General features: G+C 40.3%; 46 protein-coding genes and 5 pseudogenes (2 of these 51 cut by a window edge). 18 read left to right on the top strand and 33 right to left on the bottom strand.

What is annotated here, in order from left to right:
- The 5 genes from ACU8V8_RS00540 to ACU8V8_RS00520 form a co-directional block, all read right to left on the bottom strand.
- On the bottom strand, positions 1-768 hold the start of the coding sequence (locus tag ACU8V8_RS00540) for an integrase (protein WP_446888465.1). It extends 1,518 nt beyond the left edge of the window; 768 of the gene's 2,286 nt are visible here — the first part of the coding sequence; the start codon lies at positions 766-768; its stop codon lies off the left edge, out of view.
- Positions 761-1,126, bottom strand: a complete 366-nt coding sequence (locus ACU8V8_RS00535) for a hypothetical protein (RefSeq protein ID WP_446888464.1) — start codon at positions 1,124-1,126, stop codon at positions 761-763. Before ACU8V8_RS00535 ends, ACU8V8_RS00540 begins: the two co-directional genes overlap by 8 nt.
- An 82-nt stretch (positions 1,127-1,208) precedes the next feature.
- Positions 1,209-2,342, bottom strand: a complete 1,134-nt coding sequence (locus tag ACU8V8_RS00530) for a hypothetical protein (protein WP_446888463.1) — start codon at positions 2,340-2,342, stop codon at positions 1,209-1,211.
- A gap of 17 nt (positions 2,343-2,359) precedes the next feature.
- Positions 2,360-3,661, bottom strand: coding sequence for a tyrosine-type recombinase/integrase (locus ACU8V8_RS00525; protein WP_446888462.1), 1,302 nt, complete (start codon positions 3,659-3,661; stop codon positions 2,360-2,362).
- A gap of 1,154 nt (positions 3,662-4,815) precedes the next feature.
- On the bottom strand, positions 4,816-5,346 hold the full coding sequence (locus ACU8V8_RS00520; RefSeq protein ID WP_446888461.1) for a hypothetical protein: 531 nt from the start codon (positions 5,344-5,346) through the stop codon (positions 4,816-4,818).
- Positions 5,347-5,450: 104 nt separating this feature from the next.
- Here ACU8V8_RS00520 and ACU8V8_RS00515 point away from each other — a divergent pair, with 104 nt between their 5' ends.
- Positions 5,451-5,681 (top strand): helix-turn-helix domain-containing protein, encoded by a 231-nt coding sequence (locus tag ACU8V8_RS00515; RefSeq protein ID WP_446888460.1) that lies wholly within the window; start codon positions 5,451-5,453, stop codon positions 5,679-5,681.
- Positions 5,682-5,846: 165 nt separating this feature from the next.
- Here ACU8V8_RS00515 and ssb read toward each other — a convergent pair whose 3' ends face one another.
- Together ssb and ACU8V8_RS00505 are read right to left on the bottom strand one after the other, a co-directional pair.
- Positions 5,847-6,581 carry a single-stranded DNA-binding protein gene (gene ssb, locus ACU8V8_RS00510; RefSeq protein ID WP_446888459.1) on the bottom strand — a complete coding sequence of 245 codons (735 nt, stop codon included), beginning with the start codon at positions 6,579-6,581 and terminating at the stop codon, positions 5,847-5,849.
- Positions 6,582-6,601: 20 nt separating this feature from the next.
- Positions 6,602-7,969, bottom strand: coding sequence for an MFS transporter (locus ACU8V8_RS00505; protein WP_446888458.1), 1,368 nt, complete (start codon positions 7,967-7,969; stop codon positions 6,602-6,604).
- 165 nt (positions 7,970-8,134) lie between these two features.
- On the opposite strand from ACU8V8_RS00505, the gene uvrA reads away from it, so the two are divergent.
- A complete protein-coding gene (gene uvrA / locus ACU8V8_RS00500) occupies positions 8,135-10,954 on the top strand; it encodes an excinuclease ABC subunit UvrA (protein WP_446888457.1) in 2,820 nt (939 codons plus the stop codon).
- A gap of 17 nt (positions 10,955-10,971) precedes the next feature.
- On the top strand, positions 10,972-12,045 hold the full coding sequence (locus ACU8V8_RS00495) for a hypothetical protein (protein WP_446888456.1): 1,074 nt from the start codon (positions 10,972-10,974) through the stop codon (positions 12,043-12,045).
- A gap of 6 nt (positions 12,046-12,051) precedes the next feature.
- Here the strand turns inward: ACU8V8_RS00495 and ACU8V8_RS00490 are convergent, their stop codons facing one another.
- From ACU8V8_RS00490 to queA, 8 genes and pseudogenes are all read right to left on the bottom strand, one after another.
- Positions 12,052-12,864 carry a substrate-binding periplasmic protein gene (locus ACU8V8_RS00490; protein WP_446888455.1) on the bottom strand — a complete coding sequence of 271 codons (813 nt, stop codon included), beginning with the start codon at positions 12,862-12,864 and terminating at the stop codon, positions 12,052-12,054.
- Between the two features lie 63 nt (positions 12,865-12,927).
- Complete coding sequence (locus ACU8V8_RS00485; protein WP_446889558.1) at positions 12,928-14,709, bottom strand: EAL domain-containing protein; 1,782 nt, start codon at positions 14,707-14,709, stop codon at positions 12,928-12,930.
- 74 nt (positions 14,710-14,783) lie between these two features.
- Complete coding sequence (locus ACU8V8_RS00480) at positions 14,784-15,314, bottom strand: hypothetical protein (protein ID WP_446888454.1); 531 nt, start codon at positions 15,312-15,314, stop codon at positions 14,784-14,786.
- 227 nt (positions 15,315-15,541) lie between these two features.
- Complete coding sequence (gene secF, locus ACU8V8_RS00475) at positions 15,542-16,489, bottom strand: protein translocase subunit SecF (protein WP_446889557.1); 948 nt, start codon at positions 16,487-16,489, stop codon at positions 15,542-15,544.
- Positions 16,490-16,498: 9 nt separating this feature from the next.
- Positions 16,499-18,359: pseudogene (secD, locus tag ACU8V8_RS00470) on the bottom strand (protein translocase subunit SecD).
- 22 nt (positions 18,360-18,381) lie between these two features.
- Positions 18,382-18,720, bottom strand: a complete 339-nt coding sequence (gene yajC, locus ACU8V8_RS00465; protein ID WP_087533343.1) for a preprotein translocase subunit YajC — start codon at positions 18,718-18,720, stop codon at positions 18,382-18,384.
- Positions 18,721-18,748: 28 nt separating this feature from the next.
- Positions 18,749-19,876, bottom strand: a complete 1,128-nt coding sequence (tgt, locus tag ACU8V8_RS00460) for a tRNA guanosine(34) transglycosylase Tgt (protein WP_446888453.1) — start codon at positions 19,874-19,876, stop codon at positions 18,749-18,751.
- A gap of 185 nt (positions 19,877-20,061) precedes the next feature.
- The gene (queA, locus tag ACU8V8_RS00455) at positions 20,062-21,093 is read right to left on the bottom strand and encodes a tRNA preQ1(34) S-adenosylmethionine ribosyltransferase-isomerase QueA (protein ID WP_446888452.1); all 1,032 of its coding nucleotides are present in this window, start codon (positions 21,091-21,093) and stop codon (positions 20,062-20,064) included.
- 162 nt (positions 21,094-21,255) lie between these two features.
- On the opposite strand from queA, the gene ACU8V8_RS00450 reads away from it, so the two are divergent.
- Positions 21,256-23,772, top strand: a complete 2,517-nt coding sequence (locus ACU8V8_RS00450) for an EAL domain-containing protein (protein ID WP_446888451.1) — start codon at positions 21,256-21,258, stop codon at positions 23,770-23,772.
- Between the two features lie 211 nt (positions 23,773-23,983).
- Positions 23,984-24,208: a hypothetical protein gene (locus tag ACU8V8_RS00445; RefSeq protein WP_421960504.1), complete on the top strand. Its 225-nt coding sequence runs from the start codon at positions 23,984-23,986 to the stop codon at positions 24,206-24,208.
- Between the two features lie 29 nt (positions 24,209-24,237).
- On the opposite strand, the gene ACU8V8_RS00440 is transcribed toward ACU8V8_RS00445, so the two are convergent.
- The 10 genes and pseudogenes from ACU8V8_RS00440 to ACU8V8_RS00395 form a co-directional block, all read right to left on the bottom strand.
- Positions 24,238-25,149 carry a hypothetical protein gene (locus ACU8V8_RS00440; protein ID WP_446888450.1) on the bottom strand — a complete coding sequence of 304 codons (912 nt, stop codon included), beginning with the start codon at positions 25,147-25,149 and terminating at the stop codon, positions 24,238-24,240.
- A gap of 12 nt (positions 25,150-25,161) precedes the next feature.
- Positions 25,162-25,752, bottom strand: a complete 591-nt coding sequence (locus ACU8V8_RS00435) for a hypothetical protein (RefSeq protein ID WP_446888449.1) — start codon at positions 25,750-25,752, stop codon at positions 25,162-25,164.
- The gene (locus ACU8V8_RS00430) at positions 25,745-26,287 is read right to left on the bottom strand and encodes an RNA polymerase sigma factor (RefSeq protein ID WP_446888448.1); all 543 of its coding nucleotides are present in this window, start codon (positions 26,285-26,287) and stop codon (positions 25,745-25,747) included. Before ACU8V8_RS00430 ends, ACU8V8_RS00435 begins: the two co-directional genes overlap by 8 nt.
- A 126-nt stretch (positions 26,288-26,413) precedes the next feature.
- Complete coding sequence (locus ACU8V8_RS00425; RefSeq protein WP_446888447.1) at positions 26,414-27,331, bottom strand: hydrogen peroxide-inducible genes activator; 918 nt, start codon at positions 27,329-27,331, stop codon at positions 26,414-26,416.
- Between the two features lie 93 nt (positions 27,332-27,424).
- The gene (locus tag ACU8V8_RS00420) at positions 27,425-28,693 is read right to left on the bottom strand and encodes an inorganic phosphate transporter (RefSeq protein WP_446888446.1); all 1,269 of its coding nucleotides are present in this window, start codon (positions 28,691-28,693) and stop codon (positions 27,425-27,427) included.
- Positions 28,694-28,732: 39 nt separating this feature from the next.
- Positions 28,733-29,412, bottom strand: a pseudogene (locus ACU8V8_RS00415) (TIGR00153 family protein).
- A gap of 171 nt (positions 29,413-29,583) precedes the next feature.
- Entirely contained in the window at positions 29,584-30,285 is a 702-nt protein-coding gene (gene phoU / locus ACU8V8_RS00410) for a phosphate signaling complex protein PhoU (protein ID WP_087533354.1), read from the bottom strand.
- 54 nt (positions 30,286-30,339) lie between these two features.
- Positions 30,340-31,167 (bottom strand): phosphate ABC transporter ATP-binding protein PstB, encoded by an 828-nt coding sequence (gene pstB / locus ACU8V8_RS00405; protein ID WP_290210317.1) that lies wholly within the window; start codon positions 31,165-31,167, stop codon positions 30,340-30,342.
- Positions 31,168-31,186: 19 nt separating this feature from the next.
- The gene (gene pstA, locus ACU8V8_RS00400) at positions 31,187-32,836 is read right to left on the bottom strand and encodes a phosphate ABC transporter permease PstA (RefSeq protein WP_446888445.1); all 1,650 of its coding nucleotides are present in this window, start codon (positions 32,834-32,836) and stop codon (positions 31,187-31,189) included.
- 15 nt (positions 32,837-32,851) lie between these two features.
- Positions 32,852-35,086 carry an ABC transporter permease subunit gene (locus ACU8V8_RS00395; RefSeq protein ID WP_446888444.1) on the bottom strand — a complete coding sequence of 745 codons (2,235 nt, stop codon included), beginning with the start codon at positions 35,084-35,086 and terminating at the stop codon, positions 32,852-32,854.
- 382 nt (positions 35,087-35,468) lie between these two features.
- Here ACU8V8_RS00395 and ACU8V8_RS00390 point away from each other — a divergent pair, with 382 nt between their 5' ends.
- The 3 genes from ACU8V8_RS00390 to ACU8V8_RS00380 all read left to right on the top strand — a co-directional run bounded on the left by ACU8V8_RS00390 (position 35,469) and on the right by ACU8V8_RS00380 (position 39,697).
- On the top strand, positions 35,469-35,975 hold the full coding sequence (locus tag ACU8V8_RS00390; protein ID WP_446888443.1) for a glycine cleavage system protein R: 507 nt from the start codon (positions 35,469-35,471) through the stop codon (positions 35,973-35,975).
- Positions 35,976-36,090: 115 nt separating this feature from the next.
- A complete protein-coding gene (gene ppk1 / locus ACU8V8_RS00385; RefSeq protein WP_446888442.1) occupies positions 36,091-38,178 on the top strand; it encodes a polyphosphate kinase 1 in 2,088 nt (695 codons plus the stop codon).
- Positions 38,171-39,697, top strand: a complete 1,527-nt coding sequence (locus ACU8V8_RS00380) for a Ppx/GppA phosphatase family protein (RefSeq protein ID WP_446888441.1) — start codon at positions 38,171-38,173, stop codon at positions 39,695-39,697. The genes ppk1 and ACU8V8_RS00380 overlap by 8 nt, the downstream gene beginning before the upstream one ends.
- 2 nt (positions 39,698-39,699) lie before the next feature.
- Here ACU8V8_RS00380 and ACU8V8_RS00375 read toward each other — a convergent pair whose 3' ends face one another.
- The 7 genes and pseudogenes from ACU8V8_RS00375 to ACU8V8_RS00345 form a co-directional block, all read right to left on the bottom strand.
- Positions 39,700-40,155, bottom strand: coding sequence for a hypothetical protein (locus ACU8V8_RS00375; RefSeq protein WP_087533361.1), 456 nt, complete (start codon positions 40,153-40,155; stop codon positions 39,700-39,702).
- A gap of 152 nt (positions 40,156-40,307) precedes the next feature.
- Positions 40,308-43,432: pseudogene (locus ACU8V8_RS00370) on the bottom strand (efflux RND transporter permease subunit).
- 8 nt (positions 43,433-43,440) lie between these two features.
- Entirely contained in the window at positions 43,441-45,156 is a 1,716-nt protein-coding gene (locus tag ACU8V8_RS00365) for an efflux RND transporter periplasmic adaptor subunit (protein WP_446888440.1), read from the bottom strand.
- Complete coding sequence (locus ACU8V8_RS00360) at positions 45,146-46,471, bottom strand: TolC family protein (RefSeq protein ID WP_446888439.1); 1,326 nt, start codon at positions 46,469-46,471, stop codon at positions 45,146-45,148. The genes ACU8V8_RS00365 and ACU8V8_RS00360 overlap by 11 nt, the downstream gene beginning before the upstream one ends.
- A 104-nt stretch (positions 46,472-46,575) precedes the next feature.
- The gene (locus tag ACU8V8_RS00355) at positions 46,576-46,941 is read right to left on the bottom strand and encodes a hypothetical protein (RefSeq protein ID WP_446888438.1); all 366 of its coding nucleotides are present in this window, start codon (positions 46,939-46,941) and stop codon (positions 46,576-46,578) included.
- 142 nt (positions 46,942-47,083) lie between these two features.
- Positions 47,084-47,692 (bottom strand): paraquat-inducible protein A, encoded by a 609-nt coding sequence (locus ACU8V8_RS00350; RefSeq protein WP_446888437.1) that lies wholly within the window; start codon positions 47,690-47,692, stop codon positions 47,084-47,086.
- Between the two features lie 50 nt (positions 47,693-47,742).
- A pseudogene (locus tag ACU8V8_RS00345) lies at positions 47,743-49,016 on the bottom strand (EAL and HDOD domain-containing protein).
- A 264-nt stretch (positions 49,017-49,280) separates the two neighbouring features.
- Here ACU8V8_RS00345 and ACU8V8_RS00340 point away from each other — a divergent pair.
- The 3 genes from ACU8V8_RS00340 (at position 49,281) to ACU8V8_RS00330 (ending at position 51,577) form a co-directional block, all read left to right on the top strand.
- The gene (locus tag ACU8V8_RS00340) at positions 49,281-49,994 is read left to right on the top strand and encodes a substrate-binding periplasmic protein (RefSeq protein ID WP_446888436.1); all 714 of its coding nucleotides are present in this window, start codon (positions 49,281-49,283) and stop codon (positions 49,992-49,994) included.
- Positions 49,995-50,075: 81 nt separating this feature from the next.
- Positions 50,076-50,642, top strand: a complete 567-nt coding sequence (locus tag ACU8V8_RS00335; protein WP_446888435.1) for a PhnA domain-containing protein — start codon at positions 50,076-50,078, stop codon at positions 50,640-50,642.
- Between the two features lie 140 nt (positions 50,643-50,782).
- Positions 50,783-51,577 carry an META domain-containing protein gene (locus ACU8V8_RS00330; RefSeq protein WP_446888434.1) on the top strand — a complete coding sequence of 265 codons (795 nt, stop codon included), beginning with the start codon at positions 50,783-50,785 and terminating at the stop codon, positions 51,575-51,577.
- Between the two features lie 65 nt (positions 51,578-51,642).
- On the opposite strand, the gene ACU8V8_RS00325 is transcribed toward ACU8V8_RS00330, so the two are convergent.
- Positions 51,643-52,482, bottom strand: a complete 840-nt coding sequence (locus tag ACU8V8_RS00325) for a 23S rRNA (adenine(2030)-N(6))-methyltransferase RlmJ (protein ID WP_446888433.1) — start codon at positions 52,480-52,482, stop codon at positions 51,643-51,645.
- A gap of 273 nt (positions 52,483-52,755) precedes the next feature.
- Between ACU8V8_RS00325 and zapB the strand changes: the two genes are divergently transcribed.
- The 7 genes and pseudogenes from zapB to ACU8V8_RS00290 form a co-directional block, all read left to right on the top strand.
- Positions 52,756-52,986 carry a cell division protein ZapB gene (zapB, locus tag ACU8V8_RS00320; protein ID WP_446888432.1) on the top strand — a complete coding sequence of 77 codons (231 nt, stop codon included), beginning with the start codon at positions 52,756-52,758 and terminating at the stop codon, positions 52,984-52,986.
- On the top strand, positions 52,986-53,285 hold the full coding sequence (locus tag ACU8V8_RS00315) for a cell division protein ZapA (protein ID WP_446888431.1): 300 nt from the start codon (positions 52,986-52,988) through the stop codon (positions 53,283-53,285). The genes zapB and ACU8V8_RS00315 overlap by 1 nt, the downstream gene beginning before the upstream one ends.
- A gap of 190 nt (positions 53,286-53,475) precedes the next feature.
- The gene (locus ACU8V8_RS00310; RefSeq protein WP_446888430.1) at positions 53,476-54,351 is read left to right on the top strand and encodes an MBL fold metallo-hydrolase; all 876 of its coding nucleotides are present in this window, start codon (positions 53,476-53,478) and stop codon (positions 54,349-54,351) included.
- A gap of 54 nt (positions 54,352-54,405) precedes the next feature.
- Positions 54,406-55,905, top strand: a complete 1,500-nt coding sequence (locus tag ACU8V8_RS00305) for a transglycosylase SLT domain-containing protein (protein ID WP_446888429.1) — start codon at positions 54,406-54,408, stop codon at positions 55,903-55,905.
- A 64-nt stretch (positions 55,906-55,969) separates the two neighbouring features.
- Positions 55,970-56,458 carry an FKBP-type peptidyl-prolyl cis-trans isomerase gene (locus ACU8V8_RS00300; protein ID WP_446888428.1) on the top strand — a complete coding sequence of 163 codons (489 nt, stop codon included), beginning with the start codon at positions 55,970-55,972 and terminating at the stop codon, positions 56,456-56,458.
- A gap of 9 nt (positions 56,459-56,467) precedes the next feature.
- The gene (locus ACU8V8_RS00295) at positions 56,468-57,196 is read left to right on the top strand and encodes an SDR family NAD(P)-dependent oxidoreductase (protein ID WP_446888427.1); all 729 of its coding nucleotides are present in this window, start codon (positions 56,468-56,470) and stop codon (positions 57,194-57,196) included.
- A gap of 11 nt (positions 57,197-57,207) precedes the next feature.
- A pseudogene (locus ACU8V8_RS00290) lies at positions 57,208-57,671 on the top strand (amidohydrolase family protein); its annotated part runs 362 nt beyond the window's last position; the annotation flags it as partial.

The raw sequence follows: 57,671 nt of genomic DNA, 5'->3' as shown, positions 1-57,671 counted from the left end.
ACTACTATGAACGCTGGGTTTTGATTCGCTTTTTTTACTATGTATATCGAGGCAATCTGCTTTCAAATAGAGTGGTTCAGATCCTCTTTCAGGTGCTGACATTAACAAACTAAAAGTTGATGTCGTAAAGATATCCCTCTGTGATAATTGCGTTACATCTTTAGAAAATATTTCTGCCATTCCCATAATCGCATTTTCATCTGGCATCTTATTTTCACGATAAGCTTGAGCAGCCTCACCGGTTAGGTCTTTCTTATCTTTGGGTTTGCTAAAAGGATTTTTCCAATCAAAAGGTTTGATCATCTTATGCTCTATCAGAAAGGCTCTCAAATTATTGAGTTTCATTCCTGCTTGGTAAGCTGCGCCTTCACCTAGTTCATTCTTCGCCTCCCGCGCCGCATGGTCAAAATCCTTTGGTAGTAGTTTTTCGATATTGACTGTCTGATAAGACTTGAAGCACGCAGCTTCAATGGAACGTATCGCATAAAAGTGTGCATACATTGAAGCTCCACTTTTAATCTGCTGATATTTTATGTATGCCTTCGCGAATGGCACTATCGATTCGTGTAATCTGTTTTTTGTCTCACGATTCTTACTGCCAACGCCTAGCTTTGTAAAATTACCAATTTTAGGCCAGTAATATGATTGATAATCAATTTCTTCATTTGGTTCTGGAGCCTTTGTCACAAGTTCCATAAAGTCTATAATATTCTTTCTGTACTCATTTTCATGCTTAGGAATGAAAAGCAATATGTTGTCTTCAGCCATTGCCTTTTTCCTCTTCGCATATTTTGATAACTTGTGCGACAGCTAGTATGGCGCTGTCGTTTATTGACACTACTTTCGCATCATTGATGGTATTTGAAAATCTTTCTCTTTCTTCTATCAACCATTTTAAAACGAGGTGATGAGGCGCATCACGCCAAGGTCTGAATTTTGGGCACAAGTAACAAGCAACAGGCGCATAATCAGTACAAAAGCTACTGCTGCCACAGCTACCGACATCACATTTCTTCTCTCTACACGGAATACGTGCAGCTTTTGGGTTTTCTTTACATGCTTCTTGTTCATTAGTTACTATTTTGCCAAGAAAAGCACTAGCATAACGTGATAAAGGATTGTTCATTATCTTCGATATTTGATCTCCTAGCTCAGGGGAGTTCGCAACATAAACACCTACGTGCTGAGTGTCTGTATGATCTAATAATTCAGCAATCGTAATTAAGCCTGCACCTGCTTCTGCTGCTCTTGGTTCCTCCAGAATATCGAAACCTGTATCCCGTCACTTTTAGTGGCTGACCTGTTCGCTCTGAAATAATTCCCAGCTTTTCAATTGTAGATCTGAGTTCAAATGTTAAGTCACTACGCTTCATATGAGGTAATTCAGATTTTAAGTACGCCATTACCTGACTACCTTTCAGAGATTTAATATCCTCAGCAACTTGCTCACCAAAAAAAAGCGGTAACTCTTTAACTTCATCAATTGAGAGCTTTCTACCTATTTTTTGTTCTAAATCTTTAGTAGCTGTTACAATATGTTTGCTTATTACTTGACCGATACTTTGAACTAACGCGAAAGCTTTGAACTGGCTTCTGAACCGTCTTCCTTTGCCTTTTGCCCTTGGGATATTTATTTGATAGATTGGTTGCTTAGTAATTAGTGCTTTTGAGTTTGCAATAAGGTCTTTCACTTTCAGTTGCTTCAGATTTACTGGTCGTCGAAAAGTAGCCGCAAATAGTTGTCCAATAGAATATTCCCTATCTGATATAGTTCCATCAGCATATTTATGATCCAAACTTGCCTTAATCGCTCGAAACTCTAGCTCACTAAACGGACCCGTTTCAGGGTCTTGCGTTAAGACTGGAATACCTTTTTCTGAGCCCTTAAGTGCCCAAGAATTTAATTCTTTCATAAATTCTTCCGGCAAATCAAAGCCCAGATATACTGCTTGCCTAAAGAAGCACCTCAATCTGCTAAGATAATCATCTTTACTTCGCTCTGGACAGCCAGCTCTAAAACTTAATAGCCCATTCAAACATAAGAAAACGCCGGAAGTGCTGTCCTTTATATATTTACCAAGAAGAAATGTCATTGAGGAGGTATATTTAGCTGAGCGGTATTCAGCAAAGTAAATCAATGTCTCTAATATTGCTTTTCTATACTCCGCAGGAAAGCTTTGAACAAGTGTAACATTTATTGTTGTTTCAGAATCGAGATCCCAGCTAGGCTTCAAAATATTAAATTCAAACCCTGCAAATGATAACCTTACATGCTCTTCATTATTTTCTGTTACCTGCTTTAATCTACTTTCTAGATTATTAGATTGATTTTTTAAAACCATATCAGCCCCAATTGTTATCACATTAACAAGTCATCGTCATAAGCTAGACTTTCTTTTAATTCAAAATCTTCGTCCTGAAGATGTAATGCAAATTCCATCGCTCTCTTTGTGTCATGACGAGAAGAATACACAAGTGACATTGTCGAACCTTTAGCCCAGCCCATTAAATGACAACGATCTGCTTCTGATTTTTCTTCAGTCGTTTTACCATGCTCGATAAGCTTGTCGGCTGACTCACTATATCTGTCATTCCAAGTGTGTCTTAAACGATGAGGATTAAGTTTAAAACCAAGAATATTCTCAAGCTCTCTAAACACTTTCTCTGCACCACTGATTGAGAGAGGTAATGTCTTATTATTTCTCATTCGATGTGATATGAATAAAAATGAACAATAAGCTGAGCCTTGAACATATGAACGATGGTCAAGAATATATGTGTCTAAAATGCTTTTAAGCTGTGGCGAAAGAGCTAATGCTCGACTATTTGTTTTAACCTTTGGCTGTTTTATACGTGGATCATCTAAATCACCAGCGTTTCGCTTTATTACTAAATAATTTTTACCCTTTCTTACAATCAAATCTTCTAACTTGATGTTAAGCGCCTCACCAATCCTTACCCCGAGAACATATAAAGTCATTGCTAACGCGTAATTGCGATATCTTACTCCCTCAGTAGTCCATGGTGTATTAGGGTAGTCGGGTCTAACTCTATCTAAAAATATACTTCTCTGTTCTTTACTTAAGGATTTGAACCCTAGTTGTTCGTGAATTTCACTATAAGTGTACCCTTCGCTTTTATCTGGTCGTTCATCAAAAAAATACTCTTCACTTTTGCTGTTTCCGTAAGGGTAATGATACTTCTCAAGCCAGTTAACATATCTCCCAAAAACAGACAGTCTGTTGTATTTAGTTTGCCAGAAAACCATATTCTCTTGCTTTTCAACTCTAATCACATGTCTAGCTGTTTCTAACCGTTGAGGCTTGTGACAATTTATAGGAATAGCACTGGTTTCATTTATTAATTTTGCTCTAGCAGCTTGTTGAGTGATGCCTGCGTAATAGGCTATATTTTTTATTTCTTGCTGTGATAAGAAGCTTCCACTCTCGCACCTTCTTTCAATATTAATCTTAAGCCGTTCGCTGATTTCGTAAAAATACGCAATGTGTTCAATTGCTTTTTTACAAGAACCTGATGACTGATCACCATTTCTGTACAGTGCTGTAATAAATAAATTTGGATAAAGCAAAGGTAAGCCATCATCTTCTAACAAGATAGCCAACCTCTCTCCACTAGCCGCAACAAATAATTTTGATTTCATACAATTTGCGAAGCTTTCTTCTTACTTGATTTAATTTTATTTAACATGGCCTGCTTCTCCGAAATTCATATTTACTTTTTATAAGGTAATACATCTTATGATTTAATCAACACCCAAAAAGTATACTTTTAAGCGACTCACCACAAAAAAATAATTAACACACAAAAAAGATATTTTTAAAAATTCAAACTATTGATTTAAAACATATCTTTATTTGGTAGAAATACAAAGTACCAAACCAGTATTCCATCTGGTTATTAAAAAGAATAAATCCAGCAAAAAAAATATAAAGCTCACATTTAAACCACCATAAGTAATGAAGAAATCAGGTACGATATAAAAAAAAAGCAGGAATATTATTTTTTTCAAATGAAATCAATAAGGTAATTAAATTTAGAAAAATAAAACTCCCTATCACTTCCGATAATTTCTTTTTCAAAAACAATATACTTATTGAAATTTTAAAGTTTGAGCCAAGAGTTGAGTCATAGAGTAGCCACATGTAAGGCAAGTAAAAAATGAAAAAACGTAAATCTAAACTTAGTCACTATGGCTTCATGGAAGTCATATCAAATGCATGAGCTATAATAAAATCGCGCCCTCAAGAAGTGATTAATTTCATACATACCGGCGTCGCAACTAATATTTGCCAACTCGATAGATTGCGATATTGATTTAATAGCGAAAACCTTGAATACGACAAAAGAAAGTTAATTTCTAATAGTCGTACTCGCTTGTATAAACTGCTCTCAGAAAGCACAGTTGAGATCACAAGGTTATCTACGATTAGTGTGAAGCACTTTGCTGATTTGAAAAATTGGAATGACTGGTTAGTGAACGCATATACAATTTAATGACCAAATTCCTGGTTCAGTGATTGGCTCAACCCAAGGTAGAGAATTAATTAAGCAAAATATATGCTTTAAAGTATAGCTTCACTGCTTAATTTATAACCTCCAACTTTATGAAAATTTTTAATTTAAATCATTAGTAAAAATCATTTAATATAGAACCCACCTGAGCCCTCAACTTGTTACGACACCTCAGCACATAAAATCCCTTTCACTTCTCGTTATATGATTACAAAGGGAAACTGACTTTATAATTAGCGGACAACTATAAAGTTTCATACTAATTCATCCAAAAGTGTTTAGCTAATAACCAGATTTAAGTACCTCATTAACCTCTTTGTCATACAAGTCATGTAGCTGAATTATCAAGTCAGCCTTTTTTCGAAGAAATGCACGCCTGTTATGTAATAGATCACAAGCTGGTTTCATTGTTTCTTTTAACTGCTTACAATTTCCATATAGATTTGCGTATCTTTCTAAAGCACCGTCACACGATAACATCTCAGAGCGACAGATATTTTCTTGCCACTTACAATCTTTCATAAACTGAATTTTCAATTTGGCTGTGGTAAATGATTCTGCATGTCCGCTATGGAATAAAGCAGTCTTCACGTATTCCTTTGTACCATCGTCTAATGTTGCCAACTCGTTTAGCAAGCCTTTCTTAGTCAACTTAATTAAATGACGTGATACTTTTTTTTGTATTTCTGGAATTGTGAAATGCTCGACCCTAGCAAAACAGCAAAAACCAATACTAATTTCTCTGGGAGTAAACTTATCTAAGTTACTCATACTAATAACAGTGTCAAAAAATGACTCAAAACTTAAATCCACAACCCTCACCATGCAATTTAGTACATATTTAATGCATGATAATACATATGACGTTCTATAACAATATGTGATCATTTAATATTTAGTATTCGGATCAAAGCTAGATGCGGCCAGTAATCAAAATCATAGGTAAAAACATAAAGCTAGCTCGTTTAAAAAAAGATTGGAGTCAAGCTGAGCTAGCACACCATTTAAATGTTGAACAAAGTTATATTAGTAGAATAGAGTCAGGATCTATAGCAATTTCATGTGAGAGGATATATGAAATTATCCAGCTGCTGGATTGTGAATCAACAGATATTTTCCCGCTAATATCAACTGTGAGAAATAGTTAAAAACTACATTAAAAATTAACAGAACTCTTAGTATGTGTAAAAGTTAAAATATCATATAAAAAAAGTTTACAAACTATTTCAATAGTTATGTAAACTTTTATTCTTATACATTGATTTTACTGTATTACTTAGCAAATCTTTACAAAACCACCCCTTTAGTACGGGCTAAAAAGGGATGTCGTCATCAAAATCAATAGGTGGTTCCATTGGGTTTGATGCGCCGCCTTGTGGTGCATTTTGCGGTTTAGGAGCAAATCCACCTTGCTGTGGTGCATTGCTGCTTTGTTGCTGGTTATAACCGCCACCTGATTGATATTGATTATTTTGCTGAGGTGCAGCTGCTGGTTGCTGGCGTGCCGCTGGAGCTTGCTGTGGCGCACTTTGCTGTTGGCCGTAACCACTACTTTGTTGCGGTGCACTTTGCTGTTGACCATAACCGCCACCTTGTTGTGGTGCGCTTTGCTGTTGACCATAACCGCCTTGTGATTGACCACCTTGGCTTTGCGACTGTTGTTGGCCGCCTTGGTAACCACCACCTTGTTGGTCGCCACCACGGGCACCTAACATTTGCATTTGACCAGTAAAGCCATCTACAACGATTTCTGTGGTGTATTTTTCTTGGCCTTGTTGATCAGTCCACTTACGTGTTTGAAGTTTGCCTTCAACGTAAATTTGCGAACCTTTACGGCAGTATTCACCCACGATTTCAGCTAACTTGCCAAAAAACACCACGCGATGCCATTCAGTTTTATCGACCATTTGGCCGGTGTTTTTATCTTTGTAGCTATCTGAAGTAGCTAAAGTAATGTTTGCTACACCATTGCCATTAGGCATATAACGTACTTCTGGATCTTGACCTAAATTACCAACCAAGATTACTTTATTAACACCGCGTGCCATGGACCTTTCTCCTATTTACGTTAGCTTAAACCAGCCACTTTACGGGCTTGGTCTAGGTCAAATTCTTTATCATTAATCTTTAAATAGCTGCGATTTTCTTCGCACACTACAGTTGCTTCTAATACACCTGGTAAAGCAACTAATTTAGAGGCAAGCGCTTGTGCTTGCTGCTCTGAACTTAATTCTGTCATTAAGCTAATCATTTTACTTCTAGGCGGGACTTGCATTTGCCAAGCAAGGATAAGCCATATTACCCCAACAAGTGCAGCCGCGGCAAACACTGCTTGCGGGCTTGTCGATTGCGCAACGTAACCCCCTAAAATACCACCTAAAAATGCACCAAAAAATTGTCCTGACGAAAATACGCCCATCGCCGAGCCTTTTTGGTTAGCCGGTGCTAAACGCGATACCAGTGCTGGCATAGTGGCTTCTAAAAAGTTAAAAGCAACAAAGTAAGCGAGCATACACAGCGCCATACCTATAACTGAATTAACACCTGCTGCAAGTGCTACCATGCTTAGTACCAATATAGCAACAGAGCCTAAAAAAGCCTGCTTTTCTTTTTCTTTACGGATAGCAATGATCATCACCGGTGCCATCAGTAAAAAGGCCAGTATTAATACCGGAATATACACTTGCCAATGTGCTTCTGCAGCCAAACCTTTAGCAATAAGCTGCCCTGGTAAAGCGACAAAAATAGTTGTAAGCGTTAGGTGCAGCAACATAACACCGATATCTAAACGTGCTAATTGCGGGTGTTTCACCAATTTTTTTATGTCACTAAAGCTTGCTAGCGTATCACCACGAGGAGCCTTATTAACTGCTTTTGGTACTAAAAATAGCACGATAAACATACCTAATATTGCCAGTGCAGCTGTTAACCAAAATATACCGGCAATCCCCCAAGAAGCAGCGACCATTGGCCCAAGTAGCATAGCAAAAGCAAAGCTCATACCGATACTCATACCTATGACAGCCATTACTTTTGGTCTTTGTTCATCTCGACTTAAATCAGAAGCAAATGCTAATAGAGAGCTTGCTATTGCCCCCATACCTTGTAAGGCCCGTCCTAACGTAACCATTTGCATTGAGTCTGCAGTGGCGGCGATTACTGAGCCTAAAGCAAATACACTTAGGCCAGCAATTATCACTTTTTTACGGCCTATTTTATCAGACAGCCAGCCCATAGGGATTTGCAATATAGCTTGCGTTAAACCATAAGCGCCAATCGCGATACCTATCCATAGCGGTGAAAAACCTGAAAGCTCTTGGCCATAAATCGCCAATACGGGCATCAGCATAAATAAGCCAAGCATACGAAATGCAAACACGCTGGCCAGTGATACTGCGGCGCGTTTTTCTCGAGAGTTGAGTGAAGAAGCTGTCATGATTCCCGTGTTCTTGCTGTCTATTAGAATTCGAGCAGGGATTCTACCACAAGCTTAATAAGAAATAATCGCCCTAAAGCGATGATTTTTTCATTGATCAAGGATTAATCTTGTTGCGTATTATGAGATACTCAGTAAATACATTTGGTAATGAAACGAGATAGCATGGAAAACATTGAAGTCCGAGGCGCCCGCACGCACAATTTAAAAGACATCAGCCTAACCATTCCCCGTGATAAATTAATAGTTATCACCGGTCTATCTGGTTCTGGTAAGTCGTCTTTAGCATTTGATACCTTATATGCAGAAGGGCAACGCCGGTATGTAGAATCTTTATCAGCTTACGCAAGACAATTTTTATCACTCATGGAAAAGCCTGATGTTGATCATATTGAAGGTCTTTCCCCTGCAATCTCCATAGAGCAAAAGTCGACCTCTCATAACCCTCGCTCTACTGTAGGAACCATTACCGAAATTTACGATTACCTGCGCTTATTATTTGCTCGCGTTGGTGAGCCACGCTGCCCTACTCACGATTTACCTCTTGCTGCACAAACGGTGAGCCAAATGGTCGACACTGTTTTAGCATTCCCTGAAGGCAGCAAGCTGATGATGCTTGCACCAGTAGTGAAAGAACGTAAAGGCGAACATGTAAAATTGCTCGAGCAGTTAGCGAGCCAAGGTTATATCCGTGCTCGTATTGATGGTGAAGTGTGTGACTTATCTGATCCACCAACCTTAGAGTTACATAAAAAACACACCATTGAAGTTGTGGTCGACCGTTTTAAAGTCAAAGACGGCTTACAGCAACGCCTTGCTGAATCTTTCGAAACAGCCCTAGAGTTGTCGTCAGGTGTTGCAACAATTGCTTCTATGGATAACGACGGCAGCGAAGAGCTATTGTTATCAGCAAACTTTGCCTGTCCGACATGTGGCTACGCCATGACCGAACTTGAGCCTCGCTTGTTCTCATTCAACAACCCTGCAGGCGCATGTCAAAGCTGTGATGGATTAGGCGTAAGGCAGTATTTTGACCCTAACCGTGTTATTCAAAACCCAGAGCTTAGTTTATCCGGTGGTGCCATTAAAGGCTGGGACAAACGCAGCTTTTACTATTTCCAAATGCTACAAGCCGTTGCCGAGCATTATAAATTTGATTTAGAAGTACCTTTTCAAGAGCTCAGTAATGACGCTAAAAAGGTTATTTTAGAAGGCTCTGGCAGCACTAAAATTGCTTTTAATTATCGCAATGACCGAGGTGACTTAATTACTCGTAACCACGAGTTTGAAGGTGTGCTCAATAATATGAATCGCCGTTACCGCGAAACTGAATCTAATTCAGTGCGTGAAGAACTGGCAAAATACCAAACCAGCCAAGCTTGCCCAAGCTGTAAAGGTTCACGATTACGCCAAGAAGCTCGTAGCGTGTTTATCGGCCAAACAAACTTACCAGATATTACGTCAATGAGTATTGGCGAAGCGATGGACTTTTTTGCAGAGCTTACTTTAACTGGGCAACGTGGCCAAATAGCAGAAAAAATACTAAAAGAAATACGCGATCGTTTATCATTTTTGATTAACGTGGGTTTGAACTATCTATCATTAGAGCGCAGCGCCGATACACTTTCTGGCGGTGAAGCGCAGCGAATTCGCTTAGCCAGCCAAATTGGCGCAGGCCTTGTGGGTGTTATGTACGTGCTTGATGAGCCATCTATTGGCCTGCATCAACGTGATAACGACCGCTTATTACAAACACTGATTCATCTACGCGATTTAGGTAATACCGTGATTGTGGTAGAGCATGATGAAGATGCAATCCGCGCCGCCGATCATATCATTGATATTGGCCCAGGTGCTGGCGTGCACGGTGGTTATGTCATTGCACAAGGTACCCGTGATGACATTTTAGCCAGCGAAAAATCTGTCACAGGGCAGTTTTTGTCGGGCAAGCGTAAAATTGAAGTACCTAAAGAGCGCCATCTGATCAATGATAAATGGCTTGAGTTATTTGGCGCTACAGGTAATAACCTAAAAAATGTCGACTTACAGATCCCATTTGGCTTGATGACCTGTATTACTGGGGTGTCTGGCTCAGGTAAATCAACCCTTATTAACGACACCTTATTCAAATTAGCTCATACCGAGCTAAATGGTGCAACCACCGCAGAAGCCGCCCCTTATAAAGAAATTAAAGGGCTTGAATACTTTGATAAAGTAATCGATATTGATCAAAGCCCCATTGGCCGCACACCGCGTTCAAACCCTGCAACTTATACCGGTATATTTACCGGTATTCGTGAGTTATTTGCCGGCACTCAAGAAGCCCGCTCACGGGGTTATAAAGTGGGTCGCTTTAGCTTTAACGTTAAAGGTGGACGCTGTGAAGCCTGCCAAGGTGATGGCGTTATCAAAGTCGAAATGCACTTTTTACCTGATGTTTATGTACCCTGTGATGTATGTAAAGGCCAGCGTTATAACCGTGAAACCTTAGAAGTACAGTACAAAGGTAAAAATATTCACCAAGTGCTTGAAATGACAGTGGAAGATGCCCACGACTATTTTGATAAAATACCTGCAATTGCACGTAAGCTAAAAACCTTAATGGATGTTGGGCTCTCTTATATTCGCCTAGGCCAAGCTGCTACAACACTCTCTGGGGGTGAAGCACAGCGTGTAAAACTAGCTCGTGAGCTGTCTAAGCGTGATACCGGTAAAACCCTGTATATTCTTGATGAACCGACTACAGGCTTGCACTTTGCCGACATCGAGCAGCTATTAGTTGTATTGCATCGCTTACGTGACCACGGTAATACCATTGTGGTGATTGAGCACAATCTTGATGTGATCAAAACCGCAGACTGGATTGTCGATTTAGGCCCTGAAGGCGGTGCTGGCGGTGGTGAAATTTTAATCGCAGGCACACCTGAAGAAGTGGCAAAATGTGAGCGTTCACATACCGGGCACTATCTAAAAGCTCTACTTTAAACCATGAAGGACAAGGAATGTTACGATACTTTAAAGTAGCAAAATGGCGTGCAAACAGGCAGTTAAAGCAACATAACGCAAACTTTAAGCCTCATAAAGCACGTCTAATAAAACGCATACAAAGTATCTGGTTTAATTTAAGTGCAGCCCAAAAGCTGTACTTACTTGCCCTTATTAGCCTGGTCTTACTGCAATCTGCAGCACTTGCAAGTTTATTAACCATTATTGCGTTAGTCGTAGAGTTTTGGCCTAAATTTATACAATTGTGGCATTCACTGGCCGGTAAAGCCTTAATACTACTTTTTTACGCTATTATTGCCAACTTTGTGTTAGCCAGTGCAAGTGGAATCGTTAACGAAGTCACTCAAGTCTCTGCAGCACACTTTAATTACAGCCATAATTTTGCAACTTTACTCTATTTACCACCTTGGGCATTAGGGATTACGCTGGGCACTTTGCTACTGCTACAACTGATATTACCTTTTTATATCATTGCATTATTAGTAATTAAACCATTTGGCTCTGATCGCGTTAAATTCATCAGTCAGAGTTACTCTCCGTTATTAACCGCACTACTGCGCTTTTCCTTAGCAAGTGTCGTTATTGTCAACCTCATTTCATTTATCGATGAAAAACCAACTGAACAAGTGTTTGACGAAATAGTCAGTAGCTTTTCCAACGGCGCAGAAACTGGCCAAGCTCTCGCTGCAGAGTCGAGCGGGGAAAACGAACAGGCACTAAAAGAGTTAAATGAGCGACTAAAACCAATGGAAAATAATAGCCAAGAGAGCCTCTCGGACGAACCTTCTAAGATTGCAGTCGATGTTGAGGGAGATGGTAGTACTGCAGAAAATATGACTCACTTTTTTGAGACTAAAGGGTATTTTGAACGCAGTAAATGGCTTATTGCAAGCTTTGCTTATCATTTTGAAGCTGACACTTTCTCACGCTGTGCTAAAGCTAAAAATAGCAAAACTGTAGAATTAAATGATTATGAGTTCGTAGAAATAACGCTAGATAACACAGAACCATATAGTTATAGCTTTATTGTAAAAGCATGTGATTCACCAGGGATAAAACCCGTTAAATAAACACTATTAATGCTCAAAATAAGGGTTTACTAATTCAAGCTCGGTTGTTTTCGTTACGTCATAAGGGAGAGATTCTAAATCCTGCAAAAAATAGCTCTCGAATAGCGTCCTAAACTCCCCTGTTTGCTCTAATTTGATTAACCCCTTTTCAATCGCACTGGCAAGCTCTGGCTTTTCTTTTGACACAAAATAATAAAATGCAGCTGGGTAGCTAATAAACAGGTTAGGCACAATCGCTAAGTCAGGATTATCAACCTCATTAAGCTCTGACGTTACCTCAATAAATGAACGAGGAAAGTACTCTATTTTACCTTTGGCAGTCAAAGCAAACATTGCCTCGTAATTCGCAAGAGGCCTAACTGTTAGACCGTTATGGGCCAAAATTTTTGTATCTGGCCAATCATGTCCTTGAGCTGCACTTAGCTGTTCGAGTTGTTCAATGGTGCTGATTTTTTCATATAATGGTAGCAGCTGGCGATTAGTCACAAGTGCACGTTTACCAATATAACCGCGATAAAGTGGGATTTTTATTGCTATGGCCAGTGTTTCTCGTTCTGGGCTGGTCATACTCCAGTATAAATCGACATTATTATCTTCTAAACCGATCAAAGCACGTTGTTGATGTGGATGTACAATCACGTGATTAATTTTAGCTGGGTACTGTGCCGCTCTAAGGGCTTGCTCTAACAAGATACTTAAGTATTCATCACGCTTATATTGTGCTCTCGGCTCTTGAGCTACATTAATGGTTTGTGCAGTCAGCGTAGCGCAATAAAACAATACCGCGTGTATGGGAAAATAAAAAAAGGCTCGTTTCATTAGAACTAATAAAGAGTGTTTTTTCTAAACTACACGCTGATGAGTAATTACTCAAGTATAAAGTTATAAAGCGTGCTTATCCGGATTAAGTCTAACAACGGCAGGTGCAGGACTTCGGCGCTTACAAACAAATAAATGACTTTCTCGGTATCGTTTTGCTTCTTTTTTAGCGTCAGTTGCAAGCGCAGCCACTTGATGACTGTTGTTACATAGAGCTAAATCAGGCTCTACCAAACCTATTGATAAAGTAAGTAACGGCACAAACTGCTTTTGCCCTTCGCGATTACTTGCCCAATAGCCACCACTGGCGATATGCTCAGGGGTAAAAAATGCACGAGCTTTGACTTCAAAATCATTAATTATGTAATTACACACGAGAGCGGCTTCATCACTGTCAAATACCACCATAAAGTCATCCCCTCCTATGTGACCAACAAAACTAGGGATATTAGCGCATGCTTGCACTGTGACATCGGCCAGTAACTTGATCACACTATCGCCGCTGGCATAACCATAAAGGTCATTAAATTGCTTAAAGTGATTTAAGTCTATATACGCAAGAGAGAAACCATTTTTACCGCGTAAGCGGTGTTCGATAGCTTCATTTATTGCCACATTACCCGGTAACATCGTGAGTGGATTTGCATGCTGCGCATGACGAATTTTTTCATCGGTAATGTGCTTTAAAATATCGCGCAATGGTGCTAGGCCTAAATACCGTTCTTCTCGAGTAATAACGATATGACGACGAATATCAAAGTCATTCTCAGTAATTTGTTGGCTTACCGTATCAAGTAACTGGTTTTCATCTACAATTAATGGTTGCTTATGCATTAACGCCGTGACAGGCTGTTTATCATAAAGTGCATGCCCATAAGGTGCGGCAAATACTTCTGTCAGCTGGTCTTTATGTAATAGGCCTATAGGCTGCTGTTGCTCGTTTAATACAGCGATACTGATTATCGTTTTATCTTGTTCAAATATTTTATGAGCATCTTTACAACGTGTTTCACTCATAATGGCTGCTTGCTCAACGGCCAACCAGCCTATGGCCATTGATTGTTCAAGCTGATTACTTAAAGGTGTGAAATTTAGCTGCTCTAATTGCGGGCTTTTAAATTCTGCACTTGGTTTTCTGTTTGGCCGCTCGAGTAAAAACCCCTGAGCATTTATTATGCCCAAGCTTTCTAACAAATATAGCTCTTCAATGCGCTCTATGCCCTCAGCAATGACTTCTGTATTAGTCACTTTAGCAAGTTCGATAATCGATTTTAAAAACTCTTTCTTCACCACACTTTGATCACAATGATCAATAAAGTAGCGGTCTATTTTTACAAAGTCAGGGCATAACTCAGACCACTGTTTTAAACCCGAGTAACCCGCTCCTAAATCATCGATGGCGATAGAAAAGCCAAGCTTACGATAGTGTGCAATTGTTTTTAATAATAAAAAGCCATCATCTACTTTTTCTTGCTCGGTGACTTCAATAACAACCCGGCTTGCTGTAAGGCCAAAGTGCTCAATAAGGTGTAAGGTTTCACCTTTAGGGTGACATGGGTCAAGGAGTGTTTTGGGGCTAACATTCAAGAACAATTTACCTTGCAAGTTTAATTTCACAAAGTTTTCAATGGCTTTTGAACGACATAATAGCTCTAACTCTGAAATCTTATCGTAACTAATCGCCGCGTTAAAAAGCTCGTTCGGCATTTCTAACAGGCTATTTTGGGGTCCGCGACTTAATGCCTCATAACCTAATATATGTTTATTATAAATATCAAAAATCGGTTGGAATAAGGTTGTTATATCACTGTTATGTAATATATTTTCTAATGTAATTCGCTGAATACTCACCTAGCACCAAACCGACAGTTATTATTTATAGGCGGTTAAAGTAGCAACTAAATATGACAGTTATATGTCTAATCCGCCAGTTCAGCTTCAACTTGCTCAAAGTGAGCCATGGCTTCAATCATATCAAGCTCAACCGTTTTATATTCCACGCTGTTGTTAAGCCCTTTATGAGCAATAGCTTGCACCATGGCTCCATGAACAAGTAGCTCTTTAATGTGGTAGCAAATAGGTTGTTCGAAGCTAGGTAACTTTTTACCAAGTAAGTAATCACTTGCAATTTTTTCAACTGGTAAACTCGTCATGTCTGCGGCAGCAGCATTTAAGCTAGCTAAATAGTGTGTACATTGCGGAACTTCAACAGTGAGATCTTTCAATAATGATTGTGACAATATCACTAGTTTCGCTGACTCTTTTTGTAATTTATTCGCATCATTATTGGTATTAATAATACCTAATACATATGCTGCTTGGTTACGATATTGCTCAAGCAAAGTTAATTGCACTGCCTCATCGTGTTGCTCAGAGTGTGTCGATTCAGTATTGTCACCACATGCACTGAGCATGATTAAAAGGCTGGCGAGAAGAAGTGATTTAAGCATAAAGTGGTTACTTGTATGAAAACAAAGAATAATGCTCATTATATGAAAAATCACGTTCTAGAAACAGTAATACTTAAATTCGTAGGAGCGCGCTTTAGCGCCGATGAACTTTTACACATAACCCAAAGCTTAAAGACAATCACGGCTACAGCCTGTTCCTGCAATAAAAAAACCGCTCAAAGAGCGGTTTTTAAACGTACATTCAGTTCTGCTGCTTAGAACAATATCTAAGGCATTGGATCTAAATCGGCACCTTCTTTTTCTATCACTTCTGGGATTAAGTCTTCTTTACTCACACCCATTGCTATCGCTACTGCACTGGCAACATATATTGATGAATACGTACCAATAAACACACCAAATAATAATGCAGTGGCAAAACCGTGAATTGTTTGCCCACCCCATACAAACAGTGCTATCAATACCAAAATAGTGGTAATTGATGTAACCAATGTACGGTTAAGTGTTTGCGTCAACGAGATGTCGATGATCTCAATCGTATCGTCGATACGTACCTTGCGGAAGTTCTCACGAATACGGTCAGATACAACAATAGTATCGTTAAGTGAATAGCCTATTACTGCAAGTATTGCAGCAAGAATGGTTAAATCAAACTCCAAACCAAGTACTGAGAACAATCCTAAAGTAATAATAACGTCATGCATTAGCGCTGAAACTGCCCCCAATGCAAAACGCCACTCAAAACGAAATGCAACGTAAATCAAGATACAGATAAGTGCAGTTAACATGGCTAGGCCACCCTGCTCTTTTAGGTCCTCACCTACACTTGGGCCAACAAATTCAATACGACGCATTACCACACTGTCATCAGCTTGTTTTAATGCTGCAATAACTTGGTTACCAATTACTTCAGCTTTTACGTCATCGCCACGCGGTGCTAAACGCACTAATATCTCTTGGCTAGAACCAAATAACTGTACCGATGCGTCAGCAAAGTTGTTTTCAGCGAGGACCGCACGTACTTTTTTTAAGTCCGCTGGCTGTGAAAAACCTACTTCAACGGCCGTACCACCAGTAAAGTCCAAACCAAAGTTTAAGCCCTTTACAAAAATAGAAGCTAATGAAGCTAAAATAAGTAGCGTTGAGATACCCATTGCAACTTTTCGTAACGACATGAACTGTAACGTTCTGCCGCCTAATTTTAAAATTTGCATCATCGCTCCTTAAATTGACAGCTTATCGACACGTTTACCGCCGATAAATAAGTTGATCACGGCACGCGTGCCAACAATGGCTGTAAACATTGAGGTCAAAATACCAATCGCTAATGTTACGGCAAAGCCTGCAATTGGACCGGTACCCACAGCAAATAAGATAATAGCTGCAATTAAAGTCGTAACATTTGCATCAAAAATAGTACTAAATGCACTGTCGTAACCATGATGAACTGCTTGTTGCGGACTACGTCCATCAGCAAGTTTCTTCACGAATACGCTCAAAGATAAGTACATTGGCATCAACTGCCATACCGACGGTTAATACAATACCGGCAATACCTGGTAGCGTTAGTGTAGCGCCTGGAATTAACGACATCACACCAATGATCAACACAAGGTTCGCTGCAAGAGCAATGTTTGCCACCATGCCAAAACCTTTGTAATAAACCAGCATAAATATCAGTACAAATAAGAAGCCAAGAGCAACGGCGGTCATACCTGCTTCGATATTTTCCTGTCCTAGACTTGGGCCTACTGTACGCTCTTCAACTATTTGAATTGGCGCAACAAGTGCACCAGCACGAAGGAGTAAACTTAAGTTATGGGCTTCAGCTGGGTTATCAATCCCTGTTATACGGAATGAACGGTCAAGACGAGCTTGAATTGTGGCTACGTTAATAACTTCTTCAACCTTAATTGGTGGAAGCGCTTTACCGTTGGCATCTTTTTTACCTGATGGCTTGTATTCGATAAATACCGTTGCCATACGTTTACCAATGGCACGCTTAGTGAACGCATTCATTTTAGCGCCGCCTTTGCTATCAAGGCTAATACTCACTTGCGGACGCTGATATTCATCAGCACCTGATTGTGCACCTGTAATGTGGCTACCTTCAAGAATAATGCGCTTTTTAAGCACTACAGGGTAACCGTCACGGCTCATGATCATTTCTGTGCCGGCAGGAATACGCCCTTGCGCTGCTGCTGTTGGATCAGCATTTTCATCCACCTCACGAAACTCAAGGGTTGCTGTTGCACCAAGTATTTCTTTCGCGCGGGCTGTATCTTGTACGCCAGGCAATTGCACAATAATACGTTCAGCACCTTGACGCTGTACGTTTGGCTCTGCAACACCAATTTGGTTGATACGGTTACGAATAATAGTTTCGTTTTGCTTGATAGCGTAATCGCGAATTTCTTTTAGCTTTAAATCGCTAAGGTTGGCATAAAAGGCGTTATCGTTTGAGCTATCATCAATGAAGGTATGTAACGGGTAGCGAGACTGTAGAAAACGTTCAGCGGCATCTTTATCTTCTTCGCTGCGCATTTCAACTCGCATACGCTCGCTATTAGCGACACGGCGAATTGAGCGATAACGAAGTTTTTCACCACGTAGGTCACTTTTATAGTCTTGCTCCATCTGTTCCAGCGCGTTATCAACGGCTGTCACCATGTCGATTTCCATCGTAAAGTGAACACCACCACTTAAATCCAAGCCCAACTTCATTGGGTTACCACCAAGGCTTTTCAGCCAATGAGGTTGCGCCGGGGCCATATTAATGGCTGAGATGTAATCTTCGCCCAGTGAATTACGCAGTAAATCTTGCGCTTTAAGTTGTTCTTCTACATTTTTGAAACGAACTAAAATTTGCCCATTTTCAAGTTTTGTAGATTTCACTGTTACCTTGTTATCTTTGAGGATGCCATTTACTGTATCTAATACACTGAGTTCAACATCAGCACCTTTTGCGCCAGAAACCTGTATGGCCGGATCGCGGCCATACAGGTTTGGTGAAGCATATAAAAGGCCGATAGCTATCACAGCGATAACAAGTAAATACTTCCATAATGGAAACTTGTTTAACACGTGTCTGTCCTTATTATTCTAATTATAGCGACTTCATTGTGCCTTTAGGCAGTACTGCAGAAATAGCAGATTTTTGTACAGTCACTTCTGTTTGATCGTTTAATGCAATAACGATGAAGTCTTTGTCTTCTGCGATTTTTACAATTTTTCCTACTAAACCACCTTGGGTAAGTACTTCATCACCTTTTGCCATCGAGCTCATTAAGCTTTTATGCTCTTTTACGCGCTTAGCTTGTGGGCGGTAGATCAAAAAGTAAAATACTAAACCAAAAATAGCCAACATGATTAGCATTTCGTAACCGCCGCCTGCGGGGGCTGCACCAGCCGCACTTGCGTGGGCGTTTGAAATAAATAAACTCATAACACTTCCTCTTTAATTTTTATAAAATTTAATCGTTTATATCCGCAAGCTCTGGCACTTCTTGGCCACGGCGAGCATAAAAATCATTTACAAATTCATCTAATTTGCCTTCGCTTATTGCGTTGCGTAGGCCTTCCATCACACGCTGATAATAACGTAAGTTATGGATTGTGTTTAGTCGCGCACCTAAAATTTCATTACATTTATCAAGGTGATGTAAGTATGCACGAGAATAGTTTTTACATGTATGGCAATCACACTCAGGATCAAGTGGGCCGGTATCTGTTTTATGCACTGCGTTACGGATTTTAACAATGCCGCCAGTCACAAATAAGTGACCATTACGCGCATTTCGCGTTGGCATAACACAGTCAAACATATCAATACCACGGCGTACAGCTTCAACTAAGTCTTCAGGTTTACCTACGCCCATTAAGTAACGCGGTTTGTTCTCTGGCATCTTATACGCACAGTGATCAAGAATATTGATCATTTCGTTTTTTGGCTCACCTACAGATAAACCACCTAACGCATAGCCATCAAAACCTATTTCTTCAAGGCCTTTTTGTGACTGCGCACGAAGCTCAGGATACATACCACCTTGAATAATACCAAATAAAGCTGATGGGTTATCACCGTGACCTTCTTTCGAACGCTTAGCCCAACGAAGTGATAGCTCCATTGAATCTTTTGCTTCTTTTTCAGTGGCTGGGTATGGCGTACATTCGTCAAAAATCATCACGATGTCTGAGCCTAAATCGCGCTGCACTTGCATTGCTTTTTCAGGAGAAAGCATGATTTTCTCACCGTTTACTGGTGAGCTAAACAATACGCCTTCTTCAGAAATTTTACGCATTGCACCAAGACTAAACACTTGGAAGCCGCCTGAATCAGTTAGAATAGGACGATCCCAGTTCATAAAGTCATGTAAGTCACCATGCTGTTTGATGATTTCAGTGCCAGGGCGCAGCATTAGGTGAAAAGTATTGCCTAAGCAAATTTGCGCGCCAGTATCTTTAACTTCATCTGGGGTCATGCCTTTTACAGTACCGTAGGTGCCAACAGGCATAAATGCAGGTGTTTCTACAACACCTCGTTCAAAAATCAAGCGGCCGCGGCGCGCTTTACCGTCAGTACGGTCTAATTCAAATTTCATATCGTCCTCAATGTCGGAAAAACAGTCCAACTACTGATGCAGGTGAATAACACCAACAAGCTATAATTTAACCGCTCGATTCTACCATTAGTTACTATGGCATTACTATTAATTGGGATAAAAGCCCAGATTAAAAGTAAAAAACCCCAGCATTTTGCTGGGGTCTGTTGCCGTTTCAGTCATATTTATTTGCGGGTCAAAAACATTGCATCACCGTAGCTAAAAAAGCGGTACTTTTGTTCTATCGCTGTTTGATACGCACTCATGATGTTATCTTGCCCAGAAAATGCACTCACCAACATAATAAGGGTTGATTCTGACAAGTGAAAGTTAGTAACCATGGCATCAACCACGTTGAATTGATAACCCGGATAAATAAAGATATCGGTATCACCAAAGTAACTAGCTAGCTCACCGCCGTGAATTTTTGCGGCTGACTCTAAAGAACGAACCGACGTGGTACCTACTGCAATTACTCGTCCGCCATTGGCTTTTGTTTTAGCCACCAAAGCAACCACTTCATCAGACACTTCAATGTATTCAGAGTGCATAATGTGATCATCTACAGAGTCAACACGTACAGGTTGGAAAGTCCCCGCACCTACATGTAACGTCACAAAAGCCATATTAACGCCTTTTTCTTTAAGCGCGGCCATTAAGTTGTCGTCAAAATGGAGTCCTGCCGTGGGCGCAGCCACTGCACCAGGCTTTTCACCATAAACGGTTTGGTAACGCTTACGGTCATCGTCTGTATCTGGGCGGTCGATGTAAGGCGGTAGTGGCATATGGCCAATATCGTTTAAAATTTCTAATACATTTTGGCTATCGGTGAATTCTAGTTCAAACAGCTCACCTTGGCGGCCAATCATAGTTGCTTGTGCTTTGCCTTCAAGTGTCAGAGTCGAGCCCTCTTTAGGTGATTTACTTGCGCGTACATGAGCAAGCACTCTGTGTTCATCAAGCACACGTTCAACTAAAACTTCAACCTTACCACCTGATTCTTTTTGCCCATACATACGCGCTGGAATTACTTTAGTGTTATTAAATACTAATAAGTCATTTTCGTTTACTAGCGCTAAAATATCGCTAAATACTTTGTGTTCAAGTGCACCTGATGGGCCATCTAGTGTAAGTAAACGACTGCTTGTTCTATCCTCTTTTGGAAAACGAGCAATCAATTCATCAGGGAGATCAAAGCTAAAGTCAGCAACGCGCATATTAAATATATCCAGATCAAAAAAGTCGCGCCAAGTTTAACTGTATCAAACTCATTGCTCAACTAAGTTTCATGGCACGCTAATGTTTTCTTGTGATTCGGGACAAATGGCATTATCCTAATCTATTGAATTAAGCATGGGTTAATAAGAGGTAATGACTTCATGGCTAAGCAGCTAAAGTTGCTGATTTTAAACGCCAGTATGACTGAGCGTCAGACTATTAGGTCAACTCTTACTAAACTTAATGTATTCACGTTCATTGAAGTTAGCGATACACAGCAAGCGTTAGAGATTTTAAAGCACCAAGCGGTCGATGTAGTTATCACAGGCCTTGATGTAGGTAAAATCGATGGCTGGCGCTTTTCTCGGATGATACGTTCAGGGCTGTTAAAAACTAAAAAAAATACGCCTATTTTGCTTACTCCCCCGATTTACTGTGAACGCATAGCCGAAACAACTGCCCGCAGTTACGGTATTGATGCCGTACTGCCGTTTGAACGCCAAGACATGCTGCCACAAGTGTTAGCCAACGTACTCTCTACGCACCTAGAAAAAAGTAGTCGCTTAAACTTACTGTTAGTAGAAGTTGACGATGTAAAAGCGACTGAAATCGAGCAAACGTTAGCGCTAAATTTTGCTTGTAATCGCGCTACAACCAACAAACAAGCATTAGCCACTTATTTACAGCAAGACTTTTCTATTGTGTTGCTGGATGCAACTGCAGATCTTGCTGGACCTGCCAATGAACTAGTCAAAGAGATATTACAACACAATTCTAAGCAAGCCATCGTAACCATTATTGAAACAAACGATGCTGATTACACTGAGCAATTGCTTCTGTCTGGTGTTACCGATTTTATACGCGCCCCTTACGAACAGTCTTTTTTAAGTAAAGTATGCGACCATGCCGCGCGCCGTGAAGATTTTATGGTGAGCTATGCAGAGTTCGCGCAAAAGGTTGAACAATTAAGTCAAAGCCAAAGCCGATATAAAGAACTGTTTTCTGCGCACCAGCGCATTTTACTACACTTAAATACCGTCGTGCTTGAGTTTGATCAGCAAGGGCTTATCCGCTTTATCAACCCAGCATGGGAGTCTCTCAGCGGCTTTGGCATTAAACACACCTTAACTAAATCACTCACTGATTTTTGTGTTGATGAATGCAAAGTAAAACTGTTAAGTACAATCAGCACGATATTAAAAGACGGGATAGAACAACAAAAAGTTGAAATTCAGATCATCCACAAAGATGGCCGTGCAATATGGGTTGAGTGTCGCTTACAACTAATAAAAAATAGCAGTAGCGCTGCAACTATCACTGCAACCATTGATAATATTCATGAGCGTAAACAAGCCGAACTACAATTACGACATCTCGCTTTGCATGACACTTTAACCGGTTTACATAATCGATATTACTTTGATCAACAGCTAAATCGTATTTGCCAAACAAGCAATACCTATACTGATGTAGAGCATGCACTGATTTACATTGATTTAGACCATTTTAAAATTATCAACGACAGTAAAGGCCATCAACAAGGCGACATTGTTTTAAAAGAAGTCGCTCAGTTGTTTACAGCTAATATTAGTGATGAACACCTTGTTTGTCGAATTGGTGGTGACGAGTTTGCAGTTATCTTAAAAGACATTAACTTGTTAGACGCCCATTTGGTTGCTGAAAGTATTTGTATGGCAATTGAAAGCCATCAATTCAAATCGGAAGAACAAATTTACTCGATTAGCTGCTCTATTGGTTTAACACAAATAACTGCAGCCAATCACGACCCAAGCGAGTGTTTAAAGCAAGCGGATATCGCCTTATATATTGCCAAAAACTTAGGCCGCAATTTAGTTCATTGCTACTCTAAAGACGACGCTAGCCATAATACACTACAAGCTGGGCTTGAGTGGGGCCATAGCATCCGCCAAGCACTTCAGCAGGATCAAGTTGAACTACATTACCAACCAATCTGGGACTTCAAAAAAGCCGAAGTGGCTTACTTTGAAACACTCCTGAGATTAAAGCTTGATGATGAATTGATTTATCCAAACCAATTTATACCGTCTCTTGAATTATTAAACGATACCTACTTAATGGATCAGTGCGTTATTCGTAACGCTATTGCAGCTATCGCCGCTAATCCTGAACTCAATCAAATTGCGATTAACTTATCTGCTCAGTCATTTTTAGATGAGCGGTTACTGCCCCATATAGAATCCACTCTTGAGAAATTCAATTTACCAGCAACTCGGGTGATTTTTGAAATAACAGAGTCAGCCAGCATAAACAACCTAACAGCAACAAGAGCTATGATAGAAAAACTGAACCGCCTTGGCTGTCACTTTTCAATTGACGATTTTGGTACAGGCTTTAGTACCTTTAATTATCTTAAACAACTCCCTGCACAACACGTAAAAATTGATGGCTCGTTTGTTCGTGATATGCTTAATGATCCTATTGATTTAGCCTTAGTAAAAGCAATTAATGATATTAGCCGCTCTTTAGATAAACGCTCAGTAGCGGAATATGTTGAAAATGAAGAAATATTTTTAGCACTAAAAGAAATTGGTGTTGATTACGGACAAGGCTACTTTATTTCACGTCCTGTACCGGTAGAAAAAATAAAAAATGAGCTTGAAAAAATATCTAAAAACAAAACTTTTTACGAACAATAACCTAGCTGAAAAAACACACATTCCTACGTAATTCTACCTTTTTTTACTTCCATCTAGCTGTAACTCATCTATACTTTGTACACGATGTTATTAAATGTCTTGTTTTTACAATGATAAACAAAAATTTACATGACATCACTAATTAGCTAGAACATACTACTGAGCGATTAACATTTCGTTAGTGGTATTGTCGAATTTAAGGAGTTAAATTATGACGCAATTGATCGTACTACTGCTATTGGTAAATTTAGGGATAACTTATCAATGCTACCGCTATGCTTGTTTAAAAGGCTACCCTGTTACTACATTTACTTGCCTAGGCTTAGTGCCCTACTTTAATTTAGTGGTATGGGTGTATTTATTATTTTTACCTGATATTACCCCATTTAATAAGCAGTTTGAGTATGAAGGGCATAATGAAAAGCAGCCTTTGTGATAGGCTGCTTTTTGGTCAGGGATAGTTGGTTAAAACTGATAGCTGATAGCTTTAAGGGCTAAGTCATTGGGTTTAATATCACCCATTACGCATTTTTTTATATCCGTCTTATTAAATACTTTGATCATACTTTTTCTGTTATCAGCCAAACCATTGAGCACAAAACTTACATGTTCATCATTAGGTAAACTACGCAGCCCACTACCATAGTCACACAAAGTTAAACTGATGCTGTTATTAACCTGGGTGAACAATTTTTGTTGCTCTGCGGCTTGCTGTTTGACACGCTCAACTTGTTTTTCAGTTATATCTTGACGCAATTTCTGTTGCTGTTTAGTGAGCTTTACTTGTTGTTTTTCAAGTGCGGCAATTTCTTTTTCAAGGCTCTTTTTGCGTTGCGCTAACTCTTTTGCCTCTGCGCTATTATCATGGCGGCTAGCAAACTCAAGATCACGCTTTTCACGCTCTAAATCGCGTAGTTCACGACTTATATCACGCTCTTGCTCTGCAACTTCTCTTACTTGTTCAGCCCCTTCTCTCATCACTTCCATAGCTTGTTGATAAGCTTTACGTGATGACTCAACAGCATGTTCGCTTATTGCTTGGGCATGGTCGCTAATAAACTCAATATTCACTTCAGAGAAATCAATGTCAGGCAGAGGAGGTAATGACGCATTAGGTACGTTACTAAAAAAACTTTGCCAACGGTTCGCACTTCTAATATCTAATTCAAAAACAACACCTTGCTTAACAAGGTAATGAGCTTTTATAGCACGTACAGCTTTATCGGTATCTTGCTTTAATGCTGCGCTAAGAATATTTTCCATGATGCCAACCTCTCGCTGTATGGCAGCTAAATCATTCGAACTTTGTGCAAATAGCTTGCTACTCATACAACCTAGCATGGCGATAATAACGCCGTTAATCAGTTTTTTATTCATACTCATTTACTCCTAATTTTTTGCGATAGCAGCCATTGGCTGCTCTTGAACTTGTTCGGCTAAATCGTTTAACTGCATGCGAAGATAGGCTTGATCTTGAGCACGCTGCGTTTTGAAATAAGTCAGTAAATTATTAAGATCTTCCTGGCGCTCAACTCGTCCGGTTGCTATTGCCTCTTTTGCTAGTTGATACATATGTTGCTGTTGTAACTCATTTTGTGCAGTTATAATATTCTGTAACTGATCTATTTGCTTTTGCTGAGATTCTAATAGCTGTGTTTGTTTAGCGACCTGATTCAGCAATTCTGGCGCCTGCTGCTTTGGCATCACTAAAAAGATTAACGAACAAATCATAACTGATGCCGCAACAGCCCATACCCCAGCCATACTAAATACGCTTACAGAAGCGAACTGTGGCATGGTCGACTGGCGATCCCAATGTGGCACTGGCACTGTTTTATATGCATTACTATGCTGCTGCCAGACTTGTGCTTGACTCATCAGCACGCTATATTCAGGATCATTTTCAAGCTGCTGTAATTGCGCAGCACTCAAAACATTGCCTTCTAACCATTGCTCAAAAAGCGACTCTAAATTAGCCATCGACGGCCTCCAAATGAACTTTTAATTTACCTAATGCACTATATAAACGAGACTTGGCGGTATTTATGGAAATATCGAGTTGCTCAGCTATCTCTTCAAAGGTGCAATGCTGGAAAAACTTTAACTCGACCACCAAACGCTGCTCCCAAGGCAAGTTATTTAGCATTGCTTTTAATTGTTGATGCTCAACTTGCACTAACTGATTATTCTCTAGCTCGCTATGCTCACACACCTGCTCAGGCACTTCATCAAGGCTTTGTAACTGCTTGCGACGGCGATAATGCTCAACACTACGACGATGCACTATTTGGAATACCCAGGTGTTAAAACTTGATTCACCGCGAAATTTAGGCAGGCTTTTATACACAGAAATAAACACTTCCTGCATTAAGTCCATGGCATCGTCAGGGTTACTGAGCATCCGCAAGCAATGGTTATAAACTTGGCTTTCATGCTGTTTTACCAACTTTAGCCAAGCACGTTTATTGCCTTGTTGCGCCTTTGCGATTAATGTTTCTAGTGATTGAAAAAACACAATTCTCAATGTTTATTTAATTTACTTATAAGGTTAGTCGAGGGCGGATAAAAGATAGTTTGAAAAGATCATAAAAAAGCTCAAATAAATTGAGCTTTTTACGGTAAAACCATTTTCTGTTGGCTATCAAGCCTTATTCACTTGGCACTGTTTATGTAAAAATTCTTTCAGTGCTTGGCTAAATAACCTAAAGTCTCTAATTCGGCCTGTGGTTTTACGCCATAAAATGCCGATATCGCGGTAGGCATCCCCTTTAGATGGCGTAGCCAGCATATTTTTGTTGTTAAGAATGCCTGCGTTAATGGCCATTTGCGGTAAAAAAGTCACCCCAAGTTGATGCTCAACCATACTTAACAATGTATGTAAGCTTGCGGCTTCAAACGGGTTAATACAGCTTGAGCGATTTAAATGACAAGCGCTTAATGCGTGCCCTGTCATACAATGTTCACGCTCTAATAAAAATACACTCGCATCAGGTAATAAATTAAAGTCTTCAATACCTGCAGCAGGTTTGTAATCTGAGTGATGAACCAAACTAAAATGATCTTGAGCCAATACTTGGGTATGAAACTTATCGGTATCGTAGGGTAATGCCAACAACGCCATATCAATGTGCCCATGCTCGAGCTTATCCAGTAATTTATCACTGGTATCTTCGACCAAAATCAACTCTAATTCGATGAAATTTTGTTGGCAAAAATGGTATAAAGGCGCAGCTATAAAGCTTGCTATGGTAGGTATTACCCCTAACGTTAACTTACCACTTAATGGATTTAAATGACTCTTCGTTAGCTCTTTAACACTTAGAGTATCATCAATGATTTTACGAGCACGCTCTACAACTTCTTCGCCAATAGCAGTAAACATTAGGCTGCGATTTTCACGCTCAATTAACTGACAACCGAGTGTTTCTTCTAGAGTTTGAATTGCGCTACTTAACGTTGACTGACCGATAAAACAAGCACTGGCGGCACGGCCAAAGTGTTGATGCTGATGCACAGCCAATAAATATTGCAGCTGTTTAATACTGGGTAAATTAGTCATTACTTTTGTTACCTACAAATAAAAAGACCCCAATACCTAGGGCATTGAGATCTTTTCAAGCTAAAAGTCTGTGCTACTTAAAAGCTGCGGGAATTAGACTCCGAACGCAATTCTTAATATGTAGAAAATAACAATAGCAAGACCTGCACCAACTGGCAATGTTATTACCCAAGAAACCACAATGTTTCTTACAACACCCATATTAAGTGCAGCAATACCACGGGCCATACCTACACCCAATACCGCACCCACTAAAGTTTGCGTAGTAGAGATAGGTAAACCAGTGCCTGATGCAATAACAACAGTAGAAGCTGCTGCAAGTTCCGCAGCAAAACCACGGCTAGGCGTTAAATGTGTAATGCCTTCACCAATAGTCTTGATCACTTTTTTACCTAAAATAGCAAGGCCTGCCACAATACCGATGCCGCCTAGTGGTAATATCCACCAAGCAAGAGCTGCTTTTTTAGCAATCTCACCGTTATTTTCAACGATATTAACAACCGCAGCTAGTGGTCCAATTGCATTGGCAACATCATTTGAACCATGGGCAAATGCCATACAACACGCTGTTAATACCATTAAGATAGCAAATACTTTTTCAACATTGTTGAACTGCATTTTTTTATCCGCTTGCGGGTCTATCTTTAAGCGAGAGATAGCAATTTTACCAATAATGCCAACAATTACAGCAATACCGATAGCAAACGCATAACCTTCAATAGCTCCCATATTAATACCAATATGCTTTAGGCCTTTTTTAATAGTCACTAAAGACATAATAAAACCGGCTAGACCCATATATACAGGCACAAAGCGTTTAGCGTTTTTAAGTGGAGCTTCGGTATCAAAAATAAGTTTTTGCGCACTCATAAATATCAGGTAAGCAATAAAGCCCGAGATAGCAGGGGTAACAATCCAACTACCTACGATACCTGCAACTTTACCCCATTGAATGGCTTCACTGCCTACTGCAACAAGAGCAAAGCCAATAATTGCACCAATAATTGAGTGAGTTGTTGAAACAGGCCAGCCTAAAAATGATGCAATAAGTAGCCAACTACCTGCTGCAAAAAGAGCAGAGATCATACCCAGTACCATCAATTCTGGAATATCCAAGAATGGAGTTGAATCGATAATACCTTTACGAATCGTCGATGTTACCTCGCCGCCTGCGAGATAGGCCCCAGCAAACTCAAAAATCATAGCAATAAAAATAGCTTGCTTGATAGTTAACGCTTTTGAACCTACTGAGGTACCCATAGCATTAGCAACGTCATTCGCGCCAATACCATAAGCCATAAAAAAACCGACTGCTGCGGCAATTAAAATTAATACCGTGCCATAAGATGCAATGATATCCATTGTGTAACCTTAATCTTTCGTTATTGAACTGAGTGTAAATTAACGAGCTAACATCAGCTCAAGACGTGAACCTACGCGCTCTGCAATATCAGCAAGCTCGCCAACCCATTCAATGATTTTATATAAAAACATTACATCAACTGGGTTTAGATCATCTTCAACGACGCGTAATTGGCGACGAATTTTGATTTGCATATCATCCGTGTCTTGTTCTATTGCATCCAATTCAACTAGCATTTTCTCTACTAAGGTTACTTCGCGACCTTTAAAACCAGTCTCTAATAACTCATCTAACTCATTAATCGCATTGGATGCTTGTTTAGTCGCATCAACACAACGAGTTAGATAGGCTAAGAAATCAGTTTGAATCTCTTTAGGAATGGTCATCTCACGACCAATTACACGACCAGCAATGTCTTTTGCTTTATTAGCAATTTTATCTTGCTGGGTGACAAGTTCGAGCAGATCTGTACGCTCTACCGGCATGAATAAGCCACGCGGTAGTTGTAAACGTATATTTCGTTTCATATCGTCGGCTTCACGCTCTAAATTACGAATGTTCAAGCGAATCTCTTCTGCTTGAGCCCATTCTTCTTTAAATACGTGGTTGAAAAAAAGGGATCAAAGCTTTACTTGCTTGATGTACCTTTTTGATGTGATCTTCCATTGGCTTGATAGGAGATTTTGCGAATACCCCTAAAAAATGCGTTTGTAGGCATAACTGACCCTTAAATCAAATTAGTATGCTTTGCGGCGTGAATTTTACAGCATTCACAACGATTGTGAACGCTTTTTATTACTTCACTGCGCCCTGAATACAATATTAATAACAGCACTCATAGAAAAAGCGACCTAAAGCCGCTTTTAATAATAAATTATCAGAGTCATTTTTATAATGACTTTTCTATATCTTCTTGAGATGTATGACGAATATCTTTACCGTTAACAAAATAGATGATGTATTCAGCAATATTCTGGCAACGATCGCCAATTCGCTCAAGTGAACGAACTGACCATACTAAATCCATAATTTTTGGGATTGAACGTGGGTCTTCCATCATGTAGGTCATAATTTGACGTGTGATCGCTTCATATTCACGGTCAACCTTGGCATCTTCTTTGTGAACTTCAAATGCTTTTTGTACATCCATACGCGCAAATGCATCTAACACATCATGCAGCATTTTGGATACCTGACGACCCATGTTTTCAATGTTTACTAATAAGTCTTGCTGATCTTTAGTAAACGAATCTAACGCAACTTTAGCAATACGTTCAGCTTCATCACCAATACGCTCAAGATCGGCAATGGTTTTAGCTATCGCAACGACTAGACGTAAATCGCTCGCAGCAGGCTGACGACGAGCAATAATGCGTGTGCACTCATCGTCGATATTCACTTCCATTGCGTTTACTTTATAATCATTTTCACGTACTTTGCGTGCAAGCTCTGCATCACCATTGCTAACAGCATCAAGTGCACTATTGAGCTGCTGCTCAACTAACCCACCCATACTTAATACATGGTTACGAACGTTCTCAAGCTCTTGGTTAAAGCGACCTGAGATATGCTTATTAATATTGTGTTCCATTGTTTACCTTCTTATCAAATTCGTAATAACACTGCAAAATCGGTAGCAATTACCTTAACCGTAACGACCTGTAATATAGTCTTCAGTTTTCTTTTTGCTCGGTGTAGTAAATAGAGTATTGGTATCTGCGTACTCAATTAACTCACCCATGTACATAAATGCTGTTTGATCAGATACACGTGCTGCTTGTTGCATGTTATGAGTAACAATCACAACGGTAAACTTATTTTTTAAATCGTTTATCAACTCTTCAATAACTAACGTAGAGATAGGATCAAGTGCAGACGTTGGTTCATCCAGTAACAAAACTTCAGGTTCAATTGCGATTGAACGAGCAATCACTAAACGTTGTTGCTGACCACCTGATAAACCAAATGCACTGTCATGAAGCCTGTCTTTAACTTCATCCCATAATGCAGCGCCACGAAGGGACTGCTCTACCACTTCATCTAGCTTACGTTTTTCTTTGATCCCTTGTAAGCGTAGGCCATAAACCACATTTTCGTAAATTGATTTAGGAAATGGGTTCGGGCGCTGAAACACCATACCCACATTACGACGAAGGGCTGCAACGTCAACGCTTTTATCGTATATATTTTGTCCGTGTAGCAGTATTTCACCATCAATACGGCAAATATCAACTAAGTCATTCATGCGGTTAATACAACGTAATAGTGTTGATTTACCACAACCTGATGGCCCGATAAAGGCAGTTACTTGGCCTTTAGGGATTTTCATATTCACTGAGCTTAGTGCTTGCTTATCACCATAGTAAAGATCTAAGTCTTTGATCTCGAGTGCCGTTTGCTCAGAGGCTAAATTTTCTAAGTCCAATTTCAAGCTACTGCCTGACTGGTTAACTTGTGGAGCGACTGTAATCATGTCTTTTTACCTTTACTAATTAATGCTCAAGCGATCTGAATTTTTCACGTAAATGATTACGTATGCCGATTGCTGTGATATTCAATGTAATAATCACTGATACTAACAAGAATGCTGTGGCGTATACTAACGGACGAGCCGCTTCAACGTTAGGGCTTTGGAAGCCTACGTCATATATATGAAAACCTAAGTGCATAAACTTTCTATCTAAGTGAAAATATGGGAAGTTTCCATCAAGTGGTAATGTAGGTGCCATTTTAACTACACCGACCAACATTAATGGTGCTACTTCACCCGCTGCGCGAGCAACGGCTAATATTAAACCTGTCATAATGGCTGGGCTTGCCATTGGCACTATGATACGCCACAACGTCTCAGCTTTAGTTGCCCCAAGAGCTAACGAACCATGACGAACGGTACTTGGAATACGTGATAAACCTTCTTCAGTAGAAACGATAACCACTGGCAGCGTTAAAATAGCCAAAGTTAATGCAGACCACATTACACCAGGGGTACCAAATACAGGGCTTGGTGCCGCTTCAGGGTAGAACAATTGGTCTAAGCTACCACCGAGCATGTATACAAAGAAACCTAAACCAAATACACCATACACGATAGAAGGAACACCGGCTAAGTTGATTACGGCGATTCGGATCATTTTTGTGACGGCATTTTTAGACGCGTATTCATGAAGGTAAATCGCGGCAATAACACCAAATGGAGTCACAATCACCGCCATCAGCATTACCATGAAAACAGTACCAAAGATTGCGGGAAATACCCCACCTTCAGTATTTGCTTCACGAGGATCATCAGCAACAAACTTACCCAGTTGCACAAAATAATGACCTAGCTTTGCAAAGAAGCCCATATCATTTGGTTGCCAAAAATCGAGTACTTGGTACAGCGGGATCGTTACCACTTCACCACGCATATCTTTAACCATGACTTGGTCACGCTTTGCTTGATTACGTAATGCGAACAACTGTTTCTCTAATACGAGATATTCAGCACGAAGTTCAGCCCGTTCTTGTGCTAACTCTGCCACGCGTTCGTCTGTTAATGCATCATCAAGTAAATATGATTTTTCTCTTAAACGAATACGTTCTAACTCGTAGTTTATATGACCAATATCACCATTTTGTAAATCAAGCGCTTCTTCGTTTAACTCAACAGCGCGTTCTACAAGCTCTTCTAATAGCTCTGTTTTATTTTCAGTGATGACTTGCCCGTCTTTTATCACCTGTTCAACATAACCGTAGAAGTTACCGTTTTTACTGCGTTCGAATACTGCTAAGTCCGCAGGCATAGATTTTGATTTTATGTCAGTTTCTAAAATCCAACGAAAATCTAAATCAACGTATTCACGGTTACCGGTTTTAATCAATAAACGCTCTAAATGCTCTTTGTCAAAGCCTGACAAATCAATACCCATCGCCTCTAAGCGAGATTTTGGCACCATTTCACGGTCATAAATTTCACCAATAACAGTTTGCTTTGCTACTGAGCCATCTAACTCAAACTGCGCAACTTCTGATGGCCAGAAAAAGCTTAAACCTTTCCAAGCAATCATTGCTAATAACCCTAATACAGAGATTAAGCTGATACTTACTGCACCACCTGTCATCCATATCCAAGGAGAACCTGACTTAAACCACTGCTTTACCATGTCGTGTCTCTCCACTTACATTGAGCTGTATTTATCACGCAGCTGCTGACGAACAAACTCAGCCACTGTGTTGAAAATAAAGGTGAATATGAATAATACAAATGCTGCTAAGAACAAGATGCGATAGTGAGAACTACCCACTTCAGACTCAGGCATTTCTACTGCAATGTTTGCGGCTAATGTACGCATACCTTGGAAAATGCTCCAATCCATAATTGGCGTATTACCCGTTGCCATAAGTACAATCATGGTTTCACCTACCGCACGACCTAAGCCCATCATCACGGCAGAGAAAATACCAGGACTTGCCGTTAGTAGCACAACACTCACTAAGGTTTGCCATTGCGTTGCACCTAAAGCTAACGAACCATTCGAAAGATGTTTTGGCACGCTAAATACCGCATCTTCTGCTATTGAGAAAATAGTCGGGATAACCGCAAAGCCCATAGCAATACCCACAACCAATGAGTTACGTTGGTCAAAGGTCATACCAAGCTCATTGGTTAAGTACTGACGTACATTGCCATCAAACACCCACAATTCAATTGCACCACTCATGGCAAAAGCTAGCCAACCAATAAGTAATACCACTGGGATTAATAAAATTGAATGTGAGCCTTCGGGAATACGATGACGGATGCTCGAGGGTAGTTTAGTCCAGCCATAAGCGGTACCTAAAATACCCAATGGCAGCATAACCAACAAACCGACGATAGCAGGTAGGTGCTCTTCAATTAATGGTGCAAGCCATAAACCCGCTAAGAAACCAAGTATAACTGTTGGTAGTGCTTCCATGATTTCAACAGTTGGCTTAACCACCTTACGTAATGAACCAGACATAAAATAAGCGGTATAAATTGCTGCTGACAATGCAATCGGCACGGCGAACAACATGGCATACATAGCTGCTTTGATTGTACCGAATGAAATCGGCACTAATGAAAATTTTGATTCAAAGTCGTCACTGGCTGATGTTGACTGCCAAATATAACCAGGCTCAGGGTAACCTTCGTACCATACCTCTTGCCATAACGCTGACCATGTCACTTCAGGGTGCTCGTTATCAATATCGACAACGGTTAGTTTATTGTCAGCTAGGATCAAAGCGGCATTTGAGCGTGGTGCAATCGCAAAGTTTTCTATTGGACCATCACTTACTTTGCCTTGCCATAATTTAGCTTCACTAGTGCTGTAATAAACACCTAGCTCGCCATTAGCGCTAGTGGTGAAAAACGTACGGCGATAAAATTCAGTAAAGATATCTAACTTACTTTGTTTAGATGTTTCGAATGAGCGAATTTTTTGATACTCACGGCCATCATCTGTATTAACTTCAAACCATTGTGAAACTTCACCATTATCATTAGCCAGCATCAATGAGTTTGCACCCGCAAGTAATGTAGCTGATACTAAGTTGGCGTTTTCTTCGTTTGCCGCCAGTACTTGAATTAACTCAACTTCACTTGGATAACGAGTATCATAAATATAAATTTGATTTGCCGTACGAACAAAAGTACGGGTTGTATCTGGCGACATCAGTAGTTGATCAACACGTCCTTCAATATCGAGTTCAGTGCGCTCTACTTGCCATTCAACCTCGCCTGTAAACATATTTTCTTGTGCAACAAAGCTACTAAACATAACTCGTTTATCAGCCGTTTGGGCAACCACTGCGGTTTTTTCTTCATAGTGGCTAAAAGCAAATTGCGTAAGCGCTGCGCCTTGATCATCAACAATTAATGGCATTTCACCCAGCGGATAATCTAGTCGAGGTGTTAACTTACGAGTATTATTTGGAAAAGTAACAAGGAACTTTGGTGCAACAATACTAACAGTACCGTTTTCTAAACCGTATGCATATAAGCCTTGAAATGGTGCGCTGTTAGCAAAGCTCGCTACATCCGCTTCTAGCGAAACATCGAGTGATTCAAGTTTATCGCCGAAAGTGGCTTCTTCTACGCTGTAGAAATCAACACTACCTTGCTTAGAAAGTAAAAAAGCGACTTCAGTTTGCTCTTCCACCCCTAAACCGACGACCTGCTCTGTATTATTTAATGCAAAGCTATCGCGGGTTTCAACTTTAGCTGATTCGAAAATAGGTTGAACAACGTAAAGCAGATAAAAGAATATCAACAGCAAAGCTATTAATACCATTATACCACCAGCAGTAATGCTGAACTGGGCAAACCTGTCTTTAAATAGACGGCTTCTATCCGTATTAAAAGACGGTTTATTCGGATTGGAAGTCATCGAAACACCTTTAAAACTTAACGTAGGCACATTATATTTCACCAAGATGACAGTATTGTTACAACCGTCACAATTCCGAGGTTAAGTTTTCATATCTGAATGGTCTATGTAAAAGGTATTATTTTTCATGCTGTTAAAGTAAATCTGGCCAAGGTGAGAAAATTTCAACTAAAAGTTTTGTTAACCACTATCAGCTAGTTAGCGTAAACAGCACATAAAAAGGGACTAATATGTTGTATACTTATTAAACTTAAAGTCAAAAAATTGGACAAAATAGCGGATAGAGTCAATACTCAATCTGAATTTTTAAACATAATAATTTTACAATATTTTACGCTGATGCATTTCTCCTTTTCTAATCGGCATTTTTAGGAATCTATTTATGAAGCAATTAGTTATAACTATTTTAGGACAAGATAGACCAGGCCTTGTGGAAGATATTTCATCCACCGTTTTAAGTCATCATGGTAATTGGTTAACTAGTAACTTAAGCCACCTTGCAGGGCACTTTGCCGGCATTATTGAAGTGGCAGTACCTGAGCAACATTTACAAGAGCTGCAAGAGTCGCTGCATGCTCTCGATAAACTCGAAGTGCGTATCGAAACAGGCCTAGAGGCACTAAACGATAATTCAACAGAAAAGCTTAACTTTGTTATTACCGGTAACGATCGCCCAGGCATAGTGCAAGAGCTTGCAGGTGTAATTAGACATAAAGGGGCAAATATTACCCATTTGAATTCAAAGCAGCAAAGCGCACCTAATTGGGGTGTGCCAATATTTAGTGCTGTTGCGACCGTTGAGTTACCCAATGGAATGAATAAAGATGAAGTTGTCGCTGCGCTTGAAGCTATCACGGCTGATCTCATTGTTGATATTGAAGACGCTTAAGATCTAAAAACCCAAATATCCCCATGACAAACGTGTAATAAAAATGACATGTTTGTCATGTTAATGTCATCTTCTTGTTCTATCTTTTAGTTAGCTTTAAATAAAGGAATAGAACATGAATGCTTGCACTGACTTGCCGCAAACAATAAATTATTTTGCCCCTGAACTTAGTTGGCTTTCATTTAACGACCGCGTATTACAAGAAGCAAAAGATAAAAACAATCCAATTATCGAACGAATGCGCTTTTTAGGGATATTTTCTAATAACTTAGACGAATTTTTTAGAGTAAGAGTTGCCGATGTAAAGCGCCGTATTCTGCTCAATAAACTGCCCGATACAAATTTTGATGAAGATGAAATTCTACTGACTCAAATCCAGCAAAAAGTGCTACAACTGGGTAAAAAGTTTAATCAAATACATCAGCAAATTTTAATTGATTTAAACGAACATAACATTCATGTCGGCCGCCCAGAAGAACTCAGTGAATTTCATATCAATTGGTTAAGAACATTCTTTTTCGACAACGTCTTACAGCATATTGCTCCTATAATGCTGGATGAAAATAAAGATTATTCTGATCATATCAACGACACTATGACTTACATATTCGTTGAAATGCTGGGTGATAAAAACCATTACGCCATGTTAGAAGTTCCCACCGATAGAGCTCCGCGTTTTGTGATCTTACCGCCAGAGAAAACCCGCAGACACAAAACAATAGTATTGCTTGATGACATTATTTTATTTTTTATCAACGACGTGTTCAGTAGCTTTTTTAGCTTTAACGAAATACAAGGTCACTCGATTAAACTAACTCGAGATGCCGAATACAACCTTGATGACGAACTCGAAGAAGGCATTCTAGATAAAATGTCAAAAGGCCTAAAGCAGCGTATATATGCAGAACCAGTACGCTTGGTCTATGACGAAGCTATGCCCGAATCTATGCTCAAAGTAATGAAGAAGCGTTTAGGTGTGACTCATCATGACGCCCTTATTCCTGGTGGGCGTTACCGTAACTTTAGAGATTTTATTGGCTTTCCAAACATTGGCAGGCAATATTTAGAAAACAAAAAATTGCCAGCATTACAAAGTAGCGCTTTTAACAATCACGCCAGCGTGTTTGATGCTATTAGCAAGCAAGACATACTCCTTTATTATCCGTACCACACTTTTAATCATTTATTGGAGTACGTGCGCCAAGCGGCATTTGATCCAAAAGTCACGCAAATTAAAGTAAACATTTATCGTGTTGCCAGTAAATCACGATTAATTTCATCATTAATTAATGCAGTTAAAAATGGTAAGAAAGTGACCGTCATGGTGGAGCTAAAAGCACGCTTTGATGAGCAAAACAATATTGAGTGGGCAAAGGTACTGAGTGCAGCAGGCATTAAGGTCATTTTTGGTATACCGGCATTAAAAGTACATAGTAAGTTATGTATTATACACCGCAGAGAAAAAGGCCAAATTGCAAAGTATGTACATGTTGGCACGGGTAACTTCCACGAGAAAACCGCAAAAATTTATACTGACTTTAGTTTGTTTACTAAACACACCGGCATTTGTGATGAAAGTGACAATGTATTCAAATTTATAGAAAGCAGCTATAAGCCCTTTGTATTTGAACACCTAATGATTTCGCCAGTGAATGCCCGCGAAGTACTTAAAAATTTAATTAACCAAGAAATAACGCACGTAGAAAATGCTCATAGCGGTAAAATCACCGTTAAGATAAATAACTTGGTTGATAAAGAGCTAGTCGATTGCTTGTACCTCGCGGCAAGAAAAGGTGTTAAAATTCGCATCATAGTACGCGGTATGTGCTCTTTAGTGCCAGGTATCAGCAACTTTAGCGATAATATTCGCGTGATAAGTATTGTCGATCGCTTTTTAGAGCATCCCCGGGTGATGATCTTTGGCAACAATGGCGAAGAGAAGGTCTATATTTCTTCTGCGGACTGGATGACTCGTAATTTAGATCATCGCGTCGAGGTGGGCGTGCCCATATATGACGAAAAATTAAAACAGCTGATCATTGATATAATTGAGCTACAATTTAAAGATCGCACTAAAGCGCGCATTATTGATAGCGAACAAAAGAACAACTACGTTAAACGTGGTAACCGTAAAAAAATTCGCTCGCAAATAGCGATTTATGATCACCTTAAAAAATGGGAATATAATTACAACAATGAATGATTATCCTTCAATTGCTGCCGTTGATTTAGGCTCAAATAGTTTTCACTTGGTGGTAGCAAGAGAAGTGGATGGCTCTTTGCAAATTCTCCATAAAGAAAAGCAACGAGTGTACTTAGCTGACGGTTTAGACGATAAATTTCAATTAAGCCAAGCCGCTACCGACAGAGCGTTAGCAGTATTAAAACAGTTTGCGACAACGTTACAAGACTTCCCAGAAAGTAATGTTAAAATTGCAGCAACTTATACCCTCAGACGGGCAAAAAACATTAACTCGTTCTTAACTCAAGCGAGCAAAGTGTTTCCATATCATATAGATGTTATATCAGGTCAAGAAGAGGCCCGTTTAATTTATCAAGGCGTTGCCCACTATATCCATCATGATGAAAACCGTTTAGTTATTGATATAGGTGGTGGAAGTACTGAACTTATAATCGGTAAAAACTTTAAGCATAAATTGTTAGCTAGTCGTAATATGGGATGTGTAAGCTATACCAAACAATTTTTTGCCGATGGCATAATCAGTGAAAAGCGCTTTAAAAAAGCACAAATAAAAGCAGAGCAAGAGCTTGAACTTATCTACGCTAACTACATTAGTGCAGGTTGGAAAGCGGTTGTTGGTACTTCAGGCACAATCAAGTCAATCCTAGCGATGATAAGTGCTAATGATCCAGAACAAAAAAATATCACTTTAGAGCGTTTACTAGAGCTAAAAACACAGTTTATAGCCGCTAAAACCATTGATAATTTACTTATGACAGGTTTAAGCCCTGAACGCCAAATAAGTATTTGCGGTGGTTTGGCTATATTAGTTGCTATTTTTGAATTATTTGCCATTAAAGAGATGGACTATAGTGACTTTTCGCTACGCGAAGGCCTACTTCATGAGATGCAACAAAAGCTGGCACTCAAAGATATACGCACTAATACTATAGCTAACTTAAGTGAAAGAAATGCCATAGATAAAGTACATGCTGGGCGAGTAGCCGTTACTGCTGATTGGCTATTTGAGCAAGTGCAAACTCAGTGGCAATTAGACTCTTTGGATAACCGCCAGTTGCTAGGTTGGGCAGCACAATTACATGAAATTGGTTTAAGTATTAACTCATCTGGCTTACACAAGCATAGTGCTTATGTTGTGCAAAATAGTCAACTTCCTGGCTTTACTCAGCAACAGCAAACCTTATTAAGTTGTATGATCCGCTTTTATCGCAAAAAAATCCGCCTAGAAGAGTTCCCTAATTTGCTGTCTGTGCCACATTTTAAAATATTGCAGCTTATAGTATTGCTTAGGTTGGCCGTTTTATTGAATCAAAAACGCTTGAGTGGTCAAAACCAAGAATTGGCAGTAACGGTAAAAGGCAACAGCATGTTACTCCAATTTCCAGTTGACTGGTTAGAAGAGCAAACTTTGCTTTTAGCTGATTTACAGCAAGAGCAACGCTATCTGAAAAAGGTTGGCTTTTTAATCGACTTTGTAGTAGGAAGTTTGGATAGCGTCACACTATCCAAACTCTTATAAACTTACATATCCATATGACGGTTAGAGCTTTGCATCATTTGTTTTACACCTTGTTGCTCAAGCTCTAATAATTGCTGTAGTTTTTCTTTACCGTGCTCTGTTTCTGCACGCGCTAGTAAATATTCATATAGGTCGATCACCTTTTGGTGCTGGCCTGATAAATAAGCTTGAATAACCTGCTCATCTACCTGCTTATCTTTATTTAAATCATTAAAAGTCAGTAACTCGGGATTTTCAGCAAAGTATTCATAGCAGTAAGTATCCAGTGTATTAATTTCTGTGATCGCTTTAAAACCAACAAGATCTTCCGCTAACTTTTTTTCGTACTTAAGATAGTACTCAACCAGCATTTTATTATGCTCATCTAAAATGTCTTTAACGCTATAAAAATTCGCGGCCATTTGAGTGTGAAATAAAACGGTCCAATCGTAAACTTGCTGTATTGTTTTAACTTGCATGTGCATTCCTTATTTACTAACGTTATTTATCGATACAATGCGTGATCTATGCCAAAACAAAAAGCCTTAGAAATCAAAGTTAAATAACGTTATCGTGTAACTTATAAACTATAAAGCAGTATAAGTTACACGCCTTAGGTAAAAGTTATAGACTATGAACTTATACCCCGCTTGCGCCATAGCAAATACACCGCGGGTAGTACGAGCAAGGTTAATACAATCGCGCTGAACATACCGCCGACCATCGGCGCGGCGATGCGGCTCATTACTTCACTGCCGGTGCCTGTGCCGTATAGCACGGGTAGTAAGCCGATAATAATAGTGGCGACTGTCATCATCACTGGGCGTACTCGCAGGCCTGCGCCTTCGACTATGGCTTGCTTTAGCTCGACATAGCTAAGCGTTGTACCTGCTTGCAGTGCTTGCGAACACTTTTCTTGGTAGGCTTGGTTTAAATACACTAGCATAATAACGCCGATTTCCACCGCAACCCCAGCAAGGGCAATAAAGCCGACACCCACGGCGACTGAGAAGTTAAAGCCTTCTAAGTACATGAGCCAGATACCACCTATCATTGCCAATGGTAGGGTTGCCATAATAATCGCCACTTCTACAAAGCTTCGAAAGTTGAGGTACAACAACACAATTATAATCGCTAAGGTCAGTGGTAATACATAGGCAAGCTTATCTTTAGCACGCTCCATGTATTCATATTGCCCAGCCCAGGTTATTGAATAGCCAGCTGGAAGCACTAGCTTTTCGTCAAGCACTTGGCGCGCATTGTCTACATAACTGCCAATATCAATGCCATCAATATCAATAAAGCTCCAACCGTTTAAACGAGCGTTTTCACTTTTGATCCCCGGTGGGCCATCTTCAATAAATACATCCGCCACATCGGCTAGCGCAATACGCTGCCCTGTTGGGGTTACGATTGGCAATAACATCAGCTCTTCTGGTGAATCGCGATAATCCTGCGGATAACGTAGGTTAACCGGGTAACGCTCTTGCCCTTCAACCGTTTCGGTTACATTCATACCGCCAATTGCAGTGGCAACCACTTGCTGCACATCGGCAATATTTAAGCTATAACGGGCGGCTTTTTCACGGTTGATATTCACCTTGATATAACGCCCACCCGCTACCCGCTCAGAGTAAACGGAAGCCGTGCCGGGCACATCTTTAAGTAACATTTCAATTTGTTGACCAATCTTTTGAATCTCACTCAAATTTGGCCCCGCGACTTTAATACCGACGGGGGTTTTAATCCCGGTTGCTAGCATATCAATCCGAGTTTTTATTGGCATTACCCATGCATTAGTCAGGCCTGGAAACTTCACTAAGCCATCGAGTTCTTTTTTCAACTTGTCTAAGGTCATGCCTGCACGCCATTGATCTTTTGGCTTGAGCTGAATAAAGGTCTCGATCATGGTCAGTGGTGCAGGATCGGTGGCGGTTTCTGCTCGCCCTACTTTACCAAACACGGTTAACACCTCTGGCACTGTGGCGATGAGCTTATCGGTTTGTTGTAAAATCTCTCGCGCTTTACCTATCGACAAACCTGGGTAAGTGGTCGGCATATACATTAAATCGCCTTCATCCAACGGCGGGATAAATTCACTGCCAATTTTATTCACCGGATAAAAACCAACAACCGTAACCACCACAGCCAGCACTAAAGTCATTTTAGGGAAGCGCAGAAAACCTGATTAAGTAAAGGTTTATATGCGTTGACTAGTAAACGGTTAACAGGGTTTTTCTGCTCTGAAATGACTTTGCCGCGAATAAAGTAGCCCATTAACACTGGCACTAAGGTAATTGCTAAACCTGCTGATGCCGCCATTGCATAGGTTTTAGTGTACGCCAGCGGAGCAAACATGCGACCCTCTTGCGCTTCTAAAATAAACACTGGCATAAAGCTCACGGTAATAATCAGCAAGCTAAAAAACAGCGCAGGGCCAACTTCACTGGCGGCATCGGTGACCACTTGCCAACGGTTTTCATCGGTTAGTGGTGTTTCTTCCATGTGTTTATGCATGTTTTCGATCATCACAATTGCGCCATCGGTCATCGCGCCAATGGCAATGGCAATGCCGCCAAGCGACATAATATTAGCGTTAATACCTTGCCAATACATGATGATAAACGCCGTTAAAATTCCCAGTGGTAAAGTAATGATTGCCACCAAGGATGAGCGCACATGAAACAAAAACACCACGCAGATAAGGGCCACTACGACTAGCTCTTCGAGTAATTTACTGGTGAGGTTATCTACGGCATTTTTAATTAAATTAGAGCGGTCATATACCGCCACTATTTCAACACCATCTGGTAGGCCTTTTTTTAATGATTCGAGCTTTGCTTTCACCCGTTCAATGGTTTTTTGCGCGTTTTCGCCAAAACGCATTACCACTACGCCACCTGCGACTTCACCTTCACCATTGAGTTCGGCAATGCCGCGGCGCATTTGTGGACCAAGACGAATATCAGCAACATCGCGCAATTGTAGTGGCGTGCCGTTGGCGTTAACGCCCAGTGGAATGGCCTCTAAATCAGCAACGCTTTTTATATAACCGGTGCTGGTTACCATGTATTCGGCTTCGGCCATTTCCACCACCGAGGCGCCCATTTCTTGGTTACCTTGTTTGATGGCGGTTTGAATTAAACTCAGCGGAATACCGTATGCGCGCAGTTTATCTGGCTCTACATTAACTTGATATTGCTTAACCATGCCGCCCACAGACGCAACCTCTGACACGCCAGGTACGGTTTGCAATTCAAACTTTAAAAACCAATCTTGCAAGCTGCGTAACTGGCTTATGTCGTGCTGATTGGTTTTATCCACCAGCGCGTATAAATAAATCCAACCAACACCGGTAGCATCGGGGCCAAGCTCTGCGGTTGCGCTATCGGGCAAGCGGCTAGCTACTTGGCTTAAATATTCTTGAACTCGGCTTCGTGCCCAATAAAGATCGGTGTTTTCATCAAAGATGACATACACGTAGGAGTCACCAAAAAATGAAAAACCGCGTACTGTTTGCGCACCTGGCACTGAGAGCATCGCAGTGGTGAGCGGGAAAGTAACTTGATCTTGCACTACTTGCGGCGCTTGGCCAGGATATGAGGTTTTTATAATCACCTGCACATCGGATAAATCCGGCAAGGCATCGACGGGGGTATTTTTTACCGCAAATACACCACCACCAATTACTATTGCGGTTATTAATAAGACAAAAAACCGATTAGTCACAGACCATCGTATAACTGCTGCTATCATAATGCCCCCTAGTGACCACTGTGTGATTGCATGTTTGATGCTGTATCAATGCGCTGGATAACAAATTCACCGTCTTGCACACTAAAAGTAAATGTCAGCTGTTGCTGCGTCTCAAGAGAGTTTAAATCAACATTCTCAGCAAACTTAAAGTCCATAGTTGCAGGACCAGGGTTCCACTTTGCAATTGCGCCGCGGCTAATATTGGCGACACGCGCCGCTTTATCTATGCTGTTGATTGTGCCTGTTACGGTCGCTGTATTAGCCGCATCAACCATCATATGAGTTGAATCCATAATGTGAATAGCGCTTATTATGTAGCTGTTATCAGCTTTTTTAGTCAGCTCAAAATGCAACGTTTGCCCTGCTTGTAAAGCCTGAAAATCAACGCCATCAGCAACTGTAAAATCCATTTTCATACTAGGCCAATCCAATTCCTTCATTGGTTCATGGCTAATATTCACCATACGATGGCCTGCCATGACACTATTCACCACACCTTTCCCCCACACGCTAGTGGTAGCTTCTGGTGTTTGCATACGCTTAAAATCAGAGCTTTTGCTGGATTCAGAATCTAATAAGAATTGCGCCGAGGTAACCACTTCATCATCGGCTTTAATACCCGCTAAAATAACCGCATTATGGCTATCACTGCGGCCAAGCTCTACCGCTACTGATTTAAAGCGCCCTTCACCTAACGCAACGACAACGCGGTCTTGAGAGCCGGTGCGGATCACTGCCTCTTTAGGAACTATAAGTTGTTGCTCAGCGGCTTTAGCATGAATGCTCACTTGTGCGAACATATTAGGTTTTAACTGGTGATCTTGATTATTAAAGCGCAAACGCACCCGTAGAGTACGGTTTTTGGCATCCAGTGTTGGGTAAATATAATCAACTTTGCCACGCCAGCTTTGCCCTGCGATATAATCAAGCGTCATGATAACGGGCAAACCAACTTCAACTAGCTGCGCTTGGCGTTCGAACACTTCGGCTTCAACCCATACTTCATCAAGTTGGCCAATACTCATCATCGAGGTGCCAGGCTTTACATAAAAACCTTCGCGCACGTTAAGCTCATCAACCACACCACTTTGGCGGGCGTAAAAAGTAATGTTTTGCATCACCTTTTTATTCGCCTGTAATCGCTCTACAAAACCGTCCGAGACATTTAATGCTTTTAAGCGCGCTTTAGCTGCACGAATTAGTACCGTATTATTACGATTAACCGCGAGTACAAACTCTTCCTGTGCATTCACTAATTGTGGTGAATATAAGGTATACAACGGTTCCCCTTCTGTAACTTGATCGCCAGCGGCTTTAACAAATAGCGTTTCTAACCAACCTTCTACACGCGGGTGAATATGCACCAGTTGATCTTGGTTATACTGTACATAGCCTACAGTGTTTACTTCACTTTGCAGTGCCTTGAGCTGCACTTTAGCGGTTCTGACACCCAAATTATTAACCACCGCAGGCGATATCGTCACCGCACCGGGACCATCTTGCTTGTTATCTTCGCCTTCTGCATACACAGGCACTAAATCCATACCCATTGGCGAAAGGCCTGGTTCATCACGGCGATAGTTGCTATCCATAGGTGCAACCCAGTACAAGGGCTGTTTTTTTGCACTTAGCGGTTCAGTTGTATCATCCATTAACGTGAAACCAAGCGCCGTAATGCCTGCCCCAAACAAGGTTGCAATCAGTAGTTTAAAATTAGTATTCATATTGCTCTCCCGTTATTAGCTCAGCCATCACAGCAGCATCTTTGCTACTGGCGTAATAATTCAGGCGAGCAATAATTATTTGTTGATCTATTTGGATATTCAGGGCGTCAATTTTGGCGTTCAACTCACTAATACGGGCGCGCATCACTTCAGAAAAATTACCATCATCGCGGGTATAAGCATTCAAGGTGGCTTGCGCTTGTTCGGCCATTTGTGGCAATAGTTTTGTTTGATACAGAACCTCACGTTGCTGTAGCCGCGCAAGCTGGCTAAACTCTTTAAAGTACATGCCTTTAAGCTTCTGCAATGCGATCAACTTCTCTGTTTTCACCGACTCGGCAATAGCAATGGCTGCATTAACCTGTTGGTCTTGGCGATTATCAGTAAACAAGGGTAAATCGATACTGATACCTACTGAAAACAAGTCGGCGCGAGACTCGCCCATTGGCGTATCGTCGCGATAGCCATAACCCATATTCACACCAAGTTGCGGTTTATAACCTTGTTTAGCCACGGCTACTTCGGTTTGTTTAGCAGTAATGCTTTGCTCTATGGCAACGATTGCTGGATGCGCCATTAATAACGGCATTAGCTGCTCAAATTTAAGCGCTGCAAAATCAACTAATGGCGCTATATCGCTACGCTGAGTGCTTACAGCTTGGCTCAACATGCTCATAGGTAACCATTGCGACATCCGTTTCTTGGCACTTTCAAACTGCTGTTCAAGCATCACGAGTTTGTCTTCAAGGCGAGTTAATTCTAACTGGGCACGAATAATATCTTGCTGGCGGGTTTTACCTACGGAGCTGGCATAACTAGATTCTGTAATATCAATTAATTGCGTGAACAGGGCTTTATCTTGCTCAATCAGTGCAATGCTCTGCTGTGCGCGATACGCATTAAGCCAAGATTCAATCACAATGGCTTTGATTTGTGCGAGGCGGTCAGAGCGTAACCACGGGTATTGCTGCGCCGATTGCGCTAATGCTTGCTGTTTGAGTTCAAGGCTATCGCCACGGCTAAACATTTGGCTTACGCCTACTTTTAGCTGGGTCATCCCCTCTTGATCAAAAGTAAAACCATCGGTCGGTAAATTCATCAGCCCTAAGGTTAATACCGGATCAGGTAATGTGCCTGCGGCTAAACTTTGCGCTTGCACCGCGGCTTGTTGGTATTTATTGGCAGTCAGCCAAGGTTCGTTATTCAGGGCATAATCAACTGCTTGCTCAAGACTAAGTTCATTACTGTGTGTTGAAGTTGCCGTTGTTAGCATAAGCGCTAATAAACTGGCTTTAAGTACTGCGAAGTGATTCATCACTTACTCCACTAAATATAAAAATTAAAAAATGATTAATTTAGAAGCAGTAATAGGCGATTATTAATAAGGTTTAGTAAATTTCAGACGCACCTATCCTGCAATTAGGCAGACATAGGAGGGCGATATAGTGAGCTGGCTATATAATGTTGACTTTGAGGGGGATAGAGTTGTACTTTTTCTGTACTGAGTAGCGTAACTGTAAATAGGTTACTCATACTCAGCATTGAGTGAGTACTACAAGCGCTCATTGGGCAAGCGCATTCTTGGGTGCTTGTTGCGTCATCGTCGCAGCAATCCATGTCCATCATAGCGCTCGACATGGCATGATGCATATCATCTGCAATTGGTTGCGACTGAGATTGACTCATATGAGGCATTTCGCACGACATAGTTACAGACGCAACAGCTTGACCCACTAAAGTGAGCAACAAGACTAGGGTCAATAAACTAAGGTAAATACGTTGCAAAAAAATGCCTTTTATAAATTAGGTTCTAGGTTCTAGGTTCTAGGTTCTAGGTTCTAGGTTCTAGGTTCTAGGTTCTAGGTTCTAGGTTCTAGGTTCTAGGTTCTAGCGAAGTTTATGATAACTATTTGGTTAACACAAACGTTTAACTATTTTTTGGCTCAACTTTAATTAAGCTACTCGCAGCAATGGCAAATAAACAATAGCCGGTAAAATACCAGAAACCTGCGCCGAATTCTGCGTGCATATTGATCAATTCGCCCATTTGACCATCTGCGTTACCGGCTAAGTACGATACGATCAACGCAATAACAAATACATCAACCATGCTCCACTTACTTAAGCCTTGTATTAGCTGACCAAGCATGTGCTTAATGTTATTCGCTGGTAAAAAAATATAGATCAGTTGCATCAATAATTTTAAAGTTGGGATCACTATTGAGAAAAATGCCACTAACACTGCAACTAAGTAGTTTTTATTATCAGCCAGTTCATTTACCGTGCCCCAAATACTACGCGTTTTTTGATAAGCACTAATTTCACCTTCCAATTTATCAAGCCCCAACATACTTGAGGCCATCATCAGCATGTTACGGGTATTACGATCCCCCTCGTCAGCAATCATCGCAATGCCCGTTTTAGCAAGTTGTGATTTATCAATTTTCCCCTCAAGGGTTAACACAGGCTGAGTAACACCTGGAATTAATAACGCTAAGGCAATTAAAATTGTGATAATGGGTAGTAATAAACGCATGAAGTATCTTAGGTAACTTTATTTATAGCCACGCTATCATACTCAAGTAACTATTCTTGTTCAATAATAGATGCTAACACCTCATCACCATACTGACGGGCGCTGTGCATGGCCTTGTAAACGACTTCAATCCCAGACGCTGGACGAATTGTTTCTAATAATTTTTCAGCTAAAGGCCAATTGTCTTCTTCTACACCGCGAGCTAACTGCAAAGTTGCACCCAGCATACCGTTAAAACTCAGCAAAGCACTGGAAAGTTCATCGCCTAAGCTAAACTCGCGGGCAATAACATCAAGTTCCATATCTAAAATGGCATCAAGCACCGACATCAAACCAACTAGGTAACCTTGCTCAGACAAGTCTTTGCCCCCGGGCTCTAGCATAAGCTGCATAAAATGAGCTCGAATTAGCCCTAGCTTAGTCAATTCTGTCGGTTTATCGACCCCCAATTCGCTCAGAGCAAGTACCCTGACGAATTGACGTATAGCATCTTCCCCCAAGTAAATCACTGCTTGCGAAATTGAGGTAATCACTAAGTTTTGACTCTTAGAACGAGCATTGACTAACTTAAGCACCCGTGCAGTTAGGCCTACATCTTTTGCAACTCTTTGATGCACTTCATCAAAATTTAAATCCGGTTGAGAGGTACTGCGTAAAAGATCAAAAACAGCAAGCTTAGAAGGCTCTACATTATGATACTTAAGCATTTCCGGACAAGCAAAAAGAAACCTTGGAAGTAATCACAGCCAGCAGCTTTTAACATTAAAAACTGTTCATGTGTTTCTATTCTTTCAACAATAATTTTAACATAGGGAAAACGTCGCTTAAGCCTTTTAAGCATCATGTTAGTTTTAATTAGTGGCTCTTCCACTTCGAGCTTAATATAATCAACAAGCTCTAGTAGAGGCTCCCACTTTTCATCGCCATCATAATCATCTAAGGCGAACCGATAACCATCTTGCTTTAATTCTTTAACACGTTTGGTTACTTTAGCTATGTTGTCTGCCCGCTCAACTATTTCTATCACCGCACTCCTTGGTTGTAAAAGTTTTGGAAAATCCTCTAAAAGAGCGTCAGTAGATAAATTAATAAATGCGCATTGATTAGCTGTTAATTTTTCAATCCCAATTAACATTAATGCGTTAAAAAATAATCGTCCTGTTGCTTGCCCATCAGTGGTACCGATGGGGAATACGTTACTCGCTGAGTCTCTGTATAAAAGTTCATATGCAAAGATCCCTTTTTCCATATTAAAAATGGGCTGGCGCGCAATATATTGAGTTACCATAGTTGGTGCTGTTTTTGTTATTTTAGTGTTTGACATTTTTATTCCTGCTAATAATTTTAGTTGCAAGGAGTAACTAAATTATTATTCTATGTCCATTCAGTATAGTGAATTTTTGAACGCTTGCACCAACTTAAAATTTGCCAAAAATAGAAATCTAAACAACACTGAAAGGTCAATTAAAAGATAAATACACTCTAATAACTTTAGCGGTATAAATTAGCAATTAAACTAATTGACCATAAATATTGTCATTAGAGTAAGGAGCTTTCAATTAAGTTTTACTTTCTAATAGCCTGCTGCTTGTTTTGCAAGTCTTTATTAGCAGGCGAATCTGTAACGCTAAAATATAACTTAACTGGCTCTGGAAACTACTTTCCTTATTACACAGGTGACTCTGACTTACCTGGAATCTTTCCTGAAATAGTACAACAAATCCTAAACACCGCTAATATTCAGGGAGAACATGTTGTCTTACCTGCAAAGCGAACGGTAAAATCACTGATCACTGGCAAAATTGATTTTGATATAATTAGTACCGCTTGGTTATCAAAACAAGAAAGAGATAATCCACTTTTTGTCTATTCTGATCCACTTTTTCAAATGTCTGAGTATTTAGTGTCTTTACCTAAGCACACCCAAAAATGGCAAAATTTAGCCGCAATAAATGGTAAAAACGTAGGTACAGTAATGGGTTATTACTATTATGATGATAATGAATTTTCTCGCGTGGACTTCCCTTCTGAAAAAGAGTTGCTACAAGCATTACAACGCAAGCGAGTCGAAGTGATTATTATCAGTGAGCTATCAGCTTTATATTGGTCAAAAGAGTTAGGAGTGCAGGTGGCTCTTGGTGCTGGCCATTCCAACGGTTTTTTACGCATACGTATTTTACGTAGATATCGCCACCTACTTCCAAAAATTAACCGAGCTATCAAACAGCTGCATCAAGATGACAGCATTACTAATATTGAACAAAAATATCTTGGCATAATTAACAAAATACCCACACTTTAAACAAGGGCATATTCTCATCAACGCTCTAGTTAGGTATAATGCCCACTTCCCCTTAGCTAAAGACTAAAAGAGCCTCAAGATATGAGCATTGAAAAAGCCCTAATAGAACGCAGTAATAATCAATGTGAGCTGTGTAGTGCAACCGAAAACCTATCTGTATATGAAGTACCACCTGTTATTGAAGCTCATTCAGATAAATGTATTTATACCTGTCAGACCTGTAAAGAACAAATTGAAAACTCAGCTGATTTAACACCCAACCACTGGCATTGTCTAAATGACAGTATGTGGAGCCAAACACCAGCTGTTCAAGTTGTTGCTTACAGAATGTTAACTCGCCTAGCGCCAGATAATGGTTGGGCGCAGGATGCGCTAGATATGATTTATCTTGAAGAAGACACTCTTGCTTGGGCACAAAAAGCATTAGCTGAAGATGATGATATTAAACATGTCGATAGTAACGGAGTTGTACTTCAAGCTGGCGATACTGTAACACTCATCAAAGATCTTGATGTGAAAGGAAGCAGCTTAGTTGCAAAGCGCGGTACTGCAGTACGTAATATCGGTTTAACCAGCAATCCTGAGCATATTGAAGGACGCGTAGACGGTCAGCGCATTGTAATTTTGACTAAATATGTAAAGAAATAGACCTAATAAAATTTTTTATTATTAATGGGCTGCTAGCCCATTTTTTTTGAATTAAGCTAATATTAAGCACCAAAGGAATATATTTAGTCGCATTTGTCGCAATACAGTGCTGCAAACTTTAGCTCATTCAAGGAAATTTTATGTCATTAGAAAAATCATCATTTGGCTGTACTGCTTTATTAACCGCTAGTATTGCTCTATCAGGTTGTACTCAAGAGCAAACATCCGATAATACAACAGAGCAAAAAACAATAGCGACTCTCAATACCCAAGTCATCTATTTAGACCGAAGTATGTTACGCCCAGGCTCTATACTTACCGTTGAGCTTTCTGATGTATCTAAAATGGATGTCAAAGCAGATGTCATTAGCGAGCAAACCATAGAGCTCAATGGGGGGCCTCCGTATGATGTGTCGCTACAATATGAGCAGTCGAAAATTAAACAAGGCCATCGTTATAGTGTTAGTGCACGCATCGAGAATCAAGGCCAACTGCTTTACATTAGCACAACCAATAATGACCCTTTTACAGAGCAGCAAACAGATAAACCTTATGAAGTAACCGTGTCAAAGGTCCCTGCAACAAAGCCAGACGTAACCCTGACAAACACTTACTGGAAAGCAGTAAGTTTCAACGGTGAAGCTATTGAGGTAAAAACTAAAGAGCCTTTTATTCAATTTAAAGCCGATGGCACAACACATGGTCTTTTAGGGTGTAATAACTTTACTGGCAGCTACGAAATCAGCGAACAGGCACTTACTTTTAAGCCACTAGCAAGTACACAAAAAATGTGTATTGAGCAAATGGATGTCGAAACCACTATGTCTACTGTACTGAGCACGGCAACTGAGTTTGCTATCAATGGTGAGACGCTCAAAATTAAAGATGCAGCAGGTGAAGTCACTGCTACATTCCAAGCTGTTTATTTTAATTAATAAGATGCACATACAGAAAGCGCCCAAGTAAAGTTGGGCGCTTTTAAAGAGTACAAAATTTCTAGCTATTCTTCTACTAACTGTTCGCTGCGATAAAAGCCGCTGGCATCACTTAATAAGCCCACTAATTCAGGCAATACAGCATCCATGGTTTGTTTTAATTTCCAAGGCGGGTTAATAACAATCATGCCTGAGGCTGTCATACCATGTACGTCAGTATCTGCTTTTGTAGCAAGCTCAAACAATTGAACATTACGCATTCCAGAGGCAATTAACCCCTCTTCCATGCGGTCAATACGCTCTCGTTCAACGACTGGATACCAAATCATATAAGTACCCGTAGCAAAGCGCTGATAAGCTTTAGTTAGCGTTTTAACCACAATTTCATAATCGTCTTTAATCTCATAAGGTGGGTCAATCAATACACATGCACGTCGTGACGCTGGAGGTAATAAACCTATTAATCCAGCAAATCCGTTTTCGCCACGCACACGAATTGAGCGCTTACCCTGCATATTTTCTTCAAGTAACAGGAGATCTCTTGGGTGTAACTCAAAAAACCAGCCTTTATCTTGACGACGCAAGTAATGCTCAGCTATTTTTGGGGAACCTGGATAAAAAGCAAGCTCGCCTTGTTCATTGAAAGACTTAATCAATGCTATGTAGTCATTTAAAGATTCGTGAACACTAGTATGTTGATAAAGCTTTGCTATGCCATCTTGAAATTCTTGCGTTTTTTGCGCATCAGCAGAAGCTAACTCAAAAAAGCCCGCGCCTGAATGAGTGTCGATATAATCAAGTGGCTTATCTTTAATTGTTTGATAACTTAACACCTGTGCTAGCACTAAGTGTTTAAGTACATCCGCTGGATTTCCGGCATGAAATGAGTGTCTGTAACTGAGCATAATTTTAGTTTCGCTATAAGCCAAATGATAAAAGCTGTAATCAAGCCCCATTATACGCAAGCTATGCCAAGATACGAGTTTCAGTTGAAATTAAAACACCATTCGCTAAAATTTCACTTAACTCTGTGAACCAATTCTGAACAAAAAAGCTGATGAGCTGAATTATCCCTTAACAGTAAATAAAAATCAGCTAAAACAAGCGTAAATGCTGGCATATAAAGTAACTTTGCTTTACATTTGCTAGATATTAATAACAGTTATATGAGCGCCTTTATGAACAACGAAACTCTTTCTCAACTCGAACAACTGATCGACCAACTAATCAGCCGCAATAATGAACTACAAGCTGAGGTTACGAACCTGACAGAAAAAAACAGCAGACTAATTGACGAAAATGAAACTTTGCAACTTGAAGTACTTGATAGCGAAGAAAAACAAAAAGACACTAGTTCAACACTCAGCGGCCTATTAGAGAAGTTGCAAAGCGCCCAACAGGCTAGCTAATGTCTGAGTTGCAGAACCAGCGGGTCACTGTTGAGCTACTTGGCAAAGAGCAGCAATTTGCTTGCCCACCAGGCCAAGAAGAAGCACTGATTGCTGCGGCAAAGCACCTCAATGATTTAGTAGAGCAAATGAAACAACGCTCTACAGTACGAAATGATCAAAAAGCCTTACTTATGGCGGCACTGAACATCAGTCACGAATTGTTAGAAGTGCAAAAACAACAAGCCATTGCACAACAGCAACAAGATGAGCTTATCGATAAACTAAGTTTACACTTAAGCGACTCGACTCATAAATAAACAAGCGCACTATGCGCTTGTTTTTTATCTGCTTAACTTGCCCTAGGGATAAATGATGACTAAAAATTTTCTCAGCTTTCGCTTAACTCTTTTTTTAGTCTTTGCGGGCAGCCTATTTTCGGTTAGTCAGGCTCATGCTCAATGGAAAAAAATTTCTAATCACATCGATTTTTTTCAGCAGTCCGCTAACTTGCGATTTTACGATTCAAACCAAATTCTTATTAAAGGTGATAACTGTGCATTAGTGTTTGATGCTAGTGGTAACTTCTCAGCTGTTGAAGCAACGGTAAAGCACCTTAAACACACTCTTAAAGTACCCTTATGTTACTTAGTCGCAAGCCACTTTCATGACGATCATCTGCTTGGTATGGCAGTGTTACAGCATCATTACCCTAAGGCTAAATTAATTACACATCAAAAATTAGCAGCAAACTTTGCAGATTTTCAGCAAGCTTACAATAATAAACTAGAAACTTACCAACAAAGCATTGAATTAAGCTTTCAGCGCTTAGCTAAGCAACCTAAAGAGAAGCAGCCAGCTTGGCGTGACAAGCTTGAATTAGCGAAAAATCGGCTGCTGCGATGGCAAGAATACACACTACAATCACCCGCTTTAGCAGTCAGTGATACACTCGAACTTGATTTAGGCAATTACCCTATAACAATTAATGCCTACCAAGCACATACTAATGCCGATTTAATGCTTTATGCAGAGCAGCAAGCTATTTTAATGGGTGGAGATATCGTCGACTATTTACCTTACCCAGGGCACGGCAATTTAACTAACTGGCGAGAATTATTAACAGAGTTAGCTGCAAATACTATTGAACAAACAATTTTACCAGGCCACGGTGAACCAATAACAATAAAAGACCTACAACAATCCCACGCTTTTTTAACTGCCATACAAGAACATGTTCAAAACAACCCTGGGCAAGATTTAACCCAACTCCAACAAAGCTTTAATGAACAATTTGCTAACCAGTACATCACAGATGACATCTCAGCTAAAGCTTACCCAATGTTTTTACAAGCTGGACTTAAACGCGCTAAACAGTCAAAATAGCCCCCGCACACGGTTGTGCTAAACTCAATAAAGGACAATTTCTCGGTGGTTTTTATGCGCAGTTACTTATTTGCCCTATTTGTTACCCTATTTATGTTGTTAGGCTGTGAAACAACTGAGCCCGCAAATGCCCAAGCACAAAACGTAGCAGCACCAGTTATCTTTAACCACTTTGAGCCTTCAAAAAAACCTATACTTACTGCAAATAAAAAAACCGACACCCCAGCAAAACCAACAATAAAATTACAGCTAACACCTCAAACTACTAACTCCCCTAATACGGCTGTAATAAAAAGAAATGCTGATTTATGGCAACACATAGCGACTAACCTTCAATTTAAAATCTATCTAAATAAAGCGCTAAATAAACGCATTAAATGGTATATCAGGCAGCCTAATTATTTAAAAACAGTTAGCAAACGCGCAGCTCCTTATCTTTACCATATTGTTCGTAAAATTGAACAACAAAATTTACCTATGGAAATTGCCTTACTCCCCTTTGTCGAAAGTGACTTTAGACCGACCGTTAGCTCGTCGCAACAAGCTGTTGGCGTTTGGCAGCTAGTTGGTGCAACCGCCCATCATTTTGGTATTAAGTCAGACCAATGGTACGACGGGCGACAAGATGTACTTGCGTCTACAGATGCAGCCCTTGCCTATTTAAAGTATTTACATAAGCGTTTTGATGGTAACTGGCTACATGCACTCGCGGCCTATAACAGCGGTGAAGGGCGAGTTAAAAGAGCTATCGCTAATAACAAAAACAAGGGCAAAAGCACTGATTATTGGTCTTTAAAATTACCAAAAGAAACCTCTGAGTATGTACCAAAACTGTTAGCTTTAAGCTATTTAGTGCAAAACCCACAGCAAGGTTTACTGCGCCCTAAATTGGCAAATAAAGCACTAACAACCGAGTTTAATGTAGGTCAGCAGTTTGACTTTTCAGTAATAGCAAATCTCTCTGGGATTGGCCGCAAACAACTACACACTTTAAACCCGGGCTATTTAAAAAATCAAAGCTCTCCTAATGGGCCCCACACCTTGTTACTACCACTGGAGCAACAAAGCCTTTTACGCAGTCGGTTCTTTAAAAATAACTTTTCTGGTGAATATATAGTAAAGAAAGACGATACCTTATATTCCATCGCTCGGCGCTTTGACCTTTCAGTTAAAAAATTAAAAATGATGAATAATAAAACGTCCAACCTAATAGGAATTGGCGAAGCCTTAATTGTTGGTCAGCCACGCACTATGCCTGAATCATTAACTATAGATTATAAAATTAGCCCCTACCTAGAGCAGACCGAAGTCGCCATTCCTACTATTACTATTGAATATCAAGTTAAGCCTGGCGACACTATATGGGGAATAAGCCAGCTATACGATGTGCCCCACAAAGACTTAGCACAGTGGAATAAACTCAGTGCATCTAGTGTTTTAAAACCAGGCTCATTGCTGGTTTTACATTTACCTCAAGCAACTAAGCCCATTTCACAACTTCAAAAGGAAGGGATGCTGTCAGGGTTAGAAAAAACCTTAAAACAACCGCACTAGTTTCACTAGGACATGATTTAGCGTAAAATTGGCGCTTTGGTAAACTTTAATAAAAGAGATTGGCATGCAAATCAGTAATAATTCCGCCGTCGAGTTTCACTACACTCTAAGTGAAGCTGGCGAGCAACTTGAAAGCAGTAAAAATGGCGAGCCATTAAGCTATATTCACGGCCTAGAGGGCATGCTTCCTGGTTTAGCGAGCGCGCTTGAAGGCAGATCTGCTGGTGACAACTTAACAGTTACACTGGAGCCAAGTGAATCGTACGGCGAGCGTGTTGACGACCTTATCCAACGCATCCCTCTTAAGCACTTACAAGGTGACACAAAAGTTTGGAAGCCAGGCATGACTGCTATGGTGCATTCAAACCAAGGAAAGCACCAAGTTACGATCGTAAAAGTGGGTCGTTTTAATGCTGACTGCGACTTAAACCACCCTTTTGCTGGTAAAACTCTCACCTTTGATATCGATATTATAACCGTACGTGAAGCCACCAACGAAGAACTATCTCACGGTCACGTTCATAGCGAAGGCGGCTGTGGTCATAGCCACTAAGGGTATAAAATGAAAAAAGTTGCAATCGTCACTGGCGGAAGCCTAGGTATCGGGCGCGCTATATGTCAGCGTTTAGAAAGTGAAGGCTTTAAAGTATTTAACCTAGACATTCAAGATGGTGAATTTGGCATCTGGCAACAATGTGATGTTAGCCAAGTCGCTAATGTGGAGCGTACTATTGAGCGTATAGCCCAAGATCAAGGCCGCATTGATGTACTCGTCTCAAATGCTGGTAAACACTTAAGCGCTAATATTGAAGATACTGACGAAGCAACTTTTGACAACCTTTTTGCTCTCAATGTTAAAGGGGCATATGCTGCAGTAAAGGCTGTTTTGCCCAGCATGAAAGCACAGCAAGATGGAGCGATTATTTTTATTGCTTCAGACCAAGCTAACATAGCTAAAACCAACTCTTTTGCTTACAACCTAAGCAAACATGCGCTAGCGTCTATGGCCAAGACCACAGCACTTGATTATGCTGCTTTTAATATTAGAGCAAATGCAGTCTGCCCTGGCACTATTGAAACACCATTATTTCATAATGCTATTGATGCGTATTGTACTAAAAGTGGAGCTAATAAAGCTGAAATAGTCGAACAAGAAGGCGCTTTGCAACCACTTGGTCGCTTAGGTCAGCCCGATGAAGTTGCTGCGTTAGTGGCTTTTTTGGCGAGTGACAACGCCAGCTTTATAACAGGCAGTCTACAAAATATTGATGGCGGCTATACGGCGCAATAAGAGGATTAAAAATGCACTCCAAAATCATTGACCCCCATGTGCATTTTTTTTAACCTAAATGAAGGTTGCTACAACTGGCTAAAGGGGAGTACCCCTCCCTCTTGGCCTAACCTTGAGACAATTAAAAAACCGATAGCCCCTGACGACCTTATTAAAAATTGCCCATTTGAGCTAGCCGCTTTAGTACATATTGAAGCTGGGTTCGATAACCAACAGCCCATTAGAGAGCTAAAATGGCTAAATAAACATTTAGCTAATCAGCAATTTAGAGCTGTCAGTTTTGCGAAAATAGATTCTGATCCTGTTGAGTTTAAAAAAGCGATTAATAATTTAAAACACCCGTCACTTGTCGGGATTAGGGATATTACAGAAGGCGAAGACAGCTCTCGACTATTACACCCTTATACTTTAGAGAACCTTGCTTATTTAGCTGAGCAAGCGCTTCATTTTGAAGCTCAATTTGAACTTGAAAATA

The sequence above is a fragment of the Pseudoalteromonas sp. SaAl2 genome (assembly GCF_052947895.1).
Note: the sequence above shows the minus strand (reverse complement) of the source record. Positions and strands in the feature narration are given on the sequence as shown.

What these genes read in the sequence shown, in the direction of transcription:
- ACU8V8_RS00535 (WP_446888464.1), bottom strand. Translation starts at nt 1,126, where the DNA reads ATGAACAATCCTTTATCACGTTATGCTAGTGCTTTTCTTGGCAAAATA.
- ACU8V8_RS00530 (WP_446888463.1), bottom strand. Translation starts at nt 2,342, where the DNA reads ATGGTTTTAAAAAATCAATCTAATAATCTAGAAAGTAGATTAAAGCAG.
- ACU8V8_RS00525 (WP_446888462.1), bottom strand. Translation starts at nt 3,661, where the DNA reads ATGAAATCAAAATTATTTGTTGCGGCTAGTGGAGAGAGGTTGGCTATC.
- ACU8V8_RS00515 (WP_446888460.1), top strand. Translation starts at nt 5,451, where the DNA reads ATGCGGCCAGTAATCAAAATCATAGGTAAAAACATAAAGCTAGCTCGT.
- ssb (WP_446888459.1), bottom strand. Translation starts at nt 6,581, where the DNA reads ATGGCACGCGGTGTTAATAAAGTAATCTTGGTTGGTAATTTAGGTCAA.
- ACU8V8_RS00505 (WP_446888458.1), bottom strand. Translation starts at nt 7,969, where the DNA reads ATGACAGCTTCTTCACTCAACTCTCGAGAAAAACGCGCCGCAGTATCA.
- uvrA (WP_446888457.1), top strand. Translation starts at nt 8,135, where the DNA reads ATGGAAAACATTGAAGTCCGAGGCGCCCGCACGCACAATTTAAAAGAC.
- ACU8V8_RS00495 (WP_446888456.1), top strand. Translation starts at nt 10,972, where the DNA reads ATGTTACGATACTTTAAAGTAGCAAAATGGCGTGCAAACAGGCAGTTA.
- ACU8V8_RS00490 (WP_446888455.1), bottom strand. Translation starts at nt 12,864, where the DNA reads ATGAAACGAGCCTTTTTTTATTTTCCCATACACGCGGTATTGTTTTAT.
- ACU8V8_RS00480 (WP_446888454.1), bottom strand. Translation starts at nt 15,314, where the DNA reads ATGCTTAAATCACTTCTTCTCGCCAGCCTTTTAATCATGCTCAGTGCA.
- secF (WP_446889557.1), bottom strand. Translation starts at nt 16,489, where the DNA reads ATGCAAATTTTAAAATTAGGCGGCAGAACGTTACAGTTCATGTCGTTA.
- yajC (WP_087533343.1), bottom strand. Translation starts at nt 18,720, where the DNA reads ATGAGTTTATTTATTTCAAACGCCCACGCAAGTGCGGCTGGTGCAGCC.
- tgt (WP_446888453.1), bottom strand. Translation starts at nt 19,876, where the DNA reads ATGAAATTTGAATTAGACCGTACTGACGGTAAAGCGCGCCGCGGCCGC.
- queA (WP_446888452.1), bottom strand. Translation starts at nt 21,093, where the DNA reads ATGCGCGTTGCTGACTTTAGCTTTGATCTCCCTGATGAATTGATTGCT.
- ACU8V8_RS00450 (WP_446888451.1), top strand. Translation starts at nt 21,256, where the DNA reads ATGGCTAAGCAGCTAAAGTTGCTGATTTTAAACGCCAGTATGACTGAG.
- ACU8V8_RS00445 (WP_421960504.1), top strand. Translation starts at nt 23,984, where the DNA reads ATGACGCAATTGATCGTACTACTGCTATTGGTAAATTTAGGGATAACT.
- ACU8V8_RS00440 (WP_446888450.1), bottom strand. Translation starts at nt 25,149, where the DNA reads ATGAATAAAAAACTGATTAACGGCGTTATTATCGCCATGCTAGGTTGT.
- ACU8V8_RS00435 (WP_446888449.1), bottom strand. Translation starts at nt 25,752, where the DNA reads ATGGCTAATTTAGAGTCGCTTTTTGAGCAATGGTTAGAAGGCAATGTT.
- ACU8V8_RS00425 (WP_446888447.1), bottom strand. Translation starts at nt 27,331, where the DNA reads ATGACTAATTTACCCAGTATTAAACAGCTGCAATATTTATTGGCTGTG.
- ACU8V8_RS00420 (WP_446888446.1), bottom strand. Translation starts at nt 28,693, where the DNA reads ATGGATATCATTGCATCTTATGGCACGGTATTAATTTTAATTGCCGCA.
- phoU (WP_087533354.1), bottom strand. Translation starts at nt 30,285, where the DNA reads ATGGAACACAATATTAATAAGCATATCTCAGGTCGCTTTAACCAAGAG.
- pstB (WP_290210317.1), bottom strand. Translation starts at nt 31,167, where the DNA reads ATGATTACAGTCGCTCCACAAGTTAACCAGTCAGGCAGTAGCTTGAAA.
- pstA (WP_446888445.1), bottom strand. Translation starts at nt 32,836, where the DNA reads ATGGTAAAGCAGTGGTTTAAGTCAGGTTCTCCTTGGATATGGATGACA.
- ACU8V8_RS00395 (WP_446888444.1), bottom strand. Translation starts at nt 35,086, where the DNA reads ATGACTTCCAATCCGAATAAACCGTCTTTTAATACGGATAGAAGCCGT.
- ACU8V8_RS00390 (WP_446888443.1), top strand. Translation starts at nt 35,469, where the DNA reads ATGAAGCAATTAGTTATAACTATTTTAGGACAAGATAGACCAGGCCTT.
- ppk1 (WP_446888442.1), top strand. Translation starts at nt 36,091, where the DNA reads ATGAATGCTTGCACTGACTTGCCGCAAACAATAAATTATTTTGCCCCT.
- ACU8V8_RS00380 (WP_446888441.1), top strand. Translation starts at nt 38,171, where the DNA reads ATGAATGATTATCCTTCAATTGCTGCCGTTGATTTAGGCTCAAATAGT.
- ACU8V8_RS00375 (WP_087533361.1), bottom strand. Translation starts at nt 40,155, where the DNA reads ATGCAAGTTAAAACAATACAGCAAGTTTACGATTGGACCGTTTTATTT.
- ACU8V8_RS00365 (WP_446888440.1), bottom strand. Translation starts at nt 45,156, where the DNA reads ATGAATACTAATTTTAAACTACTGATTGCAACCTTGTTTGGGGCAGGC.
- ACU8V8_RS00360 (WP_446888439.1), bottom strand. Translation starts at nt 46,471, where the DNA reads ATGAATCACTTCGCAGTACTTAAAGCCAGTTTATTAGCGCTTATGCTA.
- ACU8V8_RS00350 (WP_446888437.1), bottom strand. Translation starts at nt 47,692, where the DNA reads ATGCGTTTATTACTACCCATTATCACAATTTTAATTGCCTTAGCGTTA.
- ACU8V8_RS00335 (WP_446888435.1), top strand. Translation starts at nt 50,076, where the DNA reads ATGAGCATTGAAAAAGCCCTAATAGAACGCAGTAATAATCAATGTGAG.
- ACU8V8_RS00330 (WP_446888434.1), top strand. Translation starts at nt 50,783, where the DNA reads ATGTCATTAGAAAAATCATCATTTGGCTGTACTGCTTTATTAACCGCT.
- ACU8V8_RS00325 (WP_446888433.1), bottom strand. Translation starts at nt 52,482, where the DNA reads ATGCTCAGTTACAGACACTCATTTCATGCCGGAAATCCAGCGGATGTA.
- zapB (WP_446888432.1), top strand. Translation starts at nt 52,756, where the DNA reads ATGAACAACGAAACTCTTTCTCAACTCGAACAACTGATCGACCAACTA.
- ACU8V8_RS00315 (WP_446888431.1), top strand. Translation starts at nt 52,986, where the DNA reads ATGTCTGAGTTGCAGAACCAGCGGGTCACTGTTGAGCTACTTGGCAAA.
- ACU8V8_RS00305 (WP_446888429.1), top strand. Translation starts at nt 54,406, where the DNA reads ATGCGCAGTTACTTATTTGCCCTATTTGTTACCCTATTTATGTTGTTA.
- ACU8V8_RS00300 (WP_446888428.1), top strand. Translation starts at nt 55,970, where the DNA reads ATGCAAATCAGTAATAATTCCGCCGTCGAGTTTCACTACACTCTAAGT.
- ACU8V8_RS00295 (WP_446888427.1), top strand. Translation starts at nt 56,468, where the DNA reads ATGAAAAAAGTTGCAATCGTCACTGGCGGAAGCCTAGGTATCGGGCGC.